This window comes from Dasania sp. GY-MA-18 (genome assembly GCF_024734385.1).
GTDB classification, from domain to species: domain Bacteria; phylum Pseudomonadota; class Gammaproteobacteria; order Pseudomonadales; family Dasaniaceae; genus Dasania; species Dasania phycosphaerae.
Genome location: NZ_JANHAP010000011.1, coordinates 115344 through 163265 on the forward strand (window position 1 = coordinate 115344; position 47922 = coordinate 163265).

The 47922-nt window shown below is 47.4% G+C and carries 41 protein-coding genes (1 of these 41 cut by a window edge); 17 read left to right on the forward strand and 24 right to left on the reverse strand.

Translation table 11 applies throughout. From position 1 onward, the window contains the following. On the reverse strand, window positions 1–489 hold the 5' portion of the coding sequence (locus NO559_RS13765; RefSeq protein WP_258332442.1) for an SURF1 family protein. It extends 282 nt beyond the left edge of the window; the window shows 489 of its 771 coding nt (coding positions 1–489); the start codon lies at window positions 487–489; the stop codon falls past the left edge of the window. A gap of 45 nt (window positions 490–534) precedes the next feature. Between NO559_RS13765 and NO559_RS13770 the strand changes: the two genes are divergently transcribed. Next, window positions 535–789, forward strand: a complete 255-nt coding sequence (locus NO559_RS13770) for a DUF2909 domain-containing protein (RefSeq protein WP_258332443.1) — start codon at window positions 535–537, stop codon at window positions 787–789. A 626-nt stretch (window positions 790–1415) separates the two neighbouring features. Here the strand turns inward: NO559_RS13770 and NO559_RS13775 are convergent. The 4 genes from NO559_RS13775 to coxB all read right to left on the reverse strand — a co-directional run bounded on the left by NO559_RS13775 (window position 1416) and on the right by coxB (window position 5763). Next, on the reverse strand, window positions 1416–2366 hold the full coding sequence (locus NO559_RS13775; protein WP_258332444.1) for a cytochrome c oxidase subunit 3: 951 nt from the start codon (window positions 2364–2366) through the stop codon (window positions 1416–1418). A gap of 91 nt (window positions 2367–2457) precedes the next feature. Then, window positions 2458–3018: a cytochrome c oxidase assembly protein gene (locus NO559_RS13780; RefSeq protein ID WP_258332445.1), complete on the reverse strand. Its 561-nt coding sequence runs from the start codon at window positions 3016–3018 to the stop codon at window positions 2458–2460. 18 nt (window positions 3019–3036) lie between these two features. Next, window positions 3037–4596 carry a cytochrome c oxidase subunit I gene (gene ctaD, locus NO559_RS13785; protein WP_258332446.1) on the reverse strand — a complete coding sequence of 520 codons (1560 nt, stop codon included), beginning with the start codon at window positions 4594–4596 and terminating at the stop codon, window positions 3037–3039. Window positions 4597–4605: 9 nt separating this feature from the next. Further along, window positions 4606–5763 (reverse strand): cytochrome c oxidase subunit II, encoded by a 1158-nt coding sequence (coxB, locus tag NO559_RS13790; protein ID WP_258332447.1) that lies wholly within the window; start codon window positions 5761–5763, stop codon window positions 4606–4608. A gap of 373 nt (window positions 5764–6136) precedes the next feature. Between coxB and NO559_RS13795 the strand changes: the two genes are divergently transcribed. Next, window positions 6137–7465, forward strand: coding sequence for an MATE family efflux transporter (locus NO559_RS13795; RefSeq protein ID WP_258332448.1), 1329 nt, complete (start codon window positions 6137–6139; stop codon window positions 7463–7465). Window positions 7466–7586: 121 nt separating this feature from the next. After that, on the forward strand, window positions 7587–8237 hold the full coding sequence (locus NO559_RS13800) for a hypothetical protein (protein WP_258332449.1): 651 nt from the start codon (window positions 7587–7589) through the stop codon (window positions 8235–8237). 11 nt (window positions 8238–8248) lie between these two features. On the opposite strand, the gene NO559_RS13805 is transcribed toward NO559_RS13800, so the two are convergent. Next, window positions 8249–9688, reverse strand: a complete 1440-nt coding sequence (locus NO559_RS13805; RefSeq protein WP_258332450.1) for a PLP-dependent aminotransferase family protein — start codon at window positions 9686–9688, stop codon at window positions 8249–8251. A 174-nt stretch (window positions 9689–9862) separates the two neighbouring features. Here NO559_RS13805 and ccoG point away from each other — a divergent pair, with 174 nt between their 5' ends. Continuing rightward, window positions 9863–11290, forward strand: coding sequence for a cytochrome c oxidase accessory protein CcoG (gene ccoG, locus NO559_RS13810; RefSeq protein WP_258332451.1), 1428 nt, complete (start codon window positions 9863–9865; stop codon window positions 11288–11290). A gap of 13 nt (window positions 11291–11303) precedes the next feature. Here ccoG and NO559_RS13815 read toward each other — a convergent pair whose 3' ends face one another. The 3 genes from NO559_RS13815 to NO559_RS13825 all read right to left on the reverse strand — a co-directional run bounded on the left by NO559_RS13815 (window position 11304) and on the right by NO559_RS13825 (window position 14972). After that, window positions 11304–12182 carry an urea transporter gene (locus tag NO559_RS13815; RefSeq protein WP_258332452.1) on the reverse strand — a complete coding sequence of 293 codons (879 nt, stop codon included), beginning with the start codon at window positions 12180–12182 and terminating at the stop codon, window positions 11304–11306. A gap of 14 nt (window positions 12183–12196) precedes the next feature. After that, window positions 12197–12463 carry a YheV family putative zinc ribbon protein gene (locus tag NO559_RS13820; protein ID WP_258332453.1) on the reverse strand — a complete coding sequence of 89 codons (267 nt, stop codon included), beginning with the start codon at window positions 12461–12463 and terminating at the stop codon, window positions 12197–12199. A gap of 442 nt (window positions 12464–12905) precedes the next feature. After that, window positions 12906–14972: a M3 family metallopeptidase gene (locus NO559_RS13825; RefSeq protein WP_258332454.1), complete on the reverse strand. Its 2067-nt coding sequence runs from the start codon at window positions 14970–14972 to the stop codon at window positions 12906–12908. Between the two features lie 96 nt (window positions 14973–15068). Here NO559_RS13825 and NO559_RS13830 point away from each other — a divergent pair, with 96 nt between their 5' ends. Then, window positions 15069–16148, forward strand: a complete 1080-nt coding sequence (locus NO559_RS13830) for an SMP-30/gluconolactonase/LRE family protein (RefSeq protein WP_258332455.1) — start codon at window positions 15069–15071, stop codon at window positions 16146–16148. A gap of 21 nt (window positions 16149–16169) precedes the next feature. Continuing rightward, window positions 16170–16700, forward strand: a complete 531-nt coding sequence (locus NO559_RS13835) for a gamma carbonic anhydrase family protein (protein WP_258332456.1) — start codon at window positions 16170–16172, stop codon at window positions 16698–16700. A gap of 80 nt (window positions 16701–16780) precedes the next feature. Here the strand turns inward: NO559_RS13835 and aroE are convergent, their stop codons facing one another. The 5 genes from aroE to NO559_RS13860 all read right to left on the reverse strand — a co-directional run bounded on the left by aroE (window position 16781) and on the right by NO559_RS13860 (window position 21672). After that, window positions 16781–17614, reverse strand: coding sequence for a shikimate dehydrogenase (gene aroE / locus NO559_RS13840; RefSeq protein ID WP_258332457.1), 834 nt, complete (start codon window positions 17612–17614; stop codon window positions 16781–16783). Window positions 17615–17639: 25 nt separating this feature from the next. Next, window positions 17640–18545 (reverse strand): oxygen-dependent coproporphyrinogen oxidase, encoded by a 906-nt coding sequence (gene hemF, locus NO559_RS13845; RefSeq protein ID WP_258332458.1) that lies wholly within the window; start codon window positions 18543–18545, stop codon window positions 17640–17642. 19 nt (window positions 18546–18564) lie between these two features. Further along, window positions 18565–19125 (reverse strand): L-threonylcarbamoyladenylate synthase, encoded by a 561-nt coding sequence (locus NO559_RS13850; RefSeq protein ID WP_258332459.1) that lies wholly within the window; start codon window positions 19123–19125, stop codon window positions 18565–18567. 276 nt (window positions 19126–19401) lie between these two features. Beyond that, entirely contained in the window at window positions 19402–20541 is a 1140-nt protein-coding gene (gene dprA / locus NO559_RS13855) for a DNA-processing protein DprA (protein WP_258332460.1), read from the reverse strand. A gap of 96 nt (window positions 20542–20637) precedes the next feature. Further along, window positions 20638–21672, reverse strand: a complete 1035-nt coding sequence (locus tag NO559_RS13860) for a LysM peptidoglycan-binding domain-containing protein (protein WP_258332461.1) — start codon at window positions 21670–21672, stop codon at window positions 20638–20640. Between the two features lie 238 nt (window positions 21673–21910). Here NO559_RS13860 and def point away from each other — a divergent pair, with 238 nt between their 5' ends. The 5 genes from def (at window position 21911) to NO559_RS13885 (ending at window position 27705) form a co-directional block, all read left to right on the forward strand. Then, window positions 21911–22417 (forward strand): peptide deformylase, encoded by a 507-nt coding sequence (gene def / locus NO559_RS13865; protein WP_258332462.1) that lies wholly within the window; start codon window positions 21911–21913, stop codon window positions 22415–22417. Between the two features lie 38 nt (window positions 22418–22455). Next, window positions 22456–23409 carry a methionyl-tRNA formyltransferase gene (gene fmt / locus NO559_RS13870; RefSeq protein WP_258332463.1) on the forward strand — a complete coding sequence of 318 codons (954 nt, stop codon included), beginning with the start codon at window positions 22456–22458 and terminating at the stop codon, window positions 23407–23409. Further along, window positions 23406–24704, forward strand: a complete 1299-nt coding sequence (gene rsmB / locus NO559_RS13875) for a 16S rRNA (cytosine(967)-C(5))-methyltransferase RsmB (protein ID WP_258332464.1) — start codon at window positions 23406–23408, stop codon at window positions 24702–24704. Before fmt ends, rsmB begins: the two co-directional genes overlap by 4 nt. Window positions 24705–24883: 179 nt before the next feature. Continuing rightward, a complete protein-coding gene (gene trkA / locus NO559_RS13880; protein ID WP_258332465.1) occupies window positions 24884–26257 on the forward strand; it encodes a Trk system potassium transporter TrkA in 1374 nt (457 codons plus the stop codon). Beyond that, complete coding sequence (locus NO559_RS13885; protein WP_258332466.1) at window positions 26257–27705, forward strand: TrkH family potassium uptake protein; 1449 nt, start codon at window positions 26257–26259, stop codon at window positions 27703–27705. The genes trkA and NO559_RS13885 overlap by 1 nt, the downstream gene beginning before the upstream one ends. 107 nt (window positions 27706–27812) lie before the next feature. On the opposite strand, the gene NO559_RS13890 is transcribed toward NO559_RS13885, so the two are convergent. Continuing rightward, entirely contained in the window at window positions 27813–28214 is a 402-nt protein-coding gene (locus NO559_RS13890; RefSeq protein WP_258332467.1) for an SMI1/KNR4 family protein, read from the reverse strand. 82 nt (window positions 28215–28296) lie between these two features. Between NO559_RS13890 and NO559_RS13895 the strand changes: the two genes are divergently transcribed. Next, the gene (locus NO559_RS13895; RefSeq protein WP_258332468.1) at window positions 28297–29574 is read left to right on the forward strand and encodes a diguanylate cyclase; all 1278 of its coding nucleotides are present in this window, start codon (window positions 28297–28299) and stop codon (window positions 29572–29574) included. Window positions 29575–29920: 346 nt separating this feature from the next. On the opposite strand, the gene NO559_RS13900 is transcribed toward NO559_RS13895, so the two are convergent. From NO559_RS13900 to NO559_RS13935, 8 genes are all read right to left on the reverse strand, one after another. After that, on the reverse strand, window positions 29921–31186 hold the full coding sequence (locus NO559_RS13900) for a tetratricopeptide repeat protein (RefSeq protein WP_258332469.1): 1266 nt from the start codon (window positions 31184–31186) through the stop codon (window positions 29921–29923). Window positions 31187–31805: 619 nt separating this feature from the next. Further along, entirely contained in the window at window positions 31806–32585 is a 780-nt protein-coding gene (locus tag NO559_RS13905) for an IclR family transcriptional regulator C-terminal domain-containing protein (protein WP_258332470.1), read from the reverse strand. Between the two features lie 128 nt (window positions 32586–32713). Continuing rightward, on the reverse strand, window positions 32714–34348 hold the full coding sequence (locus NO559_RS13910) for an electron transfer flavoprotein-ubiquinone oxidoreductase (RefSeq protein WP_258332471.1): 1635 nt from the start codon (window positions 34346–34348) through the stop codon (window positions 32714–32716). A 111-nt stretch (window positions 34349–34459) separates the two neighbouring features. After that, window positions 34460–35389, reverse strand: coding sequence for an electron transfer flavoprotein subunit alpha/FixB family protein (locus NO559_RS13915; RefSeq protein ID WP_258332472.1), 930 nt, complete (start codon window positions 35387–35389; stop codon window positions 34460–34462). A gap of 11 nt (window positions 35390–35400) precedes the next feature. After that, the gene (locus tag NO559_RS13920) at window positions 35401–36150 is read right to left on the reverse strand and encodes an electron transfer flavoprotein subunit beta/FixA family protein (RefSeq protein WP_258332473.1); all 750 of its coding nucleotides are present in this window, start codon (window positions 36148–36150) and stop codon (window positions 35401–35403) included. Window positions 36151–36255: 105 nt separating this feature from the next. Then, window positions 36256–38349, reverse strand: coding sequence for a 3-hydroxyacyl-CoA dehydrogenase NAD-binding domain-containing protein (locus NO559_RS13925; protein ID WP_258332474.1), 2094 nt, complete (start codon window positions 38347–38349; stop codon window positions 36256–36258). Window positions 38350–38506: 157 nt separating this feature from the next. Continuing rightward, the gene (locus NO559_RS13930) at window positions 38507–39730 is read right to left on the reverse strand and encodes a CaiB/BaiF CoA-transferase family protein (RefSeq protein ID WP_258332475.1); all 1224 of its coding nucleotides are present in this window, start codon (window positions 39728–39730) and stop codon (window positions 38507–38509) included. Between the two features lie 17 nt (window positions 39731–39747). Beyond that, the gene (locus NO559_RS13935) at window positions 39748–41142 is read right to left on the reverse strand and encodes an acyl-CoA dehydrogenase family protein (RefSeq protein ID WP_258332476.1); all 1395 of its coding nucleotides are present in this window, start codon (window positions 41140–41142) and stop codon (window positions 39748–39750) included. Between the two features lie 137 nt (window positions 41143–41279). Between NO559_RS13935 and NO559_RS13940 the strand changes: the two genes are divergently transcribed. From NO559_RS13940 to NO559_RS13960, 5 genes are all read left to right on the forward strand, one after another. Continuing rightward, a complete protein-coding gene (locus NO559_RS13940; protein ID WP_258332477.1) occupies window positions 41280–42266 on the forward strand; it encodes a tripartite tricarboxylate transporter substrate binding protein in 987 nt (328 codons plus the stop codon). A gap of 65 nt (window positions 42267–42331) precedes the next feature. Further along, a complete protein-coding gene (locus NO559_RS13945; RefSeq protein ID WP_258332478.1) occupies window positions 42332–42853 on the forward strand; it encodes a tripartite tricarboxylate transporter TctB family protein in 522 nt (173 codons plus the stop codon). 76 nt (window positions 42854–42929) lie between these two features. Continuing rightward, on the forward strand, window positions 42930–44555 hold the full coding sequence (locus tag NO559_RS13950) for a tripartite tricarboxylate transporter permease (RefSeq protein ID WP_258332479.1): 1626 nt from the start codon (window positions 42930–42932) through the stop codon (window positions 44553–44555). Next, the gene (gene pcaF / locus NO559_RS13955) at window positions 44533–45741 is read left to right on the forward strand and encodes a 3-oxoadipyl-CoA thiolase (protein WP_258332480.1); all 1209 of its coding nucleotides are present in this window, start codon (window positions 44533–44535) and stop codon (window positions 45739–45741) included. Before NO559_RS13950 ends, pcaF begins: the two co-directional genes overlap by 23 nt. Before the next feature lie 378 nt (window positions 45742–46119). After that, window positions 46120–47250 carry a phospholipase D-like domain-containing protein gene (locus NO559_RS13960; RefSeq protein WP_258332481.1) on the forward strand — a complete coding sequence of 377 codons (1131 nt, stop codon included), beginning with the start codon at window positions 46120–46122 and terminating at the stop codon, window positions 47248–47250. 53 nt (window positions 47251–47303) lie between these two features. Here the strand turns inward: NO559_RS13960 and NO559_RS13965 are convergent, their stop codons facing one another. Further along, window positions 47304–47684, reverse strand: a complete 381-nt coding sequence (locus NO559_RS13965; RefSeq protein ID WP_258332482.1) for a hypothetical protein — start codon at window positions 47682–47684, stop codon at window positions 47304–47306. Window positions 47685–47922 lie beyond the last annotated feature (238 nt).

Below are 47922 nucleotides of genomic sequence, written 5' to 3' on the forward strand. Positions count from 1 at the left end.
TGCCAGCTGCATCATGGTTGATTGTGGTATATGCAACTGGCCAATTAATTGCTGCGGCCCCGCAGGCGGCGGTGGAATCGCAGGCAGGCTTAAACGGGCGGCATCGCCCTTAAGCCAACCGCGGTTAACCCATAGCCATTGGCTCTTATCAGCTGCGCCGCCATCTAACTCAAACGCTGTTAGCAGTTCGTAGCCAAAACTGCCGCGATAAATTTTATTATCCAGTAACAAGTTCCACTGCGGCAGATACTGGCCAGTCACGATGAGCGGTTGGTAACGGCTATCTGCGGGGTTTTCTAACTGGCTGATAGGCACCGGCGCACTGGCCGCTCGCTGGCTGTACAGGGCCTTAAGTACGCGCTTTTGCTCGGCTCTATCTAGCTGCCAGCAACCCAGCCACAACAACAACGGCAGTAGCGCCAAGGCCAAGACTGTTGCCGGCCAGTTGATCGCTAGTGTTAATCTTGCTTTGGGCGCTGTTGTAGCCATAACTGTTGTGTATACTCTGGACTAACTTATAACGGAGAATAAAAAATGTGGTTAAAAGTTGTCATTATTATTTTATTTATTGCCCTGGTTATTAGCCTATTTACCGGCTTTGGCTTTTTAATAAAAGACCAAGGCGATAAACATCAAGACGGCCTGTGGAATTCTATCAGTGTTCGACTAATAATTGCGGTTTTATTAATGGGTTTTGTCACTTATGGCGTAACTACTGGGCAATTAAAGTCGCAAGCCCCCTGGGGTAAGGGGCCGGTACCGCAGGCGGCTAAGCCTGTTGCTGAATAGCTATAGTTCTTACTGGGCTTGATCCCGTATATTTTCTTTTTATTAGCGCGGTTACAATTTAGAAAGGGTTTCGCCCTCTTGGCCGAGGTACTTTTTCTTTGCACAAGAAGAAAGTTATGGATGCCGGATCAAGTCCGGCAGAGCCTGCCCCGCGACTGCCAGGAGTGTCTTGGGTAAGACAAAACTACTTCGGCTTAGTCACAGTCATTCCGGCGCAAGCCCACTACTGTCCGGAATAATCTCCTAATCGTCATACCCGCGAAAGCGGGTATCCAGTTACGATAAAAGGCCTACACACATCAACATTCAAATTTACCATTAACGACTATAAATACAGGCTGTTATTAAACTCAAAGTAATTTTCCTGGATTGATCTATTCCGTTGTTCTGGACCCCCGCTTTCGCGAGGGTGACGCATTAAAAATTGAGTCTCCATTCTGATTTAACGCGTTTCGTGCTTATAGTGTAGGCCGAAACGCATTTTCCTATAATTTATCCCGGACAGCTGTGGGCGCAAGCCGGAATCCAAAACCCTCCCTACATAAATTCACCCATAAAAAAACGGCAGTAGCTTTCGCCCCGCCGTTTTTCTTTTTTCTTGTAGCTTGTAGCTTGTAGCTTGTAGCTTAAAGAATATAAACAAACAACATCAAGAATATCCACACCACATCCACAAAGTGCCAATACCAAGCCGAAGCTTCAAAACCGAAGTGGTCGTCTTTAGTAAAGTGGCTTGCTTTCATGGAGCGCAACCACTGTATGGTTAGCATAATCGCCCCCATACACACGTGAAAGCCGTGAAAACCTGTGAGAAAGAAGAAGGTAGTACCGTATATACCTGCCCCTAAAGTTAGGCCTAACTCATGCATAGCCTCTTGGTATTCCACCACTTGGAAGCCAACAAACACAAAGCCTAATATCAAGGTAACACCTAACCACATATTAAACTTGCTGCGCTGCTCTTCTTTTAAGGCGTGGTGCGCAAAGTGCAAAGTTACCGATGAGCTTAATAATAATATGGTGTTAATGAGCGGAATATGTGTCCAGTCTACCGTGCCGTCAGCGCCTTTAAAGGTACCGTTGTTGGCTATGGTTTGATTGGCTATGCCCACGGCATCTTGTGGCGTTGTGTTCATAGGCCAGTTGTATTCAAAGCCCGGCCACAATAGCCCGTTCATGCGGCCCCCTTCACCTTCGCCAGCCAACCAAGGGCCTACCAGGTTGCGCACATACCACAGCGTGCCAAACAGGGCGAAGAAAAACATCACCTCTGAAAATATAAACCACTGCATACCAATAACGTAAGAGCGTTTAAGTTGCGCGCTGTTTTTGCCCGCTAGATTTTCTACTATGGTAGTGCGAAACCACCAAAATAAAACCGCAGAAAATGAAAACAAGCCTACGGTAAAATAGATTTTTGAGTTAGTTGCAACATCTGGATCGCCCCATGACATATCGTTAATCATGCTGGCTGCGCCGAATAAAGTCAGGAACAAACTGATACTGGCGAGAAACGCCAGTGGGCTGCTCTCTGGCACGTAATAGGTCTCGTGACCGTTATTGCTTTGACCTGCCATTTTATTTCTCCGTTTATTCTTTTCTCTTTATGGCTTTCTTTATCTTAGTTAGCGTTAAGAAAAAAGACCCTTCTTATTGTCATTGATAAATCTATCGCGATGCTACCGAAGGTTTTTTTACCATCTCGGTGACATCAAAAATGGTGTAAGACAAGGTGATGGTTTTTATGTCGGCGGGTAAATCCCTATCGACTATAAACTGCAGGGGCATTTCTGTTTCAGCGCCGCCCGCTAGGGGTTGCTGGTTGAAACAAAAACACTCGGTTTTATGAAAATACTGCGTGGCTCTACCGGGGGTTAAGCTGGGTATAGCTTGTGCCACCATATTGTAGTCGCGCGGATTTTTTGCATAAAACACGGTGCTGTTTATCGCCCCTGGGTGCACTTTTAGCTCGGTCACCGTGGGGCGAAATTGCCAGGGCATTTGATCGTTGATGGTGGCAACAAACTGCACGGTTACCGTGCGGCTAGTATCAACACCAGCCTCGACCACTTCATAACGCCCACCTGTTTTGCCATTGATACCTAGCTGCTCGCACAGCACGTTATACAAGGGCACCATCACTAAAGGCACAAAGAACAGCATAAACACTACCGTCGCCACCAATTTGATAACGGTTTTGCTGATAGATGTTTGCTGCTGTTCGGCCATGATTATCTTGCCTATGCCTTATTTCACATTGGGTGGTGTAGTAAAGGTGTGGTAGGGCGCAGGTGATGGCAGCGTCCACTCCAAACCTTCGGCACCTTCCCATGCTTTCTCTGCTGGTGCTGGCTTACCGGCTAATATGGTGCGCAGCACGTTAAATAAGAATAGCAGTTGTGAAGCACCGTAGATAAACGCACCTATAGACGACATCATATTGAAGTCAGAAAACTGCAGGGCGTAATCGGGTATACGGCGTGGCATGCCCGCTAAGCCTAAGAAGTGCTGCGGGAAGAAGGTGAGGTTAAAGCCTATAAAGGAGATCCAGAAATGGGCCTTACCCATGCCTTCGTCGTACATTTTGCCTGTCCACTTGGGCAACCAGTAGTATACCGCCGCCGACATACTAAACACCGCACCCGCCACCATCACGTAATGGAAGTGAGCAACTACGAAGTAGCTGTCGTGATACTGGAAGTCCACCGGCGCCAGCGATAGCATCACCCCGGTAAATCCACCTATGGTAAATAGGAAAACAAAACCTAGGCAGAACAGCATGGGGGTTTCAAAAGTCATTGCCCCCTGCCACATGGTGGTAATCCAGTTAAACACCTTCACCCCGGTAGGCACCGCGATCAGCATGGTGGCATACATAAAGAACAGCTCACCGGCTACCGGTATACCCACGGTGTACATGTGGTGTACCCACACGATAAACGACAGGAAGGCGATAGAGGCGGTGGCGTACACCATAGAGTCATAGCCAAATAGCGGCTTGCGCGCAAAGGTGGGGATAATCTGCGATACCACACCAAAAGCAGGCAGTATGATGATGTATACCTCGGGATGACCAAAGAACCAGAATATATGCTGGAACAATACCGGATCACCACCACCGGCAGCACTAAAGAAGGAGGTGCCAAAGTGTATATCCATCAACATCATGGTGACACAGGCCGCCAGTACCGGCATAACCGCAACCAGTAAGAAGGCGGTGATCAACCAGGTCCACACAAACAGTGGCATCTTCATATAGGTCATACCAGGGGCACGCATATTCACCACGGTAGCGATGATATTGATAGAGCCCATAATGGACGACAAGCCCATTAAGTGGATGGCAAATATAAAATAGGTCACGCTGGGTGGCGCATAGGTGGTAGACAGTGGCGCGTAAAAAGTCCAACCGTAGTTGGGTGCGCCGCCATCCATAAACAAGGTTGAAGCCAGCATTAAGAACGTGGGCGGTAAAATCCAGAAGCTCCAGTTGTTCATGCGTGGCAACGCCATATCTGGCGCACCTATCATCATAGGGATTAACCAGTTAGCCAGGCCCACAAAAGCCGGCATAATGGCACCAAACACCATCACCAAGCCATGCATGGTGGTCATTTGGTTAAAAAATTCAGGATCGACAATTTGTATGCCTGGCTGGAACAGTTCAGCACGTATAACCATGGCGAAAGCACCGCCCAGGATAAACATGGCAAAACTAAACCACAGGTACATAGTGCCTATGTCTTTGTGATTGGTAGTCGTTAACCAACGTGTAAAGCCTTTAGCAGGCCCGTGATGTGCACTCATAGTGGCCTCCTATTTACCTTGCTTGAAGTTGTAGACGTCTATGGGCTGTACCACATCGCCCATATTATTACCGAAGGCATTACGCTGGTAGGTAATGACCGCCGCCATCTCAACATCGTTTATTTGACCGCCAAAGGCTTGCATGGCTGTACCCGGTACCCCGTTAACCCCTACATCTAAATGGGTAGCTAAGGCACCGGTAGCTATGGGGCTCTTGGCTATGGCTTTACCTACACCGCCTTCACCGTTGGCTCCGTGGCAAGCGGCACAGCTTTTGTCGTAAACCTCTTTACCTGCTGCCATTTGCTCATCGAGGCTAAAGTTTTTACTCATTAGTGCTTTGATTTCGGCAGCCTGTGACTTTTTCTCGTTTAGCCAGTTTTTGTATTCGGCCTCTTCAACTACGTTAACCACTATAGGCATATAGCCGTGGTCTTTACCGCAGAGCTCGGCACACTGGCCGCGATAGATACCGGTTTGGGTAGCCTTGGTCCAAGTTTCGTTGATAAAACCGGGAATGGCATCGCGCTTAACCGCTAAGGCTGGCACCCACCAAGCGTGGATTACATCGTTGGCGGTAACCAAAAAGCGTACTTTTTTGTTCACCGGAAGCACCATGGGCTCGTCTACCTCTAGTAGGTAGTGTTGGCCTTTGGCATCTTCGTTATAAATTTCAGTTTTGCCGGTACGCAGGTTACTGAAGAAGGAGACATTGTCACCGTTAGGGTCTATGTACTCGTATTTCCACTTCCATTGATAGCCGGTAATCATCACATCTAAGTCCGCATCGTCGGTGTCATACACCTCTAACAGGGTTTTTGTGGCGGGGAAGGCAATCACAATCAGAATAATGAAAGGCACTACGGTCCAAGCTATTTCTACCGAGGTACTTTCGTGGAAATCGGCGGGTTTAGCGCCCAGTGATTTACGGTGAGTTAAAATTGAATAAAACATTAGGCCAAAAACAACTACGCCTATCCACACACAGATCCAAAAAACCGTCATGTGTAAGTCGTAAATTTTTGCACCGAGTTCAGTAACGCCTGGCGTGAGGTTAGTCTGCCAGCGCTGAGCTTCTTCAGCCCAGGCAGCTGTACCCAGCATGCTGAGTAACATCAGCACAGGACTAAGCGCCAGCTTTGAGAGCCGCTTCGCTTGTAAATGCATCTCCCGTGTCTCCATTTTATTGTTAATATTGTTCGGCACTCGCCAAACCAATAGCCAATAAAATATAGCTATAGCACTAAACCAACTAGGGCTTGCTACTGTTAGTTAAACGCTATGCGCATAACTAACCACCAATTAAGAGATTAAACTGCAATCGCTTGTGAAATTAGTGTCTTATTGTTGTTATTGGACGACTAAAAAACCACTGTAGAAACCGGTGGAAGCTTAGCTCCACGAGTAACCGAAATGCGACAAAACGTCGCGATTATAACGAGCTTTTTTGGCATAGGCCAAGTCAAACCTAGCAGAAATCTGATTAAAGTGCAGACAAAGCGATAATTTTTTATTCAAACAGGCTTAAAAACAGACAGATATGCCCTACCACAAAACACTAAACCACAAGATATGGGCTTTAGCCTGGCCCATGATTATTTCCAATCTTTCTGTTCCCTTATTGGGATTAGTGGATACCGCGATACTGGGGCACTTGGATTCTGCTCATTATTTAGCCGCTGTTGCCGTAGGCAGCAGCGTATTATCGTTTTTATATTGGGGCTTTGGTTTTTTACGCATGGGGACTACCGGTTTTGCCGCCCAGGCTTATGGCGCCAATAATGGCCAAGCCAGTCGTCAACTTGTCGCCCAAAGTATGATTATGGGGGCAAGCATAGGCGCAGTGTTATTAATCACCAGCCCTTGGCTGTTACAACTGGGGCTGACTTTAGTCGAGGCTCCCGCCAATGCCCAAGCGCTGGCCTTGAGCTACTGCCAAATCCGTATTTTTAGTGCCCCCGCCGTGCTGGTTAACTATGCCATCGTTGGCTGGTTAATCGGCCATCAACAGACCCGCTGGCCGCTGTTGATTATGCTGTTCACCAATATTATCAATATCGTATTAGACCTGTGGTTTATAGTTGGTTTAAAAATGAACAGCGATGGTGCCGCCTGGGCCACCTTAATTGCAGAATACCTAGGCTGTGGCATAGCCCTTTATGTACTCAAGCGACAGCTTGCTCCCATGTCGGGCAGCTTGCAGTGGCCCGCATTGTTAAGTTGGCAGCACTACCAACAGCTGTTAACCGTTAATCGCCATCTGTTTGTGCGTACCCTAGCACTATTAGCCAGCCTTGCTTTTTTTACTGCCCAGGGCGCGCAACAAGGCGCAATTGTTTTGGCGGCCAACGCCATCTTAATGCAGCTGGTGATGTTATCGTCCTATGGCATGGATGGCTTTGCCCATGCCACCGAGGCCTTGGTAGGTGATGCCATAGGTAAAAAAAATCATCGCCGGTTTATTGCCAGCTGCTGGGCCTGCGGCTACTGGGCTGGCTTATCGGCGCTATTATTTAGCCTCACCTTTTGGCTGTTGGGTGAGCACTTGCTGCCACTATTTAGCTCGCTAAGTGATGTGGTTAATACCGCTAAGCTTTATCTGCCTTGGGTTATAGCGCTGCCGCTGCTAGCCGTTGCCAGCTACTGCTTGGATGGTATTTTTATCGGTGCCTCACAATCCCAAGCCATGCAATACACCATGCTACTGGCCAGCCTGGTGGTTTATTTGCCTTGTTGGGCTCTGACTCAACACTGGGGCAACCACGGCCTGTGGTTTGCCTTTGCTGCTTTTAACTTAGCCCGGGGGCTGGGTTTGGCTGCATTTTTTATCCGTTATAACAAACGTCGATATTGGTACTTGCCGCACTAAATAAAAAAGTTTGTTATTTCACTAACACTTTTTGCTAGCTAGGCTAAGGTTTTGTACTAGCCTTAGTGATGAGCACAGCAACCGTTCGTTTTTATTTCCCATTAGCCATAGAGGAGGGCGCGTGAGCATTAACGCTATACACGAAACCATCGCCATGGCTAAAGCCCATGAAGCGAAAACCGGCCACTTAGCAAAGCTGTTAGCCGCAAAATGTGATAACAATGTGCACTTGGCCATCAAGCTGCCAAAACAAAATCCCGAGCAAAGCTTATTGGAGTTTGTAACCGCCTACATAGAACATGCACCGCAATTTTTAGAAGCCGCCAGAGCCATTACTAAACAGGCCAATATAGCCCAATACGCTGAGCCTTATTTTAAAGTCGCCGAAGACTTTTTTTTAAAGCCGCCCGAAATTGTTGCCGGCCATGTGGGTTTAGATGAGCTGATGGATGAGGCCTACTTAGCTCACAGGCTAATCGAAGAGGTGAACGACCGCTTTATGGTTAAGGCTGGCATACCCCTTATTCCCATGGACATGACAGTGTCGAATTTAATTATCCACAGTTTAATAGGCGAGCCCTTTGCTAACGAATTAGATGAGGCGGTAGATTACACCGTGCAAAAAGCCATGGTGAATGAGCATTTATACGCTAGCGTGGCTTTTACCACTTATGCCAAACAACACAAAGCCGATAACTGGCAACAAGAGCGCGAGCAATGGCCCTGTTTAACGGATAATTTGACTATAGGTTTAGAGTTTAGTGACCGCTAATCACCGTCCACCTAACATTTTTGCTCAGCTTCGCTGGCGATAAATTTACCCAATTGCTGTAATGCCTTAGTGCGTGCCTTGGTCCATGGGTGAGCAAAGCTAATACGCAAAAAATGCTGATAGCGTTGCTGGGCCGTAAACAAACGCCCCGGGGTAATAATCACGCCCGCTTTGCGTGCTTGCGCATACAGCGACACCGTACACACTGAGGGCGGCAACTCTAACCAAAGTGCTAAGCCTCCTTGCGGATGACTACAGCTCTGTGCCATAGGTAAATGCTGGGCGATTAACTGTAGCAGCTGCCTATACTGCTGTTGATATTGCTGACGCTTGGCTCGTAAATGGCGCTCCAAGCCACCTTCCTGAATATAATCACTAAGCCCCTGCTGCAGGGTTTGGCTGCTGGCCAAGGCGGTGACTAGTTTGAGTCTTTTAACCGCTGCTAGATACTTGCCAGGGGCTATCCAACCTAGGCGTAAATCTCTGGACAGGGATTTAGAAAAAGAAGAGCACAGCAATACCGAGCCACTGTCATCATAGGAGTAAATACTGCGCGGCCGCAGTGAGCCAAAATAAAGGTCGCCGTAAATATCATCCTCAATAATGGCAATACCCTGGGCGATGCTCAACGCCAAAATTCGCTGTTTATTTTTTTCTGGCATGCAAGCCCCGGTTGGGGTGGCATAGCAGGGCGAGACGATTAAGGCTTTTACCGGCCAATGTTGTAAAGCCATCTCTAAAGCATCGGGGCTAATACCTTCTTCTACCGAGCTGGGTAACTCCAGAGCCTGCAGGCCTAAGGCCTCTAATAATTGAAAAGCCCCGTAAAACCCCGGTGACTCTATGGCGACTATATCACCCGGCGAGGTGGTGGCCATCAAGGCTAATAATAGCGCGTGCTGGCAGCCAGCCGTGACTACCAAGTCCTGGCCGGAAACTTTCGCTCCCGCCATAGCCATGCGCTGTGCCAGTTGGGAGCGCAAAGACCACAGGCCCATAGGCTCATCATAGTAATCTTGCTCTAGGGCAGACTGCCGCCGCTGGGCCCTAGCTAAACAGCGACGCAATTGCTCATTCGCCAACTCATTGGGCTGATCGGGCAGTAAATCAAAAGCCGCCCCTTTAACCATAATATCTAACAGTAATTGATCGGCAGACACCGGGCTTGGTGTTATTGAGGGCTGGCTTAAGGCTGGTGTACTTAAACCGGCCGCATCACTGGCTGCTGAGGCACAGACAAAATACCCCGACCTAGGCCGCGCCGCGATTAGGCCTTCGGCCTCCAAGCGACTATAGGCGGTTAGCACCGTGGATTTAGAGAGTTTATGCTGCCGGCAGTATTCCCGCACTGAGGGCAGGCGTTCACCCACCGCCCGTTGGCCACTGTTGATTTGCTCACGCAACTGGGCCTCAACTTGTTGATAAAGATAAGCGTCTGTGTGTTTAGCCATAGGGGTACAGTGCCAAAAAAAATGATGGGGACAAAGGCTTAGCCCGCATACCTGTACCTTAACATATAAGTTTTTTTGAATCTGTACCCAATAGCATCCCCCACCTAGACTAGCGCCACTTTCTGTATTGGCTATGCCCTGATAGCCCAGCTTTACAAACCGTGGTGCCTTTTTATGCCCTCAGCTATGCCCCCAGCTCAGCCCTCGTCTAAAACGATAACGCCTAGCCCACAAGGCAGTGCCTATATAGATCTCTATCAGCCTTATCAAAAGATTTATACCCGCCAAATTAAGGGCTATTACCAGCGGTTACGGCAATACCTATGCGTACCTCTGCTGCTGGCGTATTTTTTATTACCTTGGCTTTCTATAGATCAACGCCCGGCCATGTTGTTCGACCTCTCGGCGCAACAGTTTCACATTCTATGGGCGACCTTTACTCCCCAAGATGGCTATCTGCTGATGCTATTACTCATGCTGGCCGCTTTTGCTTTATTTGCCTCTACGGTGGTGGTGGGTCGCGCATGGTGTGGATTCACTTGCCCACAAACCGTATGGACCATGATTTTTATGTGGCTGGAAGAGCACAGCGAGGGCAGCCGCAACCAGCGTATTAAGCTAGACCAACAGCCGTGGACGCTTAGCAAGCTGGCGCGCAAAACTTATAAACACAGCCTGTGGCTAATGCTGTCGCTGGCCACCGGCCTTAGCTTTGTCGGTTATTTTTATGGCATCAAAGCCTTGCTTATAGACCTAAGTCACTTTGCCGCTACCTTAGAAGCCTGTTTTTGGGTGCTGTTATTTACTGTGCTCACCTACCTCAATGCCGGCTGGTTGCGAGATCAGGTCTGCAAATACATGTGCCCCTATGCTCGTTTTCAATCGGTGATGTACGACCAGGACACCTTGCTAGTCACTTATGATCAAGCCCGCGGTGAAAATCGTGGCCCCCGTAAAGCTGGCAGCAACTACCAAGCACAGGGCTTAGGTGACTGCATAGATTGCAGCTGGTGTGTGCAAGTGTGCCCGGTAGATATAGACATACGCAACGGCCTACAGTCTGAGTGTATAGACTGCGGCCTGTGCATAGACGCCTGTGATAGCGTGATGGAAAAAATGGCTTACGACAAAGGGTTGATCAGTTTTAGCAGCCAGCGCGCCTCGACAACAGGAATAAAAAAACTATGGCGACCGAGATTAGCGGGCTATTTAATGACCTTTATTATCACCATAGCCTTATTAACCCATACCATAGTTTCGCGGGTACCCCTAAGCCTGACGATTACACGCGATAGAGGCCCCACACTTTATACGGTAGTCGGTAACAATATAGAAAATCGATATAGCCTTAAGGTTCATCATAAGGGTCAGGACAGGCAAACTTTTTTAATTAGCATTAACGGTGAGCTAAACTACCGCCTTAAAGGGCCGCAGCGCATAAGCATAGAAGCGGGCGGCGTATATCAACAGGCCATGCGTATACAATTACCTAAGGACGAATTACAAAAAACCAGCAACCGGTTTACGATTACGGTGCGCTCGGTGCAAGACCCCACTATTAGCGTCCAAAAAATCAGCACCTTTCTTGGCCCTAGTAAATAATAGTCTGCTGCCTTTACACCACTGTAGGTAAATGAAAAAACCTATCAACAATATTTTTGCCAGTCAGCACCAGCCACACTGCCAAAATAAAGGGCGCGGTTAAAGCGGGTGCTGCCATGGTTTGGAATAGCAGGGTAATAGCAAAAGCTATAACGGCACCTAGCAACGGTAATACCACGCTTTTTTTATAATTGCCTGCCAAGGCGATAGCAGCTAATACAGCGTTATAGCCATAAACACCGGCACCGGTTAATTGCTCTGATAAACCCAATAACATGGCCAACATCACCCCCAGCATTGCCGCCAGCAGGCCCCACACGGCCAATAAGCGAGAACTACACACTATGCCCAATGCAAACAACACACCGGTTAGCACATGATCCTGAAACATCACCTGGGCTAGGCCCCTAAAAATAGCCTCGTAAACCACCAGCTCGCTGGCCTTGGCCCTAGCCTCTACTAAGGGAGCCGCAAAAAAATGCGCGCCTATTAACAGCAGCCAAATTGTTAATACAAAAGGGGAGGTATAGGGTGGCAGTGCTTTACTGGTTAGCATCAAACGCATTAATAAGCTTGATAAAATACTGCCTGCTAGCAACAAAATTACCGCCAGCCACGACAGCGGAAAAAAACTGGCAACCGCCAAGCCCACTAAAGCGCCGTTAAATCCATACCAGCCTTTAGCAATGTGTTGGCGACTAAAACCACAGCTGTAAGCCGTTAACAGCGCAATCAGCGAGGCGCTAACCGCTGTTAAAAACTGCGTTACGGAATTAACTAAAATTCCAGCCAAAAAAAACAAACCTGTTAGGCGGTTTTCTTGCAACATAATTTGACCAAAGCCGGTTAAAAAAATATTTATGGCTTGGGTTAAATAAGCAGTCTTTATCATTAATGCTTACTGGCTTAGTGTTTCTTTTTGGGGTCCATAATATTCACTACCGACACTTCATCCTCATGGGCTAAAGGTTTTTCACCTACCCGGGGCTGATTAACACGGGTGGATATCTCTTCCGCCTGGCCATTTTCGTTCATCACATCACTGTAGCCACAGCGCACGCATTCGCGCACTTGTTGGTTTTGTTCATTGCGGAACATGACTAATTTATCCATCTCGGCACAGCGGGGGCAAACGGCACCAGCAATAAAGCGTTTTATGGTTTTTTCTGTCATTTTTACTCTACTTTCAATTATCGGAGTACATTTCAGCATTTATTTCGCTCTGCTGAGCGAGTTACTTGACTCGCTTCGCTCGGCCTACGGCCCGACCTAAAGGTCGTTCAACGCAAAAAGCGCTTATGTGCTTTTGCTTGCCCACAAATTGCATAGCAATTTGGACAACCTTTAGATCGCCCCCCAGGGTGAAAAAACGCCCTAGTGTTTTTGAATCAAAATAACGGCCGCTGCGGAACTCGCACAAAAACGATACTCAATCGTTTTTGTACTCAAACAGTCCTCGCTACTTCGTACCGTTATTTTTCTCCGTTGCTCGGCGACTCCTAAGGGGAATCAGGGTGCTTCGTCGTTACTTTTTCGCCATTCTACGTATAGGTAAGCTTCGTATAAAAATAAAACTATATACCACTGGCTACCGGCTCGTGGCCGGTGCGACAAGCTAGGCTGCTATGCCGCTGTGTCGCAGCAGGGCGGCGGTAGTTGGCTTGCGGCCGCGAAAGGCCTCAAATAATTCCATGGGTTCTTTAGAGCCGCCCATGGTCAGTATGTTTTCTAAAAATGACCTACCGGTTTCGGCATTAAAAATACCTTCTTCTTCAAAACGCGAAAAAGCATCGGCGGATAATACCTCTGCCCATTTATAGCTGTAGTAACCCGCCGCATAACCACCGGCAAAAATATGGCTAAAGCTGTTTTGAAAGCGATTGAATTCGGGGGTGGGGTACACGGATGTTTTTTCGCGCACCTGGTTCAATAGTTCTTGTACCGACAGGTTATTATCCGTTTGCATATGCAGGCTAAAATCAAATAGTGAAAACTCTATTTGCCGCATCATCTGCATACCGGATTGAAAATTTCTAGCCGCTAGCATTTTTTCTAACAATTCATCGGGTAGGGTTTCGCCGGTTTGATAATGGCCAGAGATAATCGCTATGGCTTCTTTTTCCCAACACCAGTTTTCTAAAAATTGGCTGGGTAGCTCTACCGCATCCCAAGCCACGCCATTAATACCCGACACACTGGCGCAATCAATTTGGGTAAGCATATGATGCAGGCCGTGGCCAAATTCGTGGAATAGAGTGGTAACTTCGTTGTGGGTTAATAACGAAGGGGTATCGGCAGTGGGTTGGCTGAAATTGCAGGTTAAAAATGCTACCGGTAATTGCAGCTCGCCGTTTTGTTTAATTCTGCGTACCCGGCAATCGGCCATCCACGCGCCGCCACGTTTATGTTGGCGGGCAAAAATATCTAAATAAAATTGGGCAATAAGCTGGCCATCTTTTTTAATGCTAAATAAACGCGCATCCCCGTGCCAGCTATCAAACGTTTTTTGTTCTTCTATATCTATGGCGAATAAGCGCTTAACCGTGGCAAACATGCCGGCTATCACTTTATCGGCGGGGAAGTAGGGGCGCAGTTGCTCTTGTGATAAATCGTATTTGGCTAGACGTAGTTTTTCGCTGTAGTAGGCTACATCCCAGGCATTAACCTGCGCCGCGCCTTGCTGCTGGGCATAGGCCTCTAGCTCGGCAAAATCCTGTTGTGCAATTTTAAAAGAGTGCTCGGCCAAGTCATTTAAAAAGCCTAACACCTGCTCGCAGCTTTCGGCCATTTTAGTGGCCAGTGAGCGTTCGGCATAGTTATTAAAACCTAATAGCTGCGCTAGCTCTTGCCGCAATGCTAGCGTTTCCTCGATTAAGGCGCTGTTATCCCACTGCTTGCCATCGCCGTTTAAGGCCATGCCCAATTCAGAGGCGCGGGTATTGTAGGCGCGATACAGTTCTTCGCGCAGCGCGGCATTGTCGGCGTATTGCATGGCGGGCAAGTAGGCGGGTATGTCTAAGCTGATCACATAGCCTGTTAGCTGTTTTTGTTGCGCCAATTGTTGATACATGGCCAAGGCGGTTTCAGGTACGCCGCTAAGCTCTTGCACATCAGTAATATGTTTATACCAACCGTGGGTGGCATCTAAAACATTGTTTGAAAATTGGGTGCCCAGTTCGGCCAAACGCTGTTTGAGTTCAACAAAGCGCTGCTTGTCGGCGCCCTCTAAGGCTATGCCCGACAGTTTAAAATCGCGCAGCTCATTATTAATAACTTTTTGCTGGGCTGTATTTAGAGTTTTAAAATGCTCGCTATTGGCCAGCTGCTGATAGGCTTTAAACAAGTCCTGGTTTTGCCCCAGCTCGGTGCCGTACTCGGTGAGCTTAGGCAGGCAGGCGTTATACACATCGCGCAGCGCATCGGAGTTTTTCACGCCGTTTAAATGGCTAACCGGCGACCAAAAATTATTTATCTCATCGCCCCACTCTTCCATAGGTAGCACCAGCGTTTGCCAAGTTGGCGCTTGCTGCTCAAAACTGGCCAGCAATTGAGCAATCTTTTTGCGATTGCGGCTTAGCAACTCATCTAGAGCAGGCTCTATAAGCTCGACGGCAAAATCAGCAAAATTAGGCAGGGCGGCTTGCGCTAATAGGGCATGGTGGGCAGATGTATTCTGGGACACGGTTAACTCTCATTTATTGCTGTTACTAAGGCCGCTATTCTACGCCAGCCGCTTGATTTACCATAGGGGCAAATTCCTTACTCGCCAACCCAAGCCATGTTCAAGTTGCTAGCCCTTATTGTTTTTGCCCTCATTTTATATTTGCTGACTTGGCCTGTGGCTATAGAGCCTAAGGCTTGGCAAGCACCAACAGCACCCGGCTACCGCGGCGCTTACCGCAGCAACCAGCAACTGGCTAAGCTAGAGCTGCTGGCCATAGCGGGAGAGCAAAGGCCAGAGGCTGTGACCATAGGGCCAGACGGCTATATTTATGCCTCTACCCACAGCGGCTGGATAGTGCGTTTAAACCCGCAGGGGCAGCAAGCACTGCGCTGGGTCAACACCCAGGGGCGGCCGCTGGGTTTAGCCTTTGATCCGCAGGGTCGTTTGATTGTAGCCGATGCCTACCGCGGCCTGCTGGCCATCACCCCCAATAAAACCATTACCGTGCTCAGCACCCACGCCGCCGGTAAAGCCATAGCCTATGCTAATGATGTGGCGGTGGCCCGCGATGGCCGCATCTTTTTTAGCGATGCCTCTAGCAAGTTTTCGGCTCTTGCCCACGGCGGTACTTACCTCGCCAGCCTATTGGACTTAATGGAGCACGGTGGCCACGGCCGCCTGCTAAAGTATAACCCTGCCGAGCAAAGCACTATTGAGCTGGCCGGTGGCTTTAACTTTGCCAATGGCGTAGCACTAGACCCCAATGAGCAATTTGTTTTAATCAATGAAACCGGTCACTACCGAGTGCTTAAGCACTGGCTACAGGGCCCTAAGCAGGGCAGTACCGAGGTGTTGATAGCGAACCTGCCCGGCTTCCCCGACAATATCGCGGCCGGTTTAGACGGGCGTTTTTGGCTGGGGCTGGCCTCGCCGCGCAATGCACTGCTGGATAAATTGGCCGACCAGCCCTGGCTGCGCAGCGTGGTGCAAAGGTTGCCCGCCTTTATGCGCCCCCAGGCCGTAGCCTATGGCCATGTGTTAGCTATCTCTGGGGAGGGTGAGGTTTTATACAACCTGCAAGATCCCTCCGGCAGCTACCCAGTCACCACCGGCGTGGCTGAAACCGCCGAGCACCTCTATGTGAGCAGTTTAATGGCTGCTAAACTGGGCCGCTTAAACAAAGCCAACCTTTAATCCATCCTACATAGGCCAGCCATGAGCAATATACGCCCCTACAAAGATATACACCCCGTTTTAGCCGAAGGCGTGTACATAGACCAAAGTGCTGTGGTGATAGGCGACGTACACATAGGCAAAGACAGCTCGGTGTGGCCGCTGACCGTGATACGCGGCGATGTTAACCACTGCCGCATAGGCGAGCGCTGCAATATACAAGACGGCAGCGTCATCCACCTGTCACGCTCACGCCCCAGCAAGCCCGACGGCTACCCCACCATTTTGGGCAACAACGTCAGCATAGGCCACAAGGTGATGCTGCACGGCTGTACCATAGGCAACAATGTTTTAGTCGGCATGGGCGCCATTATTTTAGACGGCGCGGTGATAGAAGATGAAGTACTGGTAGGGGCGGGTAGCATGGTCACCCAAGGCAAGCGGCTGGAAAGCGGCTACCTATACCTGGGCACCCCCGCCAAAAAAATCCGCCCGTTGAGTGACGCTGAGCGGGAGCTGTTTAAACGCACGGCGGCGGATTATGTGGATTTAAAAGGGGAATACACAGATTAGCAGCTAGCCCTAGCCAAGACACTGGCTGTACTGAACAAGATTCAGCGCCTAATAGAGACCCCCCTAGCGACTACAAACTGTTAGCCCTCCAACTGCGCCCGCATGGCATCTATTACTTCTCGTGTTTTAGGCCTTACCCCGCGCCAAATACAAAACGACTCCGCGGCTTGTTCCACTAACATACCCAAACCATCGGCCACGGCCCAGGCCATGTTTTCGGCGGACCAGCGCATAAAGGGTGTGGGCTCGGCGCCGTACATCATGTCATAGCAACAGGCTTCGTCGCTGAGCAAGTTGGTTTCTAGGGGCGGTAGCTCACCGGCCAGGCTGGCGCTGGTGCCGTTGATAATAATATCGAATTGATTGCCGTGCAGGGCCTCATAACTACAACCACGTATGTCGCCGTATTCAGCAAAATCGTGGGCTAGTTTTTGTGCTTTGCCCACAGTGCGGTTGGCCACCACGATTAGCGAGGGGTTTTGTTTGGCTATGGGTTCTATTACCCCGCGCACCGCGCCACCAGCGCCTAATAATAAAATACGCTTGCCTTCTATTTGCCAACCCAAGTTGTGCTGCATGTCGCGCACCATACCGGCACCGTCGGTGTTGTCGCCGTAAATTTTGCCATCGCCTTGCAGTGCCAAGGTGTTTACTGCGCCGGCTAAGCGCGCTCTGTCGCTAAGCTGGCCGGCAAATTCATAGGCATCTAATTTAAAGGGCAGGGTGATGTTTAAACCTTTGCCGCCATTATCAAAAAAACTTTGTGCTGCATCGGCAAATTTACCCAGCTCCACTTGGTGGCTGCGGTACACCATGTGCTCGCCGGTTTGCTCGGCAAACAGTTTATGTATTTGCGGTGACTTGCTGTGCTTAATGGGGTTGCCGTATACGGCGTACTTATCAGTGATATCCATAAACTCTACTAATGGTTTAAAACGATTAGGCCCAATCGTGTGGGCGCAGGTATTTGTGGGTTAGCTGCTCTTCGGGGCTGCCGGGTTCAGCTTGCCATTGATACTCCCAGCGCACTAGCGGGGGTAATGACATCAATATTGATTCGGTGCGGCCACCGCTTTGTAAGCCAAAGATGGTGCCACGATCGTAGACTAGGTTAAATTCTACATAGCGGCCACGGCGATAAAGTTGAAACTCGCGCTGCTGTTCGTTGTAGGGGCTGTCTTGGCGGCGCTCAACGATGGGCTGGTAGGCCGCCACATAGGAGTTGCCCACCGCCTGCATAAAGGCAAAGCTGTGCTCAAAATCGCCATCGTTTAAATCGTCAAAAAATAAACCACCCACGCCGCGCTGTTCATCGCGATGAGGCAGGTAAAAGTAATCATCGCACCACTTTTTATATTTGGGGTACAGCTGTTCACCAAAGGGCTGGCAGGCTGCCTTGGCGGTTTGGTGCCAGTGCTGGCAGTCTTCATCAAAACCGTAATAGGGGGTTAAATCATAGCCGCCGCCAAACCACCACACTGGCTCTTCGCCTTCTTTTTCGGCGATAAAAAAACGCACATTGGCATGGCTGGTGGGCACTAAAGGGTTGTTGGGGTGCATCACCAGCGACACCCCCATAGCCTGATAACTGCGGCCTGCTAATTCCGGGCGGCTGGCGGTGGCCGAGGCGGGCATTTTGCTGCCCTGCACATGGGAGAAGTTAACCCCACCTTTTTCAAACACCCGGCCATTGGTGATGACTCGAGAGCGGCCAGTACCCAGCTCGCGCTGCCAGCTGTCCTCTACAAAATGGGCACCGCCGTCCAGCGCCTCCAGGCTTTGGCAGATGCTTTCCTGCAGCCCTAACAAGTAGCTTTTGACGGCATTAATATCGACTGGGTTCATAGTGTTTCCTGCGCTGGCCTTAGCCTTGGCGTAATACCTTGCCGCTAAGTAAATCTCGAATTTCAGAGGGGCGGCTGGCATCGCCTACCTGCCCCGGCAATAAATAATCCAGGCCGTCACCCAATTGGCTCTGTACCTGCTTAGCCTCTGTAGGCGCCGGCTGACCCGCTATATTGGCTGAGCTGGAAACTATAGGGCCACCGAAAGCGCGGCATAGCTCCGCCACCAGTGGGTGAGCACTAACTCTTAACGCCACCGAGCTATGCTGGCCTTTAATCAAATCTGGCACCTGCTTATTGGCGGGCACTAAAAAGGTATAAGGGCCGGGCCAGTACTGGTTTAAGGTTTGGCAATGTTGTTTAGATAGGCCTGTTAAGAAAGGTTCCAGTTGCTCTATAGCAGCCGCCACCAAAATCAGGCCCTTAGCGGGGTCGCGCTGCTTAAGCTGTAACAAGCGCTCTACGGCCTGGGAGTTAAAAGGATCACAACCCACCCCCCACACTGCCTCGGTAGGGTAGGCCACCACACCGCCGCGATGTAATACATCAACCGCTGTTTGTATAGTCTGGGTATAGGACACGGAACGACCTTAGTGCAAAGAAAGCGCGAAACTACCCAAGTTAGAGGGCGAATGCAAGTGGGGCCGCCCCTTTGGGGCGGCTGCAAGCGGTAAGCTTCAAGCTATAAGAAAAACATTGACTTTGATAAACCTTCACCAATAATTTTGTCGCTTGTCGCTTGTCGCTTGTCGCTTGTCGCTTGTCGCTTGTCGCTTGTCGCTTGTCGCTTGTCGCTTGTCGCTTGTCGCTTGTCGCTTGTCGCTTGTCGCTTGTCGCTTGTCGCTTGTCGCTTGTCGTCAGACAACCCTCTGATAACAACCCGCCACATTTTCCACCAACCCGTCTAATTCTAACTGCACCAGGCTGGCCATCAGTTCGGTCATGGGTAGATTAATACGTTGTTGTAGCAGGTCTACGGCTAGGGGCTCGAACCCTAGCTGATCCAGTAGTTGCTGCTGTTGCGGGCTAATGTCTAGGCTCAGGGCTTGCTGCTGCGGTTGCGCTGAGCTGGGCAGCCAAGCACCCAGTTCTTCCATGACATGCTCTACGGTTTCCACCAGTTTGGCGCCCTGCCGTATGAGTGCATGGCAGCCGCGGCTGGCGTGGTTATGTATGGAGCCGGGGATGGCAAACACCTCGCGGCCTTGCTCGATTGCACACTGGGCGGTAATCAACGAGCCGCTTTGCAAGCTGGCCTCTACCACCAGCACGCCCAAGCTCATACCGCTGATAATTCGGTTGCGGCGTGGAAAGTGACCCTTGAGAGCCTCACTGCCTAATGGCAGCTCCGAAATAATTAAACCTTGCTCAGTTATAGCTTGGTACAAAGCCTGATTGCGCTTGGGGTAGATCACATCTATACCCGTGCCCAGTACGGCAATGGTATTGCCAGCTGCCGCCAAAGCCCCTTGATGACTGGCGGTGTCTATACCCAGAGCCATGCCGCTGGTAATCGTAAAGCCCGCACTGGCAAAAGTTTTGGCAAAGGCGGCGGCGTTTTTATTGCCCTGCTGGCTACTGCGACGGCTGCCCACCATAGCTAGCTGTGGGCTGTTGAGTAGCGCGATATTGCCGCGGTAATAAAGTATGGGAGGTGGGTCGTAGGTTTGTTTTAGCAGCGCCGGGTAGGCGGGGTGGTGCAGGGTGAGTATGCCTATATTGTGCTCTAGGCAATACTGCCATTGCTGTGCCAACAGGCTGCTTAGCTCATAAGCTTGTGATAGTTGCTGGCCAATCTGGCTGAGCTCAGCCTGCTGGTCAATGCTGAGGCCTACGGCCAATAAGCTGTCACTGGCCAAATCCGCAGGGCTTAATGCTAGGGCTTGCTCCAAGGAGCCAACAGCCAATAATAATGCTCGTAGTTGTTTATCGCTAAAACTGGCTTGATGTAAGGCAAGGGCTATTAAGCCATCGGGAAATGTTTGCTGTTTCGACATGGTTTATCCTTAAACCGTTTCTTGTTAAATCTTGCGCTAGCCTTTAACAAAAAAGCCACAACAGCTTGTTGTGGCTTATGTTTTCCCTATCAAAACTTAGGGGTTTTTAATTTTATCGTTCACTGATAGCACTTGCGTGGCTTTTAACACCAGAGCGTAGCTTACTTTCTCAAAGGTTCTAAATACCATTAATAAGCCGGCGCGGGTGTCGGGCACTTTCACCACATCTTTTGATATTTGGTCACGTACCAGCTCGCCCTGGCGGTAGATAGCCATAATTTGGCCTACTTCTACATTTTCACGACTGCCTTTGTTGATAACCACTACATCCATAGAGCCTATTTGCGAAACACCACCTTCTACGGCAATGATGTAACCGGCAATTTCATCTGCGGGAGCACTGGGGTGGAAGTTGGCAAACAAGTCTCTGTCTTCGTCGGGCAGCAAGCGGTCGCCACGACGTACTTCTTCCGAGGTAGCGTTTAGCGCCAGCGTAGCCACGCTTTTATCTTGCGCAATCAGCTTAGCACCCGCTACCGAGAAGGCTTGTATACCTAATATTTCACCGCTATCAGGGTCTACGTAGGCATCACCTTTGCGGAATATGCCATAGGCTTTTTGCTTTTCATCAAATTGGCCGCGAGCATACAACTCATCGCCAGCACCCGAAATTATATGGCCCGCTTTACCGGCTAGCACATAGGGGGCGTCGTCTAGGGTGGCTGTAGTCAATACCCGGCTGTTAGATAAGAAAGGAGCCACCGCATCCATAGGAATCGCAGGGATGGCCTTATCTAAATCAGAAACACGTACCGAGGGGGTGAGCTTAACATCGCGGTTGCGCTTAACCACCAGCTTGGGCTGGCCATTAATATAAACTAGGTTGAGCTCGTCGCCGGGGTAAATAAGATGGGGGTTATCCACTTGTGGATTAACATGCCAAATTTTAGGCCACAACCAAGGGTCTTTTAAAAACAGGCCTGATATATGCCACAGTGTATCGCCTTTTTTAACTACATAGGTCTGGGGATGATCTGCTTTTAAAGCCAAGGTATCGCCCGCTGCAAGGCTGGGCACCGATACTAGCGACAGAACCAACATTAGGACGGTTCCCAATATCGATTTTTTCATAACATTAATCCTTTCTTGGAACATGCCTTTTGTAGCCTCAGCCACCGAATAAGCTGCTATTAAAGCCATTCGATACCCCAGCACTATGGGCAATTATTATTAGCAACCTGTATACTATAGCAGCTAAAACCTGATCAGTAGGTCAATTTAGTACTAATCTCAACATCATTATTTACTTGCTGATCATAATCTTAGCAGCTGTTTTTACTTTTTTACTAGAAGTTTGTCACAATCTATCATGGCTATATTAAACATTCTCGAATTTCCAGACCCTAAACTGCGCACTATCGCCAAGCCAGTAGCGCAGGTCACTGATGCCACTCGCCAGCTGATCGACGACATGTTTGAAACCATGTACGCCGCCCCCGGCGTGGGTTTAGCGGCTTCGCAAGTAGATGTGCACGAGCGCATAGTGGTGATAGACACCAGCGAAGAGCAAAATGAACCGCTAGTCTTTATCAACCCCGAAGTCACGGTGTTAGACGACAAGCTGTTTGATTATGACGAAGGTTGTTTGTCCATACCCGGCTTTTATGAAACCGTTACCCGCCCCGAGCATATCAAGGTAAAAGCCTTGGACCGCAATGGCCAGCCCTTTGAGCTAGAACCCAACGGCCTATTAGCGGTGTGCATACAGCATGAGATAGACCACTTGGATGGCAAACTGTTTGTCGATTATTTATCTAGCCTTAAGCGCCAGCGCATACGCAAAAAGCTGGAAAAAGAACACAAAAAACGCGCCTAAGCATCGCCGTCCAACCCTGCACCACACCTAGGGACACCATGAGCCAACGCCTAAAACTGATTTTTGCGGGTACCCCCGATTTTGCCGCCAGCCATCTGCAAGCCCTGCTGGATAGTAAGCAACACGATATTATTGCGGTGTATAGCCAACCCGACCGGCCCGCGGGCCGCGGTAAAAAACTCAAGCCCAGCCCGGTTAAAGCACTGGCACTGGCGCATGAGATACCGGTTTATCAACCGTTAAGCCTAAAAGACAGCGACGCCCAGCAACAACTGGCTCAGCTTAATGCCGACTTGATGGTGGTAGTCGCCTACGGCCTATTGCTACCCAAGGCCGTATTAGACAGCCCGCGCTTAGGTTGCATTAATGTACATGCCTCGCTGCTGCCACGCTGGCGCGGTGCTGCGCCTATACAAAGAGCCATAGAGGCGGGTGATAGCGAAACCGGCGTCACCATTATGCAAATGGATGTAGGCCTGGATACCGGCGATATGTTGCTAAAAGCTACCTGCCCCATTAGCGAGCAAGACACTGGTGGCAGCCTGCACGACAAACTCATCGCCGTGGGCCAGCCCGCACTGCTCAGCGCCGTAGAGCAACTGGCCAACAACAGCGCCCAGCCCGAGCCACAGGACGACAGCCTTAGCAACTACGCCAGCAAAATGGATAAGGCCGACATGCTAATAGACTGGCAGCTGGATGCCGAGCAAATCGCCCGCAAAATCCGCGCCTTTAATCCCTTTCCGGTGAGCTATACCACGCTTAATGGCGAGCGCCTAAAAATTTGGCAGGCCTCTGTTATAGCTGGGCAAGATGGTGAGGCCGGCAGTCTAAGCAGCGTGAATAAAAAACAATTGATCGTAAACTGCGGCAGCAATAGCTTAAGCCTGGATGTCATCCAACTACCCGGCGGCAAACCGCTAGCTATAGATGCGCTAATGAACTCCAAGGCCGATCTGTTTTACCCCGGCCTAGTCTTGGGTGACTCATGAGCAAAGCTCAGGATTGCCGCGCCACGGCTGCCCGCTGTTTAGCCTCGGTAGTTAAAGGTAACTCACTATCGCAGCAAATCCCCGAGTTTGAAGCCCGCGTTAGCGAGCGCGACCGCGCCCTGTTTAGGCAGCTGTGTTATGGCGTACTGCGCTGGCAGCCCAAGCTAGAAGGCCTAAGCGCGCAGCTACTGCAAAAACCCTTTAAAGCCAAAGACGGCGACATACATATGTTAATTTTGCTGGGCCTGTACCAGCTCAGCGAAATGCGTATACCCGACCACGCGGCGGTTTCGGCCACCGTTAATGCTACCCGCGCCTTAAAAAAGCCCTGGGCAAAAAATTTGGTTAATGGCGTACTGCGGCAATGGCAGCGTCGCAGCGAAGACTTAGCACAACAACTTAGCCCGGCCCAACAGCTAGCCCACCCACAGTGGTTACATTTAGCCATACAGCAAGCATGGCCCGAGCAAGCCCAAGCCATACAACAGGCCAACAATGAACATCCGCCCATGTGCCTGCGGGTCAATAGCCAAAAAACCCAGCGCCAAGATTACCTGCAACTATTAAGCAGCGCCGATATTGCCGCTACAGCCTGTGACCATTCACCGGTAGGCATACGTTTACAACAGGCGACAGCGGTACAACAACTGCCACACTTTGCTGAAGGCTGGGTGAGCGTACAAGATGAAGCGCCGCAGCTAGGGGTAGGGCTATTAGATTTGCAGCCCGGCCAGCGAGTACTGGATATGTGCAGTGCCCCGGGCGGTAAAACCTGCCATATGTTAGAGGCTCAACCTGAACTGGCTCACATGTTGGCCGTAGACATAGACCAACAACGCTTACTGCGGGTTAGCGAAAACCTGCAGCGCTTACAACTGCAAGCCGAACTAAAATGCAGTGATGCCACACAGGTCGATGGGTGGTGGGACGGCCAAGGCTTTGATCGCATATTATTGGATGCCCCTTGTTCCGCCACCGGCGTAATACGCCGCAACCCTGACATCAAAGCCCATAGACGCCCCGAAGACATAGCCCAATTAGCCAAGCTACAACTACAGATCCTCAGCGCGCTATGGCCCACCTTAAAGCCCGGTGGCTTGCTGCTGTATGCCACTTGCTCAATCTTGCCCGACGAGAACGAACAGGTGGTAGCGGCCTTTTGCCAACAGCAAAGCGATGTTGAGCACTGCCCCATAGATGCGCAATGGGGCTTGGCACGCAGCTATGGCCGACAATTATTTCCGCAAAATGATGGCCACGATGGATTTTATTACGCATTACTGCGCAAAGCGTAAATATTCCCGCTATCTTCCCTAACACTTTCCAATATTAAGGCATACAATTGCTTGTTATAAATTGAGTGTATTAAACCTGCTCTTTTTACTACAGGCACTGCTAATTCAACAACCAGCCTGATACACAAAAAGAGCCATAACAACGCTTACCAATACCCTACAACTTAATACATAAGCCAATGAAAATAATTATTCTCGGTGCCGGTCAGGTCGGTGGCACACTGGCAGCTCACTTAGCTGATGAAAATAACGACATCTCCTTGGTTGATGCCAATGCCGACCGGCTTAATGAATTACAAGATCGATTGGATATAGGGGTAGTGGCTGGCCATGCCTCGCACCCCGATGTGCTGCGACGAGCCGGGGCCGATGACGCTGATATGTTAATTGCCGTCACTAGCTCCGATGAAATCAATATGGCAGCCTGCCAAATTGCCTACGCCCTGTTTCGCACCCCTAAAAAAATTGCCCGCATACGCTCCACCGCTTACCACGATCATCCCGAATTATTTTGCAATAAGCTTATCCCCATAGATTTTATTATTAGCCCGGAGTTATTAGTCACTCACTATATAGAGCGGCTGATCGAGTACCCCGGCACCTTGCAGGTATTAGATTTTGCCAAGGGTATGGCCCAACTGGTAGCTGTTAAGGCCTATAGCGATGGCCCCTTGGTGGGCAACGAGTTACAAGAAATACGCCGCCACATGCCCCACATAGACACTAGGGTGGCAGCTATCTTCCGCAAAGATCACGCCATCACGCCCAAGGCGACCACGGTCATAGAGGCAGGTGATGAGGTATTTTATATAGCCGCGAAGAAGAATATTTTACCGGTGCTCAGCGAGCTGCGTAATGTAGACCGCAATTACAAACGCATCATGATAGCCGGCGGTGGCAATATAGGCCTGCGCCTGGCCCAGTCCATAGAGAAAAACTACAAGGTGAAGGTGATAGAGCGCGACTATAAACGCTGCCGTCACCTTTCAGAAACCCTTAACCACGCCATAGTTTTACACGGCAGCGCCTCCGATGATGATTTGCTAGCCTCCGAGAATATAGACGAGATCGATATTTTCTGTGCGCTTACTAATGACGATGATGCCAATATTATGGCCTCGCTATTAGCTAAACGTATGGGCGCGAGAAAAGTCATTACCCTGATCACCAACACCGCCTATGTAGACTTAATGCAGGGCGGTGATATAGACATCGCCATCTCGCCGCAGCAAATCACTATGGGCAGCTTGCTGACCCATATACGCCGCGGTGATATTTCCAGTGTGCACTCTTTACGCCGCGGTGTAGCCGAAGCCATAGAGCTTATTGCCCATGGTGATGAACGCTCCTCTAAGGTGGTAGGCAAGCGTTTGGATGAAATTAACCTACCCAAGGGGGTCAGCATAGGGGCAATAGTGCGCAACGATGAGGTATTAATTGCCCACCGCAATATCGTGGTAAAAACTGACGACCACGTGATTTTATTCCTAGTGGATAAATCAAAAATCAAACATGTAGAGCGTTTATTTCAAGTGGGCTTTAGCTTTTTCTAATGCATATTTTATTAATACTACGCATTTTAGGCATTTTATTAATGCTGTTCAGCCTAACTCAACTCAGCCCCTTGCTGGTGAGTTTTTGGTTTGAGGATGGCGCCCACAAAGGTTTTATCTGGGCTTTTTTAGTGACCTTTGGCTGCGGCTTGTTAATGTGGCTACCGGTGTATAAACGAAGAGGGGAGTTGCGCACCCGCGACGGCTTTTTAATTACTGCCTTGTTCTGGACAGTACTAGGCCTGTTTGGGTCACTGCCGTTTATTCTTAACAGTAATACTGACTTAGTGATTAGTGAAGCGGTGTTTGAATCGGTATCGGGGCTGACCACCACCGGTGCCACGGTGATGACCCACTTAGATGAACTGCCGCATTCCATTTTATTTTACCGCCAGCAGCTACAGTGGTTTGGCGGCATAGGTATTATCGTTATCGCCGTTGCTATATTACCTATGCTGGGCATAGGGGGTATGCAGCTATACCGCGCCGAAACCCCCGGCCCGGTTAAAGACAGCAAGCTCACGCCCCGTATTACCGAAACCGCGAAAGCGCTGTTTATAGTTTATGTGATGCTCACCCTCAGCTGTGCTTTGGCCTATTGGCTGGCGGGGATGTCGTCCTTTGATGCCATCTGCCATGCCTTTTCTACGGTGGCTATAGGGGGCTTTTCTACTCACGACGACAGCATAGGTTATTTTGATAGCACCGCTATTATGCTGATTTGTAGCTTTTATATGTTGGTAGCGGGTATTAACTTTGCCCTGCATTTTTATGCCTGGCGCAACCGCAGCATTAGCCATTATTTTCGCGACTCTGAATCCTCTTTTTACGCGGGGGTATTATTATTTGGCTGTATCATCGTGTGCAGTTTTTTGTATTACCACGAGCACTACGGTATTAACGATGCCCTGCTGCACGGTATTTTCCAAACCATTTCTATAGCAACAACTACCGGTTTCACCACCGAGCCCTTTGCTGCTTGGCCCAGTTTTATCCCCTTCTTTTTAATTATGCTGTCATTTATGGGCGGCTGCGCCGGCTCTACCGGTGGTGGTATGAAGGCGGTACGGGTAATGCTGATTATGAAACAGGGCATACGCGAGCTACACCAGCTAATACACCCCAATGCCGTTATGCCTTTAAAAGTAGGGCGCAGGCGGGTAGAGGCCAAAGTTATTAGTGCAGTGTGGAGTTTTTTTGCGGTTTACGTATTCGCCTTTATCAGCATTATGATGGCCTTGATGATGTGCGGCATGGATCAGACCACCGCTTACTCTTCGGTGGTGGCTACACTGAATAACTTGGGCCCAGGGCTAGGGGATACCGCGGCTAATTTCAGCTCGGCCTCGGAGCCAGAGCAGTGGATTTTAAGCTTTTCTATGTTGTTGGGGCGTTTGGAAGTGTTTACTTTATTGGTATTGCTAACCCCGGCGTTTTGGCGGCATTAGAAGCAGTCTCTAGTCTCTAGTCTCTAGTCTCTAGTCTCTAGTCTCTAGTCTCTAGTCTCTAAAAGCTTGTACTAGCGACTAGGAGCTATCCACTAGAGACTCCCTCTTTAACTTTCTAACCATACCTCTTTAGCCCAGTCCCAGATATGGTCCCAGTTCTGTTCTGCCAGAGCACCGTCGTGCCAATAGCTCACTAAGCCTTCTTCGTCTATGCAGTAGTAGCCGCCATTGCTTTCGCATATGGGCAGTAAATCGCGTGGTAAGCCCTGATCCCAGGCTACCGCAGCTACCTCGGGCAAGTAAGTATGCGAGTTAGCATCCGCAGCCGTCACGGGCTCTAAGCTGCCATAAACAACATCACTAACTGTTAATAAAAACTCTTTGAAATCGGCACCCAGCGCTACAAAGAGTTGCTCCTCGATTTCTACCAGTGCATCTTCTTCAGGTAACTCTAAGGGTACTGCCACAGGCTCATTAACGGCACGTAATGCCTCTATAATCTCATCCACTACATTTTCTCCCTTGCTTAGAGTGACTGTTTTGTGGGTATAGTCTAAGCTATATTCTAATTATTAGGTTAAGATAGTTTCAATGAATGCACTGATTATTGACCCGTCCAGCTCTTACCGGCAGTTACTCTCAAAATTGCTAGAGAGCTATCGCTTTACAGCCGTTGCTGTGAGTACTATTGACGAAGCCAATCCTGCTATTCAGCATCAACACTTCGATATTATCTGTGTTTCCCTTAACCTCGCCGACACTGACAGCTTGGCGTTTTGTCGCGATGTGCGACAGCTAGACAGCTACAAGCACGTCCCTATTTTTATGCTGACTTCCTCTAAGGATGCTGATGTAAATCAGCTAGCTTTAGGGGCAGGGGTTACAGAAGTATTTCGCAAACAAGATTTTTCCAGCTTTCAATTGTGCTTAGAAAACTTGGTAGAACGACTCAATGATGAAGTCGATAATAATGGCCAAATTTTATACATAGAAGACAGTGCTAGCACAGCTTTTTTAGTAACCACCACCTTACAAGATCATGGCTATCACGTTGATCACTTTTTGACTGCTGAAGAAGGTATCAAAGCCTTTCATAAAAATTACTATGACTTGCTGCTCACTGATGTGGTACTTACGGATTTAAGTGGCCTAGCCGTTGTTAGAGCTGTACGCGATTCCAACTCTGAAGATAAAAAAACAACACCTATTATTGCCATCAGCAGCTTTAACGATAATGCCCGTAAATTAGAATTATTCTCAGCGGGGATTAATGACTATGTTACCAAACCCGTAATGAATGAAGAGCTACTTGCTCGTATAAGTACCTTAATAAAAAGCCGACAGTTGTTGATTACTCTCAACAACAAGCAAGCACAGTTAGAGCGCTTAGCATTAACTGATCAATTAACCAGCCTGTATAACCGCCACTATTTAATGGATACCGTGCCTAAACGCATACACCAAGCTCAGCGACAGGGTTATCCATTGTGTATGGTAGTGATTGATATAGACCATTTTAAACTTATTAACGACAACCATGGCCATAGTACTGGCGATAAGGTTTTGCAAGCTGTTGCCAAGGTATTGGTCAGCGGCATACGCTGGGAGGATATAGCCGCGCGCTTTGGTGGTGAAGAGTTTGTAATTCTATTGGACCACTGCGATTATCAAAACGCTATTAACATTGCTGAAGATTTACGCAAAGCCATAGCAAGCCTAAATCCCTGTGATATAGAAATCACCGCCAGCTTTGGCGTGACGACATTAAAAGAAAACGAGCAAGATTTTTCCAGCCTATTTTCTCGCGCTGATGAAGCGGTTTATGAGGCCAAGGAAAGCGGCCGCAACTGTGTAGTGTTTAAAGAATAAACCCAGTCGCTAGCATATAGTCTCTAGTCGCTAAAATCTAACGCGCTTTTACTAGAGACTAGCTGTTGTTAAACAATAAAGTTGTTAACAAAAACTCTTATAACCTATTGTTTTAATATGGCCTGAATTTCAGGAAAAATAATAAAGTTGTTAACTTTAAGGCTATCCATCGGTTACGACGACAAAAATAAGACAATAGAGTTGTTAACTTTTATCGCCATGGACTATAGATCATTGGTAACCAGTATTCATATAGTTTTGGTTAACCTTTACCTATTCACTTTCAGTAAATTCGACTTCTATTCCGCTTTCTCTAGGTAGAAAAATACCTTTAATGTAGAGACTGTCAGACTGTAGGGAAGTGCCCTTGTGGAGGAAAGAGCCGGGTGAAATTTTCAGACCATTTCTTCATCTCATCTTGATTAGCGATTTGTTTATCTGAAATAGGCGGTAGAACATCTAACCCAAATACTATCGCCCGGTGCTTTAAACGCTTGTACAAAGGTAACTTCCCAAGCTTCGCTGCGAGGGCAAGTGCTTCCTCCAACACCTCATTTTGTGTTCCGCCGGATCGATAAAGAGCACCATCTGCAGCTTGTTCATAAAATTTCAAAGCTTCTTGATACTCGCCTGAAAGCAAGTAGTAGCGTCCCTTCATCCAGTTTAGATAATAATCACATATACCTTCTCGATCATACTGAATTAGCGTCTGCTCAAAATTTTCTAGAGCTACAGATATCTCATGACGACCATTGTTCCGTTTATCTGTAGTCCGACGAAGCCTATGGCCTAACATCAAGCCTGGTTCGATCAGTACATCTCTTCGTGAAGATTTCTGAACATTGGAGACAGATAACACATAACCAATATCTCTAGCCGGTACACCTTCAATTATATTTTGATGCACTTGTGCCTTGAGCTCAGGAATCTTCTTCTCAAATTTGACGATCATTCGAGCCACTAAAAGCCAAGCCTTGAGATGCTCTATCTCAACGATACAGTCAGGATATATTTTTGCGGTCAAATCAGCTATTGCACAGATGCTCGCCAAATCAGGACATTGATCTTTGCTACCATCCCGCCACCTATTCAAGGCCTCCCGCCCATTTTTATCGTTACCTAGTGATGTAGGATAGAAGTGTTTTGCAATAGTTGAGCTTTCAATATCAAGGCAGCTTTCTACCCAACAAAAAACAACATCAAGTGGATTCTGATCTGGATGGATAAACGTATTTAAGTCAGGCCCATCGATACCCTTACGCAAATTGATCAAAAAGGCTGCCAACCCAGGCAGTAAATGATGTTCCAAAAGCAGTGGTAACGCTTCCTCACGAGTCATGGCATCAAGTGCTATTTCCCTTATGAGCGCTAAGTGACGCTGGCATGTCCAATCACATACCTCTGATACAAAGACAGAAAATTCTATTCCTACCTTCTGAGCCAGAGGCTCCACGATCAGATTATTCTTGAGCCTCGCCTCCAAGGACCAATCAAAATCACCTTCTCTAGCCCATCGATCTAATTCACGATTTGAATTTTTCGTACCAAGCGCAACTGCTAGTTCCCTATAGCATTCCCCAAGCATTGGGTAAGGAGGAAGAGGGGCTTTCATTTCCATCTCCTTGAAGTGAAAATTAATGCACTACAGATATATCCATAGTGCATTTGTTACTTACTTGCGCGGGCCATTATCGCGGCCACCACCCGATGGGTTACCAGTCGTACTTGGATAGCCAGCACTACTACCAGATTGATTTTGCATGATCGGTTTTAAGCTTTGAGCAGTCATATTCTTTCTCCATTTAGTTAAGGATGTAACTAAGAAAGCCACGATGCGAAAGATATAAAAAACCTCACAAATGGTCTGCGCGTGGTTGGTTAAATTTTTGGCGTTACTGTTTTAATTACTCAGTTACTTTATCGGAGACTTAAATGGCACCTTGGTTATCCCCCGATCTCTCGGCAGCCACTTTAATTGGTTAAGATTGCAATGGGGAATATAAAAATGCTATCTGCTGTATATGTTTGAGGCATGTGAAGTCAATAGAAGGGGGGAGGCTGATTGGATACATAAGCTGTTGGTCTGACTCGTGTTGATGGTGAGCTATCACCGATAGAGTATGAGAACCGATATGAGAAAAAGCTGCTGAGTATCTAAAGAACTGCAGACAGTTCACCAAGTTATAATATTCACCACCCAAGTTCACGAATACCAACTTGGTTACGATCCTTTAAGGTAATACATCAGACATTTTCTGAGCAGCTTCTTGCATCACTGGAACAAATTCATCCTTAATCTGTTCAACAGAATGAGATGACACGTGAGTACTAACATTCATAGCAAAACGTACTTGTTTACGACGATCATAAACTGGAACAGCTACAGCTCGCATCCCTAGTTCAAGCTCTTGATCTACTATTGCATAGCCCTGCTGCTTAACATTCTGAAGCTCTATGTATAATTCCTCCGGTCCCATTGTACTTGGGGTGAGAGCCTCAAAGCTGGTGTCTTTTATAAATGTTTCTAGACGTTCAGTAGGGAGGCCTGAAAGTAAGACACGGCCTGAAGAAGTAGCATAAGCAGGTAAGCGAGCACCTATCTGTAGATTGATATGTATTAGCCCCCGGCGAGGGATTCGTGCGATATAAACAATATCCTGCCCATCGAGTACGTTGGCAGAACAGGACTCCCGAAGCTGGTGCGCAACTCCCTCCATATACGGAGTTATAATTTCTGTGAAATTAAGTGAGGATAAATAGGAATATCCCAAATCCAGTATTTTTGCTGTCAGCTTAAAATGTTTATCATCATTGCTGACATATCCTAGTTTCTGCAAAGTAAGAAGAAAACGCCGGGCAGATGCACGTGATAACCCATTTTTTTTAGCCAAATCGGTCAAGGTCATTGACGGCGATTCGGCATCAAAAGACTTTATGACGTCAAGGCCCCGAGCAAAGGTGGCTAGGAAATCCTTATCACTGGAACCAGACTGGTTACTCTCTTCAGGCATTGCAGACTCCATGTTTCAAAAATACTACGATCGATTATCGCCCACTTTGTTCGATAATTGAATAGCCTTTTCTGTTAACCATTTCTGATAAAATGGTTAACGCATTCCTAATTAACTCCCATAACCAGCTACATATTTGGATAATTAGGTCCGCCCATCCCCTCTGGAACAACCCAACGGATATTCTGAGCCGGATCTTTGATATCACAGGTTTTACAATGCAAACAATTTTGAGAGTTGATTTGGAAACGTTTCTCCTGCCCTTCTTCAATCACCTCGTAAACACCCGCTGGGCAATAACGCTGAGCGGGTTCTGCGTACTGGGGCAGATTCCTATTCAGAGGAATCGTTTCATCTTTCAATTTCAGATGGATTGGTTGATCTTCTTCATGGTTGGTGTTCGACAGGAATACTGAACTTAGCTTATCGAAGCTCAATTCACCATCCGGTTTTAGATAGTCGATCGGCTTGCATTCGCTGGCAGGCAACATCTGCTCATAGTCTTCTTTATCATCATGTAGCGTGACCGGGATCTTACCGCAAAACAAATTCTGATCGATAAAGTTAAATCCGCCCCCCAGAATCGGGCCGAACTTATGCAATGCAGGGCCAAAGTTGCGGGAGCGGAAGAGCTCATCGTACAACCATGAACTTTCAAATTTATCAGTAAAGCTCTGCAGCTCTTGACCACCTTCGCAGCCATTTTGGAGCGCCTCAAAAATGGCTTCCGCAGCGAGGGTGCCGGATTTCATTGCCGTATGCGTACCTTTGATCTTGGAGAAATTCAAAGTACCAGCGTTACAGCCCGTGACAATACCACCAGGAAAAGTCATTCTAGGTAACGAATTAAAGCCTCCTTTGGTGATCGCACGGGCACCATAAGAAACACGTTTGCCTCCTTCAAGATACTGTTTAAGTACCGGATGGTGCTTCATACTCTGGAACTCATCAAACGGGCTGGTATACGGGTTACTGTAGTTAAGATCTACGATCAAACCCACAACGACTTGGTTATCATCCGTGTGATAAAGAAAGAAGCCACCGCTAGCACCATCACTTAATGGCCAACCGGAACCGTGTAACACCAGACCTGGTTTATGGTTCTCAGGCGCAATATCCCACAGTTCCTTGATGCCCACACCGTAATGCTGCGCATCAGCTTCGGCAGCGAGATCGAAATTCTCGATCAGCTCCTTACCCAGATGCCCACGACAACCTTCGGAGAGGATAGTATACTTAGCATGTAGCTCCATACCGGGTATGTAGCTATCTTTCTGCTCACCAGCTTCACTGATTCCCATATCACCAGTAGCAATACCTTTTACACTGCCATCGTCGTTATACAACACTTCTGCCGCAGCAAAACCAGGAAAAATCTCAACACCTAACTGTTCTGCCTGCTCACCCAACCAACGACAGAGATTTCCTAAGCTAACGATGTAGTTACCATGGTTATGCATGGTTTTAGGTACAAGGATATTCGACACCTTGATCGATGCTTCTTCATTTCTCAACATGAAGATTTGATCTTCTGTGACCGGCGTATTCAATGGAGCCCCCATTCCTTTCCAATCGGGGAACAACTCATCCAAAGCTCGAGTCTCAATTACCGCACCAGACAAAATATGTGCCCCGATCTCAGAGCCTTTCTCCACTACACAGACTGTCAGTTCCTGTTCTGTTTCATTTGCCTGCTGCATCAACCGACAGGCTGCAGACAACCCAGATGGGCCCGCGCCCACGATAACAACATCAAATTCCATCGATTCACGTACCAAAACAAAAACCTCTCTATATGATGAAAAAAGGGCCCAATAAATGAGCCCAATACGCTTTGAGTGAAGCGCCAGAGACGGGTGAAGCCCCTAAAAAAATTACAGTAGTTTTTCTAATTCAGGAACAGCATCAAACAGATCCGCAACCAGACCGTAGTCCGCTACGGAGAATATTGGCGCTTCTTCATCTTTGTTGATCGCAACAATGATTTTGGAGTCTTTCATACCTGCCAGATGCTGGATTGCACCGGAAATACCAACAGCGATGTACAGCTCCGGCGCAACGATCTTACCAGTCTGACCGACCTGCATATCGTTCGGTACAAAACCGGCATCAACCGCAGCACGGGATGCACCTACCGCCGCACCCAGTTTGTCGGCGATTTTTTCCAGCATGGCGAAGTTTTCACCGTTACCCATGCCGCGACCACCGGAGATGATGACGTTAGCAGCGGTCAGTTCCGGACGGTCAGATTTGGCCATCTCTTCACCGACAAAGCTGGATACACCCGCATCGTGAACCGCATCCAGGGTTTCAACGGTTGCGGAACCACCTTCTGCGGCGGCTGCATCAAATGCAGTACCACGTACGGTGATCACTTTTACCGGGTCCAGAGATTCTACGGTCGCAATGGCGTTACCCGCATAGATTGGACGCTGGAAGGTATTTTCCGATTCAACTGCGGTGATATCAGAGATCTGCGCGACGTCCAGCAGGGCTGCAACGCGTGGCAGGAAGTTTTTACCGGTGGTAGTCGCTGGTGCAACCACGTGGCTGTAGTCTTCTGCTACTTCGGTGACCAGCTTACTCAGGTTTTCTGCCAGCTGATGTTCGTAGGCAGCGTTGTCCGCCACCAGTAATTTGTTGATGCCTGCAACCGCTGCGCCCGCTTCCGCTACTGCGCCACAGTTTGCACCGGCAACCAACAGGTGTACGTCGCCACCCATCTGGGTTGCTGCTGTAACAGCATTCAGTGTTGCACCTTTCAGGGTGCTGTTATCGTGTTCTGCAATTACCAGAATAGCCATATCAGTTCCCCTTAGATCACTTTCGCTTCGTTTTTCAGCTTCTCTACCAGTTCATCTACGCTGGCAACTTTGATACCCGCCTGACGTTCTGCAGGTGGCGTCACTTTCAGCAGTTTGGTGTGGGCTTTCAGCTCTACACCCAGGTCTGCCGGGGACTTAACATCCAGCGGCTTACGCTTGGCTTTCATGATGTTAGGCAGGGAGGCGTAACGGGGTTCGTTCAGGCGCAGGTCTGTGGTAACGATGGCTGGCATGTTCAGCGCAACGGTCTGCAGACCACCGTCCACTTCACGGGTTACGTTAACGTTGTCGCCGTCGATCTTAACTTCAGAGGCGAAGGTACCCTGTGGCATATCGGTCAGAGCCGCCAGCATCTGGCCGGTCTGGTTGTTGTCGCTGTCGATCGCCTGTTTACCCATGATCACCAGGCCAGGTTGTTCTTCTTCGATCACTTTTGCCAGCAGTTTGGCAACACCCAACGATTCAGGCGCTTCTTCGGTTTCGATCTGGATACCACGGTCCGCGCCCAGAGCCAGAGCTGTTCTGATCTGCTCCTGACAGGCTTTAGGGCCAATGGAAACAACCACTACTTCATCAGCAGTGCCCGCTTCTTTCAGGCGTACAGCCTCTTCTACTGCAATTTCACAAAACGGGTTTAACGCCATTTTGACGTTAGCCAGATCTACATCGGTGTTATCGGATTTAACACGTACTTTTACGTTGTAATCGATAACGCGTTTAACAGTCACTAAAACTTTCATTTTCAGCACCTTTATCCTCTTTCTTAATAAGCAGTAAGAGCAGATATTCAGCCTATTTTATTAATGCTTATACGATTTGGTTTCGCCTTCCAAACAACTTTATTGTTAAGAGTCAGCCCATTCAGCTAGCGTTTTATTACTATGAGCAAGTTCTTCCAATAAATTCGCCGGAACCCAATACTGATAACCATTTGTTTCTTGTAGCTTACAAATCATCTCGTAGACCTTTTTAAGACCCAACTGATCAGCATAAAACATTGGTCCTCCTCGAAAAGCGGGGAAACCATAACCAAAGACATACACCGCATCGATATCACTAGGTCTTTGGGCAATGCCTTCCTCTAGGATTTTGAAACCCTCGTTTATTAACGCCAAAGTCAGGCGCATGAGAATTTCTCCATCACTGATTTCGCGCCTAACAACACCATGTTTTAGAGCTTGGCCGTTAATAATCTCAAGCACTTCAGGGTCACTTGTACGACCACGATTGTTGGCTACATAAAGGTAATACCCCTTACCTACCTTTTGCCCAAGCCTTCCTTTCTCTACTAGAGCATCTGCAATACAGTAAGTTTTCGGATCACCTTTTTCCTGATCAGATAAGGATTGGCGGGCTTTATATGCTACATCTAGCCCTGATAGATCCCCCACTGCCAGAGGCCCCATAGCCATTCCCCAACCTTCCATGACTTGGTCAATTTGTTCTGGGCTAGCCCCCTCAATCAAACATAACTGAGTTTCTCTAACATACTGACGTAACATCCGATTTCCGATGAACCCAAAGCAAACACCCGCTAAAACAGGAACCTTCCGAATCTTTTTGGCAATGTCCATTGCGGTCGCTAGCACTTCATCAGAAGTTTTCTCTCCTCTAACGACTTCAAGCAGTTTCATGATGTTTGCTGGGCTGAAGAAATGTAGTCCAACAACATTCTCAGGGCGGCTAGTAATTTCAGCTATAGCGTTTACATCAAGATAGGAGGTATTAGTCGCTAGAATCGCTTCAGGTTTGCATACCTTATCCAGCCGACTGAAAACTTCTTTTTTTACTTCAAAGCTTTCAAATACGGCCTCTATAACTAAGTCGCAATCAGACAAATCTTCATATTGGGTAGTACCTGTTATAAATCCTTTTTTCAGGATCCCATCTTCCGAACTGAAAACACCTTTTTTAACACTCAAATCGTAATTTCGGTCGATAATTTGAAGCCCCCTGCCCAAGGCATCAGCACTTATTTCGAGCAGTGTCACTGGTATTCCAGCATTGGCAAAACACATGGCAATCCCACATCCCATCGTGCCACCACCGATAATAGCGACCCTTGATATGGCTCTGGGCTCTATACCTTCTGCCAACCCTTTGATCTTTGGAGCGGTACGTTCTGCAAAAAACATGTGCCTTAAGGCAGCTGACTGTTCGGAATCCAGGCATTCTAAAAACAGCTCTCGCTCCTTGTTCAAACCTTCATCCATTGGTAATTCAACTGCAGCCTGTATACATGTAACGATGCTTTGCGGGGCTAATTGTCCCCGGGCACGTTTACCTAGTTTTATTTTATAAAACTCGAAAATACCTTCTGGAACTTCCTTTGGGCTGATCGAGATGTTACGAGCCTTCCTTAGCTCGACATCCCCCAACACAACCTCTTGAGCATACTCAAGAGCCCCTTCACGTAGATCTCCTGTGATGATACGGTCAACCAAACCTAATTTATTAGCTTTATCTGTAGAAATAGGTTTTCCAGAAGTAATGAGGTCTAGTGCAGCTTCCACTCCCGCGAGGCGAGGAACCCTCTGAGTACCACCAGCCCCTGGGAGCAATCCCAATTTAACTTCAGGCAAACCTACTTTGGCGGGTGATGAAGCACAGCGATAGTGGCAGGCTAGAGCCAACTCAAAACCCCCTCCCAAAGCTGAACCATGTAATGCAGCAATCACAGGCTTTTCAGAGCTTTCTATTACCGAAAGCACCTGTGGTAGTGACGGGGGAATCGCAGGTTTTCCAAATTCAGAGATATCAGCCCCTGCTATAAATGTACGTCCAGAGCAGAGAATAACTACAGATTTTGAACTATCGGATTGAGCAGCGATAACCGCGTTTTTAACGCCCTCACGAACTACGTGTGACAACGCATTTACTGGCGGATTATCAATAGTAATAACACCTGTCTCACCAATTAGTTCATAACTTACTGCCATTTACGATTCCTCCACATATCTCTCTTCAACCACGAACACCAAATTAGTGAGGTATTTCCCCCTCACATTTGAACTGAACTTTTTCAGCGAACCCGGCCCCCAATGGGGCTATCACAATAATCAACTGCCGAAGCTAATAACTTTCACAGACTTCTTGTCACAGGACTGACTGCTCTCGTAAAAGAGCAATCTGCTCTTCGTTTTTACTTAAGACCCTGCTTAAAACGGCCTCGGTGTCCTCCCCTAAAAGGGGAGGAGCCTTGCTGTATTGCTGTTTGTTTTTAGAAAACTTAATTGGGTTAGCGATGCCCGGTACCATTCCTATTTCGGGATGTTCAAGTTCTAACTTCATGTCACGAGCAAGCACCTGCGGATCCTCAAATACCTGTTGAATATTTTGTATTGGGCCGCAAGGCACATGGATGCTCACCAATACATCCATCCAGTACTCGCTGGTCTTTTCACTAGTGATTGCAGACATAATTTCAACTAATGCAACTCTGTGTTCTACACGACTAGGGTTAGTTGAAAAACGAGGGTCTTTTGCAAGCTCGGCTCGTTCGACCACATCACAAAATTGCTGGAATTGTCGATCATTTCCGATAGCAATAATTACTTGCCCATCAAGCGTAGGAAAAGGCTGATATGGAGCTAAATTGGGGTGGTACTCACCGGTACGCCCAGGAGCTTTACCACTGCAAAAATAATTCAACCCCTGATTTGCCAACCAGCTTACCTGGACATCAAGAAGGGCCATATCTATATACTGCCCTTCACCTGTGTTATTCCTATGGTGTAATGCAGAAAGAATGGCAACTGTGGCATTCATCCCTGTAGTCAAATCAGCTACCGCCATGCCAACTCTCTGAGGGCCTGCTCCTGGCTGTCCATCCGCTGCTCCAGTTATACTCATCAATCCAGATTGAGCCTGAATTAGATAGTCATAACCTGCATCATTAGCCATTGGCCCCGTCTGGCCGAATCCAGTAATTGAACAGTAAATAAGTCCAGAGTTATGCTCTGAAAGCTGCTTATAACCAAGTCCTTTTTTATCCAAAGCACCAGTCTTAAAATTCTCGACCACAATATCGCTTTTTTGAGCCAGCTCTTTAATTAACTGCTGACCACTTGGCTGACTAATATCAACAGTTACTGAATGCTTACCTCTATTAGTAGAAAGATAATATGCAGATTCTGTAGTTTCGTTTCCGTCCTTATCCTTAAGCCATGGAGGCCCCCAATGACGGGTATCATCTCCCACTCCAGGACGTTCGATCTTTATAACCTCAGCTCCCAAATCAGCTAAAATCTGGGTACACCAAGGTCCAGCCAATATACGAGACAAATCTAGAACACGAATACCTTCTAATGGCCCACCCATAACACTCTCCTCACGACTTATGCAGTTTGCTCATTAAAATCACGAATCATCTGTTTCGCGATAACTAACTGCTGTATTTGGGTAGTACCTTCATAAAGGCGGAATAGGCGGACGTCACGGTAGAAACGCTCAACACAATATTCACTTATGTAACCAGATCCACCATGAAGCTGTACGGCGCGATCAGCGACACGACCTACCATTTCAGTACAAAATAATTTGCTACTTGCAGCATTAAGAGAAACTTTCTCGCCACTATCATAAGAACGTGCAATTTCCTCGACCATACACTTGCCAGCAAAGTACTCTGTCTGACTATCTGCAAGCATTGCTTGTACTAGTTGAAAATTACAGATTTCAGTTCCGAACTGTTTCCGTTCACTGGTATAGGAAACACTCTCATCTATAAGACGTTTCGCAGTTCCTACACTGAGCGCACTGATATGCAATCTCCCACGATCAAGAACTTTCATTGCGGTTTTAAAACCCTGACCTTCAACGCCACCAATTAATGCATCTTTAGGAACACGCACATTTTCAAAAATAACATCACATGTATGGGAGCCTTTTTGACCCATTTTTTTATCTGGTTTACCTAGTGTTATGCCTGATAAATTTGCATCTACTAAGAAAGCCGAAACACCTCTACCACCCTCTTCACGAGTTCCAGTTCTTGCCATTACCGTAAACACCCCTGCACGAGGTGCATTTGTTATGAATCTCTTAGTTCCATTGAGAATGTATACATCTCCTTCAAGCCGAGCAGTGGTCCTTACTGAGCCCGCATCAGAACCAGCATCTGGTTCCGTTAAAGCAAAAGAACCAACTAATTCTCCGCTCGCCAACAAAGGGAGATACTTCTCTTTTTGCTCGGGCGTCCCATCCATAATGATCCCTTGAGACCCGATTCCAACATTAGTCCCAAACATTGAACGAAACACTGGGGACGTGTACCCCATTTCTTGAATAATCGCGACCTCTTCACTCATTGAAAGGCCTAGTCCGCCAAATTCCTCAGGGATCGAAATGCCGAAAAGCCCCATCTCTTTCATTTCATCAATAACGTCCTCAGGAATTCGGTCTTCCTCAGCCACCAGCTCTTCCAATGGGACAAGCCTTTCACGTACATAGCGACGAATAGTTTCTACAAACTGATTCAGTGTTTCTTGATCAAGTGCCATGTGCAGGCCCTCCGCATTCATAACTGTTTCATGTAATAATTTGCACCATACTATGTTCGATATACGAACCAAGTTGCGCTTTCCGAACACTGTATTTTCAATATCAAAGGTTGTCAAGAGCTCTTTGGAAAATTCAAATCGCCCCAAACGAGCTATTTGTAGAAAAAGGAATGATGGAAAGGGGTTTTCTACGAGTAGAGAACAACTCCGTAAAGCAAGAGGAAACTTCACTTCGAGAACCCTTATCCCGATAAAAAACTTGCAGATTGAAAAATACTGTGTAAAAGTTAACCTAAGTTTCGCTTATCGCACATTATGTTCGTTATGCGCACTATCTGAAATCCACATGAGAATAAAAGGTAAATAGGATGAAGAAACTGATAAAAAACTTCGCAAGTGCCGCAGCGCTCAGCGCTGTAGCACTTTGCACAACCATTTCAGCTGTTCACGCTGCTGATTGGCCAAATGACAATATTCGCCTTGTTGTTCCTTACTCTGCAGGGGGAACAACTGATCTGATTTCGCGTAAAGTTGCGGATTTGATGCAAAACGAACTGGGTAACATTGTCGTAGAAAACCGCCCTGGAGCAGGCTCTACTGTTGCTACAGGTCAACTCGCACGAGGTGGTCGCGGCGCTGATCATACAATCTTGATGGCTTCTCCAGGGCACGCTATTGGCCCAGCAATTTATCCTGGTCTACGCTTCAATCCTGTTGAAGACTTCAAGTTCGTTAAGAAAGTAATAACCATCCCGAATGTAATGGTTGTTCCAGCTAATAGTCCTTACAACAGTCTTGAAGAGTTTGTTGAAGCCGCCAAAAACAAAGAAGTAACTTTCAGCTCTCCGGGAACGGGCAGTTCGGTCCATATGTCTGGTGAGCTATTCAAAAATGCAACTACTACACAAATGGTACACGTACCGTTCAGAGGTAGTGGCGAAGCATTGCCAGCTCTGCTTGCTGGTGATGTGGACGTGTCTTTTGACAATATGCCCACTGTTCTTCCTCATATTCAATCAGGAAAGTTAAAAGCACTGGCCGTAACAACTCCAAAGCGCTCACCATTCCTACCTGATGTACCTACTGTTAGTGAAGCAGGTGAACAGTACGGACTCAAAGGTTTTAACACATCAGCATGGTTTGGAATTGTGGCCCACAAATCTCTACCTGATGAAGCAACTACTAAACTTATCGATGCACTATCTAATGTAATGGAAGGAAAAGACTTTAACGAATTCCTACCACGCTTCGGTGCAGTAGCTGGAACTGAGTCGGGAGATGAATTCCGTACGTTTATTTCTTCAGAAGTTGGGAAATGGGCGGAAGTTGCGAAAAAGGCAAATATTAAACGCTGAGATACTGGGTGGCTGGTGTTAATTCAGCCACCCATTCTATCTGGGCTTTTGTGACGAGATTACATATGAATAAATTAGACGCCGACATTGGAGAGGTTGAAGAAAGGTACTACGGACGGCTAAACCCTAATTCAATATTAGGATTAATCACTGCTGCCCTGGCAACGTTCTTTTTGTCTTACCTAGTCCCAAACTACATCGAAGAACCTGGGCACTTAAGTAATCCAATGCTATCTCCTCGTTTTATGCCCGTTGTAGCAGGATGGCTAGTCCTCACTTTGTCTTTCGCAATGGCTATTGAAGGGTTCTTTCGCCCTCCCAAACATACAAAGGCAGAAAAACTACACATAGGAATTCCGAAATCGAGATGGATTCTAATGTTAGCAGCGTGCTCAATATATATGTTTCTTTTTGAGCAGCTTGGAGCCATCGTCTGCGGGGTTCTGGCATGTTTCTCACTATTTGCAGCGAGTCATTTAAGGGAAATATGGGTATACATTCTGGGTTTAGCTTTCCCCATAATTATCTCCCTTCTGTTCATTCACTTGCTAAATGTCCCGCTACCCGCTGGGATGATTTGGGAGTAATTCCTAAAAATTTCCAGGTAGTAAAGCCTACTAATTTGAAAAGCATTTGAAGATTTATTCTTCTTGGACTGCACTTATGGACAACTTTTCTGAAGTACTAAATTTATTTCTGAGCATCGACAATTTCATCGCCATCGCTGCGGGTGTTCTTGTAGGCGTTATAGTCGGAGCAATACCAGGTTTAACCGCCACAATGGCGGTAGCCTTAGCGTTACCTTTTACATTTTCACTAGAGCCAGTGACTGCGATACTACTTTTAGTAGGAATTTATAAAGGAGGAATGTACGGTGGCTCAATAACTGCAATTTTGATTAGAACACCAGGGTCCCCTGCAGCTGCCTGTACTCTATTAGATGGATATCCTCTTGCTCAACAAGGAAATGCAAAAAAAGCCCTGAAAACTGCTCTTTACTCATCATGTGTTGCAGATCTCATTTCGAATATAGCGTTAATTTTTTTCGCAGGTTATCTAGCAAAAATTGCATTGAATTTTGGCCCGCCTGAATATTTCTGGCTGATTTGTTTCTCTCTAACGATAATTGTTTCAGTATCTGGCGATTCTGTTATCAAAGGCCTTATAGCAGCCAGCCTCGGAATTATTGTTTCTACTATAGGACTGGATGCTGTGTATGGTTCACAGAGGTTAACATTCGACAGCTATGACTTGATGGACCGAGTATCGTTTATTCCTCTCCTCATAGGTTTATTCGCGATCCCTGAAGTTTTTGAATTTTACACGTCAAAGATTGTACCTCACGTCCGTTCAGCAGTTAGTGGAGCATCTTTAAGCTTTTCTGAGTTTAAGCGCTGCCTAAAATCAATCATCCGAGGCAGCTTGATTGGTGTCGTAATCGGCGCAATTCCAGGCACAGGGGCCACTGCTGCAGCATTCATTTCATATAGTGAAGCAAAACGTAATTCACCGAGAAAAGATAAATTTGGTAAAGGAGAAGTTGAAGGTGTAGCAGCTTCCGAAGCTGGGAATAATGGAGTGGCCGGAGCGACTCTTATTCCCCTGTTATCTCTCGGAATCCCAGGAGATGTGATTACGGCAATCATACTTGGAGCCTTCATGATTCATGGCCTAACTCCTGGACCAGTACTTTTCCAAGAGAATCTAACCATGGTCTATGCTCTATTTTGTGGCATATTGGTGAGTTCAGCAGTTCTAGTTGTTGTTGGGAACACAGCTATACGGTACTTCTCTCTTATAGCTGAAATTCCAAAATCTATTCTTTTACCAATCGTCCTGATGTTTTGTGTATACGGAGCATACGCAGTTAACAACAGCACATTCGATATTGGTTTGATGCTTCTATTTGGTCTTCTTGGCTTCATCTTCAATCGGGCTGGTATTGCTTCGGCTCCATTCCTTATTGGTTTTATTTTAGGACCTATGTTTGAAGATAATTTACGACGCACCTTCTTAATCAGTAAGGGAGACCCTTCTATATTCTTTAGAGGCCCTATTACCTGGTTATTCGTTTCGCTCACGATTGCATCCCTTGCCTTTGCAATCTACCGCTATTGGCAAAGCCGAAGAGCCACCTACCCCTCCCTTAAGAAGACGAGATGCATCATATCTATCTCGTTTTATAGAAGCTCCCCCTATGCTCCTTGCGTTCAAGGAGAGGGGGGAAGCCACTCATTACTAAATTTAAATTTCAAAGGACCTAAACATGAAAAACGCTTTCATTTGTGATGCCGTTCGTACTCCTTTTGGCCGCTATGGAGGAAGCCTGTCATCTATAAGAGCCGATGACCTGGGTGCAATACCATTACGTGCATTATTAGAACGCAACCCTCAAATGGATCCGGCCCTGATTGATGAAGTGGTTTTCGGCTGCGCCAACCAAGCAGGCGAAGATAATCGTAACGTTGCAAGAATGTCACTTTTATTAGCTGGTTTGCCTGTAACCGTTGCTGGCACCACAGTGAACAGACTATGCGGCTCTGGTATGGATGCAATTGGAATAGCTGCGAGATCTATCAAATCAGAGGAAACCAATCTCCTAATTGCTGGAGGTGTAGAATCCATGTCTCGAGCCCCTTTTGTAATGGGGAAAGCTGAATCAGCTTTCTCACGCGATCCAAACGGGCTTTACGATACTACTATTGGCTGGCGTTTCGTTAATCTCGAAATGGAATCAGAATTTGGTGTTGATTCTATGCCTGAGACGGCTGAAAACGTAGCAGAAGATTTTTCTATTTCTAGGGAAGACCAAGATTTATTTGCTTTCCGAAGTCAGCAAAAAACTACCCAAGCTATATCATCCGGTACTTTCGACTCAGAAATCATCCCCGTAGAGCTTCCACAAAGAAAAGGCGACACCAAAATATTTAATCAGGATGAGCACCCTAGAAGCTCAACTACTTTGGAAGGCCTTCAAAAACTCCGCGCCCCATTCCGTAAGGGAGGAACAGTTACAGCAGGCAATGCCTCAGGTGTAAATGATGGAGCCTGTGCTGTATTAATTGCTTCAGATGATGCGGTTCAAGCCAGCAACCTCACGCCAAAAGCCAAAATTGTGGCAATGGCAACAGCTGGATTGGAACCTAGAATCATGGGCTTTGGTCCTGCCCCTGCTTGCAAAAAAGTTTTACAAAAAGCTGGCTTAACGCTGGAGCAAATGGATGTAATAGAGCTAAATGAAGCCTTTGCATCACAAGCTCTAGCCGTTATGCGTGAGCTTGGATTGCCAGATGATTGTCCTCATGTAAATCCGAATGGTGGTGCAATCGCATTAGGTCATCCTTTAGGGGCTAGTGGCGCACGTCTAATTACAACCGCAACCTACCAGCTTCATCGCACTGGTGGAAAATATGCATTATGTTCCATGTGCATCGGGGTTGGGCAAGGTATAGCAATGATAATTGAGCGAGTTTAATACTCGTAAATGGTATTAACTATATATGAAATCTCCGGAAATCTAATTCCGGAGGTTTCACGAATACTAAATTCCAATTCATTAATGCCCGTATCCGTGCTTTACAAACCACCCCTTATTGAGGGCTGCACACCTTGAAGTGTAGTGGCACACTGAATTTGGCCACCAACCTGATAAACACCTCCCAGCCATGAAATAGTCGGGAACACCTATTAGAATGGGGCCTGCCTAAAAGTTACTCACAGCTACTAACCTAATTAATATCATTTTCTTTTCGTAGATAATGAATTATTAATAAATCACAAATAGGTTATCGGTAATTACAAATAGCTCCAGTCATGGTGAGGCTCGGACTCATAACAAAGGAATAACGTAACAATGGCTGACACGAATGAGTTTGAACTGGTTTTTGAAGGGATATCTAATCGATGGAAGAACGCAGCCTCACAAGCGGAGTTTGCTATTATATGCTCCCCATATATCAGCTCCCCATTAGCTTCAGAAATAATCTATAGATTGGACGGTACGACAGCAGAAATCTATACGTCATGTCGAGTCGAGAATTTTATCAATAGAAGTTCATCGATTGCGTCACTTGTCGATTTGGCTAAAAAAGGACACCGTATATATTCCATAGAAAACCTGCACGCAAAAATCACCATTTTTTCTAACACATTTGCAACGCTTGGCAGCCAAAATACCACCATGCGAGGGATGAATAATCAAGAAGGCAACATGGTGATTACTCATCCTGATAAAGTTGCTGAACTTAAGGCACAAATAAACAAATGGGCAGTTGACGCAGTTCTTATGACGTATGAGGACCTTGAGGAAATTCAGAGGTTAGTAAAACCATTCACAAAAAGATATTTAACCGCCTTACGTCAAGCGAAAGCAGCATACAAATATCGAAACGTCAAAGAAAATAGACCGTCGAGAGCTTCTAATAACCAATCATGCGCAGATAAAAGGGAAGAGTCTAAGTCAAAAATAATAAAAGGGACCTCAATCCGGGACAAACTTCATTCTTTAAAGCAAACAAACACCCTACTGAAATTGGACTCGATTACCCTTGGTGTGGCTACACAATTTGTTCGAAGCTGTGCGTGGTGGTATGCCCACCCAAAAGCCCAGAGGTCGGTTAGAGCACCTGGTCATGCGGATAATATTAAAGACACTGCGAGGTATGGTTGGACATTGGCATTCGGCTCGAACTATTTTCTAGTATCTAGAGCCATCATCCAAACTCGGAATGAGATCAATCTATTTATCGATAGCTATGATACTACCTTGGAATACTCTCTGGATGAGTTACGGAAACGCTTAGAACGAATTGTATCGGGCTGTGTTGCTAACTATGCCTATGAGGAGTACGGAACCTATTACCCTCTTGAACGCAAACATATGGTATTGAGTGTTCATTCCATCAATGTTGAAGATGCAGCAGATTTTATGGTTCAACGATGCGGCTTAGTACAGATCTTCGAGGACGCAGGCCCCTTTCATTGAACTACAGGTACGTTATTGGATGCTTTATTGGACAGGCGTTACAAGAACAAACGTTATTTTTTATGTTTTGCAGGCTTCGGTTTCTTAATAGGAACAAAGGCTTCTTTCAAATGTTGTCTGAACCAGCGACGTCGCTCAATATTACGAAACCTATTCAAGACAAAGCGATAATCACAGCGCCCCAATCTCAGGCAACAACCACAGGGGCAAGACAACTTATTGGCTTCGCGTTTCCGTTTACCAAGAGCCTGTAAAGCGCGCATAACAGCAAGTTTTCCAGTAACACCTAACATCTCGCCATAGTCATCGACCAAGCCCTGCTCACCATGCGCGAGCTCGCCATAGGGAAAATTTCCGTATTCAATACGATGCGTTACAGCGTATAAAAACCCATCAACGTAAGCGCCGTACCAACCACACCCTGCCAGTAACAAACTCCACTCGATAAACTACTCGCTCTAATCAATCAGGAGTGAGCTATGAAGTATAGCCAACAACAGTGGGCAGCGCTTATCAATGAGTGTCAGCAAAGTGATTTGAGTATTGTAAGCGCCGCATCAACCACACCTATATTTCCTCGCTGATCTGATATTGCAAATAGTTATTTGCAAAGATTAGCGGGCCATTTTATAGTTATTTTCGGTTCAGGATGAACCTACTGCAAGGAAGGTA

Bases quoted from the DNA above. Each gene is read 5' to 3' on its own strand.
- NO559_RS13770 (WP_258332443.1), top strand. From the start codon at position 535: ATGTGGTTAAAAGTTGTCATTATTATTTTATTTATTGCCCTGGTTATT.
- NO559_RS13775 (WP_258332444.1), bottom strand. From the start codon at position 2,366: ATGGCAGGTCAAAGCAATAACGGTCACGAGACCTATTACGTGCCAGAG.
- NO559_RS13780 (WP_258332445.1), bottom strand. From the start codon at position 3,018: ATGGCCGAACAGCAGCAAACATCTATCAGCAAAACCGTTATCAAATTG.
- ctaD (WP_258332446.1), bottom strand. From the start codon at position 4,596: ATGAGTGCACATCACGGGCCTGCTAAAGGCTTTACACGTTGGTTAACG.
- coxB (WP_258332447.1), bottom strand. From the start codon at position 5,763: ATGCATTTACAAGCGAAGCGGCTCTCAAAGCTGGCGCTTAGTCCTGTG.
- NO559_RS13795 (WP_258332448.1), top strand. From the start codon at position 6,137: ATGCCCTACCACAAAACACTAAACCACAAGATATGGGCTTTAGCCTGG.
- NO559_RS13805 (WP_258332450.1), bottom strand. From the start codon at position 9,688: ATGGCTAAACACACAGACGCTTATCTTTATCAACAAGTTGAGGCCCAG.
- ccoG (WP_258332451.1), top strand. From the start codon at position 9,863: ATGCCCTCAGCTATGCCCCCAGCTCAGCCCTCGTCTAAAACGATAACG.
- NO559_RS13815 (WP_258332452.1), bottom strand. From the start codon at position 12,182: ATGATAAAGACTGCTTATTTAACCCAAGCCATAAATATTTTTTTAACC.
- NO559_RS13820 (WP_258332453.1), bottom strand. From the start codon at position 12,463: ATGACAGAAAAAACCATAAAACGCTTTATTGCTGGTGCCGTTTGCCCC.
- NO559_RS13830 (WP_258332455.1), top strand. From the start codon at position 15,069: ATGTTCAAGTTGCTAGCCCTTATTGTTTTTGCCCTCATTTTATATTTG.
- NO559_RS13835 (WP_258332456.1), top strand. From the start codon at position 16,170: ATGAGCAATATACGCCCCTACAAAGATATACACCCCGTTTTAGCCGAA.
- aroE (WP_258332457.1), bottom strand. From the start codon at position 17,614: ATGGATATCACTGATAAGTACGCCGTATACGGCAACCCCATTAAGCAC.
- hemF (WP_258332458.1), bottom strand. From the start codon at position 18,545: ATGAACCCAGTCGATATTAATGCCGTCAAAAGCTACTTGTTAGGGCTG.
- dprA (WP_258332460.1), bottom strand. From the start codon at position 20,541: ATGTCGAAACAGCAAACATTTCCCGATGGCTTAATAGCCCTTGCCTTA.
- NO559_RS13860 (WP_258332461.1), bottom strand. From the start codon at position 21,672: ATGAAAAAATCGATATTGGGAACCGTCCTAATGTTGGTTCTGTCGCTA.
- def (WP_258332462.1), top strand. From the start codon at position 21,911: ATGGCTATATTAAACATTCTCGAATTTCCAGACCCTAAACTGCGCACT.
- fmt (WP_258332463.1), top strand. From the start codon at position 22,456: ATGAGCCAACGCCTAAAACTGATTTTTGCGGGTACCCCCGATTTTGCC.
- rsmB (WP_258332464.1), top strand. From the start codon at position 23,406: ATGAGCAAAGCTCAGGATTGCCGCGCCACGGCTGCCCGCTGTTTAGCC.
- trkA (WP_258332465.1), top strand. From the start codon at position 24,884: ATGAAAATAATTATTCTCGGTGCCGGTCAGGTCGGTGGCACACTGGCA.
- NO559_RS13885 (WP_258332466.1), top strand. From the start codon at position 26,257: ATGCATATTTTATTAATACTACGCATTTTAGGCATTTTATTAATGCTG.
- NO559_RS13895 (WP_258332468.1), top strand. From the start codon at position 28,297: ATGAATGCACTGATTATTGACCCGTCCAGCTCTTACCGGCAGTTACTC.
- NO559_RS13900 (WP_258332469.1), bottom strand. From the start codon at position 31,186: ATGAAAGCCCCTCTTCCTCCTTACCCAATGCTTGGGGAATGCTATAGG.
- NO559_RS13905 (WP_258332470.1), bottom strand. From the start codon at position 32,585: ATGCCTGAAGAGAGTAACCAGTCTGGTTCCAGTGATAAGGATTTCCTA.
- NO559_RS13910 (WP_258332471.1), bottom strand. From the start codon at position 34,348: ATGGAATTTGATGTTGTTATCGTGGGCGCGGGCCCATCTGGGTTGTCT.
- NO559_RS13915 (WP_258332472.1), bottom strand. From the start codon at position 35,389: ATGGCTATTCTGGTAATTGCAGAACACGATAACAGCACCCTGAAAGGT.
- NO559_RS13920 (WP_258332473.1), bottom strand. From the start codon at position 36,150: ATGAAAGTTTTAGTGACTGTTAAACGCGTTATCGATTACAACGTAAAA.
- NO559_RS13925 (WP_258332474.1), bottom strand. From the start codon at position 38,349: ATGGCAGTAAGTTATGAACTAATTGGTGAGACAGGTGTTATTACTATT.
- NO559_RS13930 (WP_258332475.1), bottom strand. From the start codon at position 39,730: ATGGGTGGGCCATTAGAAGGTATTCGTGTTCTAGATTTGTCTCGTATA.
- NO559_RS13940 (WP_258332477.1), top strand. From the start codon at position 41,280: ATGAAGAAACTGATAAAAAACTTCGCAAGTGCCGCAGCGCTCAGCGCT.
- NO559_RS13945 (WP_258332478.1), top strand. From the start codon at position 42,332: ATGAATAAATTAGACGCCGACATTGGAGAGGTTGAAGAAAGGTACTAC.
- NO559_RS13950 (WP_258332479.1), top strand. From the start codon at position 42,930: ATGGACAACTTTTCTGAAGTACTAAATTTATTTCTGAGCATCGACAAT.
- pcaF (WP_258332480.1), top strand. From the start codon at position 44,533: ATGAAAAACGCTTTCATTTGTGATGCCGTTCGTACTCCTTTTGGCCGC.
- NO559_RS13960 (WP_258332481.1), top strand. From the start codon at position 46,120: ATGGCTGACACGAATGAGTTTGAACTGGTTTTTGAAGGGATATCTAAT.